At 74.2% G+C, this 41,746-nt stretch carries 41 protein-coding genes and 2 riboswitches (1 of these 43 running past the window's edge); of the genes, 30 read left to right on the top strand and 11 right to left on the bottom strand.

The features are described 5' to 3' along the window. Positions 1-247: 247 nt before the first annotated feature. The 3 genes from AB0L25_RS08415 to AB0L25_RS08405 all read right to left on the bottom strand — a co-directional run bounded on the left by AB0L25_RS08415 (position 248) and on the right by AB0L25_RS08405 (position 4,722). Complete coding sequence (locus AB0L25_RS08415) at positions 248-1,147, bottom strand: C40 family peptidase (protein ID WP_500169944.1); 900 nt, start codon at positions 1,145-1,147, stop codon at positions 248-250. 11 nt (positions 1,148-1,158) lie between these two features. Next, a riboswitch (cyclic di-AMP (ydaO/yuaA leader) is annotated at positions 1,159-1,286 on the bottom strand. A 240-nt stretch (positions 1,287-1,526) separates the two neighbouring features. Next, positions 1,527-1,717, bottom strand: a riboswitch (cyclic di-AMP (ydaO/yuaA leader). Positions 1,718-2,224: 507 nt separating this feature from the next. Further along, positions 2,225-3,268, bottom strand: a complete 1,044-nt coding sequence (locus AB0L25_RS08410) for a C40 family peptidase (RefSeq protein WP_500169943.1) — start codon at positions 3,266-3,268, stop codon at positions 2,225-2,227. Positions 3,269-3,456: 188 nt separating this feature from the next. Then, the gene (locus AB0L25_RS08405; RefSeq protein WP_500169941.1) at positions 3,457-4,722 is read right to left on the bottom strand and encodes an NYN domain-containing protein; all 1,266 of its coding nucleotides are present in this window, start codon (positions 4,720-4,722) and stop codon (positions 3,457-3,459) included. A 235-nt stretch (positions 4,723-4,957) separates the two neighbouring features. Between AB0L25_RS08405 and AB0L25_RS08400 the strand changes: the two genes are divergently transcribed. The 3 genes from AB0L25_RS08400 to AB0L25_RS08390 all read left to right on the top strand — a co-directional run bounded on the left by AB0L25_RS08400 (position 4,958) and on the right by AB0L25_RS08390 (position 7,963). After that, positions 4,958-6,787, top strand: coding sequence for a DEDD exonuclease domain-containing protein (locus tag AB0L25_RS08400; RefSeq protein ID WP_500169940.1), 1,830 nt, complete (start codon positions 4,958-4,960; stop codon positions 6,785-6,787). 55 nt (positions 6,788-6,842) lie between these two features. Then, positions 6,843-7,589, top strand: coding sequence for a rhomboid family intramembrane serine protease (locus tag AB0L25_RS08395; protein WP_500169938.1), 747 nt, complete (start codon positions 6,843-6,845; stop codon positions 7,587-7,589). Positions 7,590-7,675: 86 nt separating this feature from the next. Beyond that, entirely contained in the window at positions 7,676-7,963 is a 288-nt protein-coding gene (locus AB0L25_RS08390) for an Lrp/AsnC family transcriptional regulator (RefSeq protein WP_500169936.1), read from the top strand. A gap of 63 nt (positions 7,964-8,026) precedes the next feature. Here AB0L25_RS08390 and trpD read toward each other — a convergent pair whose 3' ends face one another. Continuing rightward, positions 8,027-9,076, bottom strand: a complete 1,050-nt coding sequence (trpD, locus tag AB0L25_RS08385) for an anthranilate phosphoribosyltransferase (protein ID WP_500169935.1) — start codon at positions 9,074-9,076, stop codon at positions 8,027-8,029. Positions 9,077-9,174: 98 nt separating this feature from the next. Then, positions 9,175-9,597 carry a hypothetical protein gene (locus AB0L25_RS08380; RefSeq protein ID WP_500169933.1) on the bottom strand — a complete coding sequence of 141 codons (423 nt, stop codon included), beginning with the start codon at positions 9,595-9,597 and terminating at the stop codon, positions 9,175-9,177. A gap of 106 nt (positions 9,598-9,703) precedes the next feature. Here AB0L25_RS08380 and ctaE point away from each other — a divergent pair, with 106 nt between their 5' ends. The 6 genes from ctaE to AB0L25_RS08350 all read left to right on the top strand — a co-directional run bounded on the left by ctaE (position 9,704) and on the right by AB0L25_RS08350 (position 16,234). Beyond that, a complete protein-coding gene (ctaE, locus tag AB0L25_RS08375) occupies positions 9,704-10,390 on the top strand; it encodes an aa3-type cytochrome oxidase subunit III (RefSeq protein ID WP_500169931.1) in 687 nt (228 codons plus the stop codon). A gap of 51 nt (positions 10,391-10,441) precedes the next feature. After that, the gene (qcrC, locus tag AB0L25_RS08370; protein ID WP_500169929.1) at positions 10,442-11,356 is read left to right on the top strand and encodes a cytochrome bc1 complex diheme cytochrome c subunit; all 915 of its coding nucleotides are present in this window, start codon (positions 10,442-10,444) and stop codon (positions 11,354-11,356) included. Then, entirely contained in the window at positions 11,353-12,468 is a 1,116-nt protein-coding gene (gene qcrA / locus AB0L25_RS08365) for a cytochrome bc1 complex Rieske iron-sulfur subunit (protein WP_500169927.1), read from the top strand. The genes qcrC and qcrA overlap by 4 nt, the downstream gene beginning before the upstream one ends. Beyond that, on the top strand, positions 12,465-14,117 hold the full coding sequence (qcrB, locus tag AB0L25_RS08360; protein WP_500169925.1) for a cytochrome bc1 complex cytochrome b subunit: 1,653 nt from the start codon (positions 12,465-12,467) through the stop codon (positions 14,115-14,117). The genes qcrA and qcrB overlap by 4 nt, the downstream gene beginning before the upstream one ends. A 124-nt stretch (positions 14,118-14,241) precedes the next feature. Beyond that, positions 14,242-15,369: a glycosyltransferase family 4 protein gene (locus AB0L25_RS08355; RefSeq protein WP_500169923.1), complete on the top strand. Its 1,128-nt coding sequence runs from the start codon at positions 14,242-14,244 to the stop codon at positions 15,367-15,369. A 58-nt stretch (positions 15,370-15,427) separates the two neighbouring features. Further along, positions 15,428-16,234, top strand: coding sequence for a hypothetical protein (locus AB0L25_RS08350; protein WP_500169921.1), 807 nt, complete (start codon positions 15,428-15,430; stop codon positions 16,232-16,234). 10 nt (positions 16,235-16,244) lie between these two features. Here AB0L25_RS08350 and AB0L25_RS08345 read toward each other — a convergent pair whose 3' ends face one another. Then, a complete protein-coding gene (locus AB0L25_RS08345; protein ID WP_500169920.1) occupies positions 16,245-17,357 on the bottom strand; it encodes an MFS transporter in 1,113 nt (370 codons plus the stop codon). Positions 17,358-17,687: 330 nt separating this feature from the next. Between AB0L25_RS08345 and AB0L25_RS08340 the strand changes: the two genes are divergently transcribed. Both AB0L25_RS08340 and AB0L25_RS08335 read left to right on the top strand, forming a co-directional pair. Further along, positions 17,688-18,281 carry a TetR/AcrR family transcriptional regulator gene (locus tag AB0L25_RS08340; protein ID WP_500169918.1) on the top strand — a complete coding sequence of 198 codons (594 nt, stop codon included), beginning with the start codon at positions 17,688-17,690 and terminating at the stop codon, positions 18,279-18,281. 34 nt (positions 18,282-18,315) lie between these two features. Further along, positions 18,316-18,978 (top strand): SDR family oxidoreductase, encoded by a 663-nt coding sequence (locus AB0L25_RS08335; RefSeq protein ID WP_500169916.1) that lies wholly within the window; start codon positions 18,316-18,318, stop codon positions 18,976-18,978. A 3-nt stretch (positions 18,979-18,981) separates the two neighbouring features. Here the strand turns inward: AB0L25_RS08335 and AB0L25_RS08330 are convergent, their stop codons facing one another. Further along, the gene (locus tag AB0L25_RS08330) at positions 18,982-20,775 is read right to left on the bottom strand and encodes an AMP-dependent synthetase/ligase (RefSeq protein WP_500169915.1); all 1,794 of its coding nucleotides are present in this window, start codon (positions 20,773-20,775) and stop codon (positions 18,982-18,984) included. Between the two features lie 208 nt (positions 20,776-20,983). On the opposite strand from AB0L25_RS08330, the gene AB0L25_RS08325 reads away from it, so the two are divergent. From AB0L25_RS08325 to AB0L25_RS08290, 8 genes are all read left to right on the top strand, one after another. Beyond that, entirely contained in the window at positions 20,984-21,682 is a 699-nt protein-coding gene (locus tag AB0L25_RS08325) for a copper homeostasis protein CutC (protein WP_500169913.1), read from the top strand. 86 nt (positions 21,683-21,768) lie between these two features. Next, positions 21,769-22,536: a metallophosphoesterase family protein gene (locus AB0L25_RS08320; protein WP_500169911.1), complete on the top strand. Its 768-nt coding sequence runs from the start codon at positions 21,769-21,771 to the stop codon at positions 22,534-22,536. Positions 22,537-22,636: 100 nt separating this feature from the next. Then, on the top strand, positions 22,637-23,071 hold the full coding sequence (locus AB0L25_RS08315; RefSeq protein ID WP_500169909.1) for an SRPBCC family protein: 435 nt from the start codon (positions 22,637-22,639) through the stop codon (positions 23,069-23,071). 43 nt (positions 23,072-23,114) lie between these two features. Further along, the gene (locus AB0L25_RS08310; RefSeq protein WP_500169907.1) at positions 23,115-23,699 is read left to right on the top strand and encodes a hypothetical protein; all 585 of its coding nucleotides are present in this window, start codon (positions 23,115-23,117) and stop codon (positions 23,697-23,699) included. 54 nt (positions 23,700-23,753) lie between these two features. Beyond that, complete coding sequence (locus AB0L25_RS08305; protein WP_500169905.1) at positions 23,754-24,713, top strand: ROK family glucokinase; 960 nt, start codon at positions 23,754-23,756, stop codon at positions 24,711-24,713. A gap of 39 nt (positions 24,714-24,752) precedes the next feature. Further along, positions 24,753-25,457, top strand: a complete 705-nt coding sequence (locus AB0L25_RS08300; RefSeq protein WP_500169903.1) for an endonuclease/exonuclease/phosphatase family protein — start codon at positions 24,753-24,755, stop codon at positions 25,455-25,457. A gap of 272 nt (positions 25,458-25,729) precedes the next feature. Beyond that, positions 25,730-26,425, top strand: a complete 696-nt coding sequence (locus tag AB0L25_RS08295; RefSeq protein ID WP_500169901.1) for a cytochrome P450 — start codon at positions 25,730-25,732, stop codon at positions 26,423-26,425. Continuing rightward, a complete protein-coding gene (locus tag AB0L25_RS08290) occupies positions 26,422-26,643 on the top strand; it encodes a ferredoxin (protein ID WP_500169899.1) in 222 nt (73 codons plus the stop codon). Before AB0L25_RS08295 ends, AB0L25_RS08290 begins: the two co-directional genes overlap by 4 nt. 5 nt (positions 26,644-26,648) lie before the next feature. Here AB0L25_RS08290 and AB0L25_RS08285 read toward each other — a convergent pair whose 3' ends face one another. Next, positions 26,649-27,623 carry a hypothetical protein gene (locus AB0L25_RS08285; RefSeq protein ID WP_500169897.1) on the bottom strand — a complete coding sequence of 325 codons (975 nt, stop codon included), beginning with the start codon at positions 27,621-27,623 and terminating at the stop codon, positions 26,649-26,651. Between the two features lie 369 nt (positions 27,624-27,992). Between AB0L25_RS08285 and AB0L25_RS08280 the strand changes: the two genes are divergently transcribed. From AB0L25_RS08280 to thiI, 8 genes are all read left to right on the top strand, one after another. Beyond that, positions 27,993-28,793 (top strand): lysophospholipid acyltransferase family protein, encoded by an 801-nt coding sequence (locus tag AB0L25_RS08280; RefSeq protein ID WP_500169896.1) that lies wholly within the window; start codon positions 27,993-27,995, stop codon positions 28,791-28,793. A gap of 19 nt (positions 28,794-28,812) precedes the next feature. Beyond that, complete coding sequence (macS, locus tag AB0L25_RS08275; protein ID WP_500169960.1) at positions 28,813-29,991, top strand: MacS family sensor histidine kinase; 1,179 nt, start codon at positions 28,813-28,815, stop codon at positions 29,989-29,991. Positions 29,992-30,027: 36 nt separating this feature from the next. Then, the gene (locus AB0L25_RS08270) at positions 30,028-30,681 is read left to right on the top strand and encodes a response regulator (protein WP_500169958.1); all 654 of its coding nucleotides are present in this window, start codon (positions 30,028-30,030) and stop codon (positions 30,679-30,681) included. 113 nt (positions 30,682-30,794) lie between these two features. Further along, entirely contained in the window at positions 30,795-31,682 is an 888-nt protein-coding gene (locus AB0L25_RS08265) for a TIGR04222 domain-containing membrane protein (protein ID WP_500169894.1), read from the top strand. Beyond that, positions 31,675-32,541 (top strand): MbnB/TglH/ChrH family RiPP precursor modification enzyme, encoded by an 867-nt coding sequence (locus tag AB0L25_RS08260; protein ID WP_500169891.1) that lies wholly within the window; start codon positions 31,675-31,677, stop codon positions 32,539-32,541. The genes AB0L25_RS08265 and AB0L25_RS08260 overlap by 8 nt, the downstream gene beginning before the upstream one ends. Then, the gene (locus tag AB0L25_RS08255) at positions 32,538-32,987 is read left to right on the top strand and encodes an SCO6045 C-terminal-like domain-containing protein (RefSeq protein WP_500169889.1); all 450 of its coding nucleotides are present in this window, start codon (positions 32,538-32,540) and stop codon (positions 32,985-32,987) included. The genes AB0L25_RS08260 and AB0L25_RS08255 overlap by 4 nt, the downstream gene beginning before the upstream one ends. A 165-nt stretch (positions 32,988-33,152) precedes the next feature. Then, entirely contained in the window at positions 33,153-34,178 is a 1,026-nt protein-coding gene (locus tag AB0L25_RS08250; protein WP_500169887.1) for a 6-phosphofructokinase, read from the top strand. Between the two features lie 106 nt (positions 34,179-34,284). Continuing rightward, positions 34,285-35,520, top strand: a complete 1,236-nt coding sequence (gene thiI, locus AB0L25_RS08245) for a tRNA uracil 4-sulfurtransferase ThiI (protein WP_500169886.1) — start codon at positions 34,285-34,287, stop codon at positions 35,518-35,520. A 38-nt stretch (positions 35,521-35,558) separates the two neighbouring features. Here thiI and AB0L25_RS08240 read toward each other — a convergent pair whose 3' ends face one another. The 3 genes from AB0L25_RS08240 to aroF all read right to left on the bottom strand — a co-directional run bounded on the left by AB0L25_RS08240 (position 35,559) and on the right by aroF (position 38,756). After that, a complete protein-coding gene (locus AB0L25_RS08240; protein WP_500169884.1) occupies positions 35,559-36,443 on the bottom strand; it encodes a DUF5954 family protein in 885 nt (294 codons plus the stop codon). A gap of 54 nt (positions 36,444-36,497) precedes the next feature. Then, a complete protein-coding gene (locus tag AB0L25_RS08235) occupies positions 36,498-37,475 on the bottom strand; it encodes an EamA family transporter (protein ID WP_500169882.1) in 978 nt (325 codons plus the stop codon). Positions 37,476-37,709: 234 nt separating this feature from the next. Beyond that, positions 37,710-38,756, bottom strand: coding sequence for a 3-deoxy-7-phosphoheptulonate synthase (gene aroF, locus AB0L25_RS08230; protein WP_500169880.1), 1,047 nt, complete (start codon positions 38,754-38,756; stop codon positions 37,710-37,712). A gap of 265 nt (positions 38,757-39,021) precedes the next feature. On the opposite strand from aroF, the gene AB0L25_RS08225 reads away from it, so the two are divergent. From AB0L25_RS08225 to AB0L25_RS08215, 3 genes are all read left to right on the top strand, one after another. Continuing rightward, positions 39,022-39,645 (top strand): sulfite oxidase-like oxidoreductase, encoded by a 624-nt coding sequence (locus AB0L25_RS08225; protein WP_500169878.1) that lies wholly within the window; start codon positions 39,022-39,024, stop codon positions 39,643-39,645. A 90-nt stretch (positions 39,646-39,735) separates the two neighbouring features. Then, positions 39,736-41,079, top strand: coding sequence for a histidine kinase (locus AB0L25_RS08220; protein WP_500169876.1), 1,344 nt, complete (start codon positions 39,736-39,738; stop codon positions 41,077-41,079). Positions 41,080-41,154: 75 nt separating this feature from the next. Then, positions 41,155-41,746: the 5' portion of a LytR/AlgR family response regulator transcription factor gene (locus AB0L25_RS08215; RefSeq protein WP_500169874.1), read on the top strand. The gene runs 200 nt beyond the window's last position; 592 of the gene's 792 nt are visible here — the first part of the coding sequence; it begins with the start codon at positions 41,155-41,157; its stop codon lies off the right edge, out of view.

Raw genomic sequence — 41,746 nt, 5'->3', positions numbered from 1 at the left:
GCCCTGCGGCGCGAGACGGGGCCGCGCGCGCCGTCCGGGGCGAGGTCGTCCTTCATGGGCGCGATCCTATGCACCCGGACGACCTCGCCCGGACGGTCTCAATCCGGACGGTCTCAATCCGGACGGTCTCGATCCGGACGGTCTCGATCCGGTCGTGCTCGATCCGGTCGTGCTCGATCCGGTCGTGCTCGATCCGGTCGTGCTCGATCCGGTCGTGCTCGATCCGGTCGTGCTCGATCCGGTCGTGTCACTTCTCGGCGTACTCGGGGTATCCGTAGCCGACGATGCTCGAGGTCGAGCGCTCCCGGATCTTGACGGCGCTGTCGGTGTTGCCCTCCACCGTCTTGACGGTGCCGTCGTCGATCTCCTCGATCACCATGCCGACGTGGTCGATGGCGTCGATGGAGTCGCTGCCGCCCCAGTCGAAGAAGACGATCGCGCCGGGCTTGGGCTCGGTGCCCCAGCGGCCCTCGTCCTTGAACCACTGCGCGTGCGTGACCGTGTAGGCGTCGTGCCCGAACTGGTCGCTGGCCCCGATCTGGGAGCCGACCCACGAGACGAACATGCTGCACCACGCGGCGTCGCTGTAGCCCGAGAGGGAGCCGCCGTCCCGCTCGACCGTCTCCTTGGAACGTTCCGATTCGACGTACCAGTCGTTGAACTTCGTCTCGCCGTTGGCGTCCTCCTCGATGCCCACCTGCTTCTCCGCCATCGCGATGGCGTCCTGCGCGGTGGGCCTGCTCTTCTTCTTCGCCGCCCCGCTCTCCGCGGCCGGCGCGTCCGCGGACGCGCCGGCTCCGCCGGGCTCCCCGGCGTCGTCGGACGCCGCGGAACCGCCGGAACCGCGGTCGCCGCCGTCCTGCACGACCGCGAACCCGGCCGCGGTCTCGGCCGTCCCGGAGTCGAACGGCAGGACCGACGCCTGCGCGGTCGCCGCGGCGGTGCCGAGGACGGCCGCACCGACGACCACGCCGCCGGTGGTGCGCCACGAGAGGGGAATGGCGCTCCACGACCGGGGGGACGTCCGCAGAGTCTGCGGCACCGCGCGCATCTGCTCGCGGGCGTCGCGCAGGGCGGAGGGGAGGGGGGTGGAAAGGGGGAACGGGCCGGGCGTGCGTCGCCTGGCGGCCCGGTGCTTGCCTGCCACGGGGATTTCTCCTTGGCTTCCATTCCGCCTACCGGGTTAGCTGACGGGTTCGGGCGTGGAAGCCGCCCTACGGCCTGGGGGCAGGCCGATTCACCCCGAAAGAACTGGTGGGTCCCCGGCTCCGCGGCGGCCGTGCGCGGCCGCGGCGGACTCGGCGGCGGCGCGCCCGGGGGGCGGGCACGCCGGTGCGGATGGTCGGCCTCCCGGGGCGCGGTGCCCGCGGGGAGGCGGCGGGCGCGGCCGCCGGGTCGTCCGGCGACCACGCCCTGGAATGCCGTTTCGGCTAGATGGTCCTCACGTGCCCGTCAAAGGGCATGCGGGACGCCTCGAGAATCGGCTCTCGAAGAATTTCTGAGGGGATGTCGGACAGAATTCACACTCCGTTTCTTCCAGACGCCTACCGGGTTAGCTGACGGGTTCGGGCGGGAAGTGGCCCTACGGCCGTCCGCTGGACGTGTCCAGGGGACGGGCCGATTCACCCCGGCGTCGGAATGCCCGTCCGGAACGGTCCGGACTCCGACGCGAATGGGTCCCCGGCTCCGCGCGAGGCGGATTCGGCGTGCCGCTGCGAACGAGCGGCGCTGCTGTTGTGATGACGGCGGGCCCTGTCCAGGGGAACCGCCCGGGCCGTGCCCTGACCTCGTGGAACGCTGACAGCTCCATGCACGCTGCCGCGTGCGCACGGGACGGGTCTCGGCCTGGTCTCGCGGAGGCGGGGCCTCGGCGGGACCGACGCGGCACCGTCGCGGTGCCGCGGGCGGCACGCGGAACGTGCCGCCGGGGGGAGGCGACACGTGGGGCGTGCCGCCGGAAGGGGGGAGACGGCGCGTGGGGCGCGCCGCCCGTCGCACGACCACTGGATGTGCCGTGCGGGCCGCGGTGCCGGAGCGGCCCCGCGGACCGCGGCGTCTGGAGGGCGCCGCGAGTGAGGACAACGTACCAAAGCTTCAAGCGGAGGCAAATCCCCACTAAAACGACAACGGACCAGGTAGGACCTGGTCCGTCGTCTCCGGCGCCCGCTCCTGGACCTCGGCCGAGGCCCGCGTCGCGGGGCGTTCCTGGCACCCGGGGGGTGTGTCAGGGGCGCCCGGCGCCGTAGTAGTTGTTCAGGTAGTAACCCGAGGTGATGCTCACGACCTCGACGTTCTTCCCGGTGCGCGGCGCGTGGATCATCTGGCCGTTGCCGACGTACATGCCCACGTGCCCGAGACCGCTGAAGAACACCAGGTCGCCCGGCTGCAGGTCGCTCTTCGCGACCCGCTTGGTGGCCGCCCACTGCGAGTTCGTCGTGCGCGTGATGCTCACGCCCGCCGCCGCCCACGCCTTCATGGTGAGACCGGAGCAGTCGTAGGAGTTCGGGCCCTCCATGCCGTACCCGTACGGCTTGCCGAGCTGCGCGTAGGCGAAGTCGAGCGCCGTCCCGGCCGCGCCGCTGGCGGGACCGTTGTAGGTGCCGCCGACGCTGCCCGAACCGCTCGAGGAGGAGGTCGTGCCGCCGAGGCGGCGGACAAGCTTCTGCTGCTTGTCGATCTCCTTCTCGACCTTCGCCTTCTGCTTCTTGATCTCGTCGGACTTGGCCTTGACCTCCTCGTAGGCGGTCTTGGCCGCCGCCTGTTCCCGGCGGAGCCGCTGCGCGGTGGCGATGAACTGCGTGAGCTCGGAGCTGCGCTCGCGCGACAGCAGCGAGAAGACCGCGGACTGGTCGAGGATCGCCTGCGGGTCCTCGCTGCTCGCGAAGCCCGCCACGTTCGTGGCGTCGTCGCCGCCCTTCTTGTAGGCGTTGGCGGCCATCTGGGCGACGGTCCGGCGCTGCTCCTCGAACTTCGTCTGCTCTTCGGTCGCGCTCTTGTTCGCCGTCTGGTACTTCTTCTTGGCGATCTTGAGCTTCTCACCGATGTCGTTGTACTTCTCGACGTACTGATCGACCTTCTTGTTCAGCTCGTCGAGCTTCTTCTGCGCCTCCGCGGCCGTGGGCTGCGGGTCGGCGTGCGCCGCCACCGGGGCGGACACGAGCGAGGTCGTCACGGCGAGGCAGGCGGCGACCGCCAGCCCGCGAACCGCCCTCGCCGTCCCGAGCCCGCCCTTGCGGCGCGTGGGCTCCCCGATGTGATCATTGGTCACGGTCGAAATCAGCCCCTCTCGTCGACGACACAATCAGCCGACGACATTAGCGAGGCCCCACACCGCTCACAACCGGTTCATCACTATTTGCTCGGCTTCTCTGCCGAACACCCACTTTTCGTCACGGCAAGATCACGGAACGCCGGAGCTCACGGCACTCGCGGCCGGCGGCGTGGGAGATTTCTCACTCAGGAACGGCCGAGCCGCCGCAGCAAAAGCGTCGACGGGCAGGGCCGCGCATTCGCCCGCCGCGCCGCGTCGGCCACCTCGCGGTCCGACGAGACCACCACCACGGCCCGGCCCGGCGGCTCCGCCCGCACCAGCTCGCCGATCAGCTCGTCGGCCGTCTGCCCCGGGCTGCTGAACTTCACCCGGACGCCGCGCGGCGCGGCGATCGCCACCGGCCCGTCCAGCTCGGCCCCGTCGAACACGCACGTCACCTCGGCGCGGGTCTGCGCCGCGAGCCCGCCGAGCCCCGACACCAGCCGGTTGCGCTGGTCGGCCAGCGGCAGCTCCCCGTACCCCGTCTTCGTGACGTTGTAGCCGTCCACCACGAGATGCACCTGCGGCAGCGTCAGCAGCCGGTCCAGCAGCTGCGGGTCGCTGTCCGACAGCGCCCGCCCCGGCAGCGTCCGGTGCGTCAGCGCGTCCGGCTCCATCCCGCCGACCGCGTCCGCCGGCCGCCCGATGGTGGACGGCAGCGCCAGCTCCCGCCGGACGCCCAGCGCCGCGTCCTGCAGCGCGTCGAGCAGCATCCGCAGCCGGACGTCGTCCACGTTGCGGCCCTCGCGGGCGGCGCGCTTGGCCGCCTCCGCCGCCGCCTCCGCCCGCTCCGTCCGCGACCGCAGCTTGCGCAGCTCCTTGTCGGACGCCGCCGCGCGCTCCCGCGCGGCCGTCAGCTCCCGCTCCGCGTCGGCGGTCACCTCGGCGGCGTGCTCCTGCGCGGCCCGCGCCTTCGCGCGCGCGTCGTGCAGCTTGCGGCGCAGCTCCGCGACCTCCGCCTTCGCCCCGCGCAGCTCCGCCCGCAGCTTGTCGAGCTCCCCGGCGCGGGCCGTCCGGGCCGCCGCGACCTCCTCCTTCAGCGCGGCGACGCGCCGCTCGGCGTCCTGCTCCTGCGAGACCGTCGCGGACCGCTCCAACTCCTCCCGGGCCGCCTCGACGAGCGCCGTCCAGCCGGGCGGCCGCAGCAGGTACCCCAGCATCGCCACCCGCACCGGGTCGGCGGCGGGCGGGACGTCGCCGCCCTCGACCGCCTCGGCCAGCTCGGGCTGCGCCGCGCGCAGCGGCTCCGCGACGCTCGCCCGGAACCCGGCGTCCTTCTCCAGCAGCGCCGCGATGTGCTGCCCGGCGAGCTTGGCCCGCTTGCGGCGCTCGAACCGCGCGAACCGGCGCAGCGGCATGGGAACCTCACCGGACGGCAGCGCCCCGAGCAGGTCGGCGGCCGTCTCCACCACGCCGTGCCGCACCGCCTCGGGCAGCGGCCGCTCCAGCCGCTCTTCGGGCCCGCTGTCGATGATCCCGCTCCTTCCGGGGTTGCCGCCGGTGCGCTCTCCGGGAAGGACAGGTCTTCCCGGGCGCCCCGCACCCTAACCGGCGCCCCCGTCCGGCCGACCCCGCCACCCTAGCGGCACGGTCGCCCGCGGGTGGCGTCCTCCGTGACTGTCGGTGGCGTCCTCTACGGTCGCCGTCATGACGACTGCGCACGGGAACGATGTGCCGGACGTCGGGGTCCAGGGCACTCTGGACGACCTCGGGACGCCCCTGGCCGAGGTGACCTTCGTCGTGGTCGACCTCGAGACCACCGGCGGTTCCGCGGCCGACTCGGCCATCACCGAGATCGGCGCCGTGAAGGTGCGCGGCGGCGAACCGCTCGGCGAGTTCGGCACGCTGGTCGACCCCGGCGGCCCGATCCCGCCGTTCATCACCGCCCTGACCGGCATCACCACCGCGATGGTGACGGCCGCCCCCCGGATGGACTCGGTCCTGCCCGCGTTCCTGGAGTTCGCGCAGGGCAGCGTCCTCGTCGCGCACAACGCGCCCTTCGACATCGGGTTCCTCAAGGCGGCGTGCGCCGCGCAGGGGCGCGCCTGGCCCGCCTTCCCCGTCGTCGACACCGTCGACCTCGCGCGCCGCGTCCTGTCCCGCGACGAGGTCCCCAACTGCAAGCTGGGCACGCTCGCCCGGTTCTTCCGCACCGCCACCGAGCCGACGCACCGCGCGCTCGCCGACGCCCGGGCCACCGTCGAGGTGCTGCACGGCCTCATCGAACGGCTCGGCTCCTTCGGCGTCACCTCCCTGGAGGACATGCGCGGCTTCGCCAAGGCCCCCACCCCCGAGCAGCGCCGCAAGCGGCACCTCGCCGACGGCGTGCCGAGCGCCCCCGGCGTCTACCTGTTCGAGGACGGCTCCGGCGAGGTGCTGTACGTCGGCAAGAGCGGCGACCTGCGCTCCCGCGTCCGCAGCTACTTCACCGGCTCGGAGACCCGCCGCCGCGTCCGCGAGATGGTCGGCCTCGCCGAGAACGTCCGCACGATCCCGTGCGCCACCGGGCTGGAGGCCGAGGTCCGCGAGCTGCGGCTCATCGCCGAGCACAAGCCCCGCTACAACAAGCGGTCGAAGTTCCCCGAGCGGGCCATCTGGCTGAAGCTCACCGACGAGCCGTTCCCCCGGCTGTCCATCGTCCGCGAATGCCGCGACGACGGCGCCTGCTACCTCGGCCCCGTCTCGTCCCGCCACCAGGCCGAGGAGGCGCGCGCCGCGCTGCACGAGGCCGTCCCGCTGCGGCAGTGCACCCAGCGGCTCACCCCGCGCCTCATCGACGCCGGACGGGCCCGCACCTGCGCCCTCGCCGAGCTGGGCCGCTGCGGCGCCCCCTGCGAGGGGCGCGAGTCCGCCGCCGACTACGCCGCGCACGCCGACACCGCCCGCGCCGTCATGCGCGGCGACGTCCGCCCGGTGGTCGCCGCCGCGCAGGTCCGCATCGACCGGCTCGCCGCCGAACTGCGCTACGAGGAGGCCGCCGCGCAGCGCGACCGCCTGCACGCGTTCGTCCGGGCCGCCGCCCGCGGGCAGCGGCTCGCCGCGCTCGCCGCCCTGCCCGAACTCGTCGCGGCCCTGCCCGCCTTCGACGGCGGCTGGGAGCTGTCGGTCGTCCGGTACGGCCGGCTCGCCGCTGCCGGGACGGTCCCGCCGCAGGCCCGCCCACGCCCCTACGTCGACGCGCTCATCGCCACCGCCGAGACGGTGTTCCCGCCGTTCGGCGGCGCACCGGGCGGCGTCGCGCTCGGCGCGCCGCCGTCCACCGGCGCCACCGCCGAGGAGATGGAGTGCGTGCTGCGCTGGCTCGACCGCCCCGGCGTCCGCCTGGTCGAGGTCGGCGGGACGTGGACGTGCCCGGCGCACGGCGCCGAGGGGCAGCGCGAACGCCTCGACCGGGCCACCCGCGACCGCGCCTACGGCGACCGCGCCTACACCGCGCACGCGACGCAGTCCCGCGCGTCCCGCCGCCCCATGCGCTGACCCCGCTAGAGTGACGTGATCGTCCGCGCACGCATCCCCGGGGGACCGCCCGCACATGGCACTGCCGCTCTACGACAGCCAGCCCGCGCGGCGCGTGCCCTGGGTGACGTACGTGCTGGTCGCGGCCAACGTCGTGGTGTTCCTGCTCACCCCCATGTCGAACTTCGCGACCTGGTACGGCGAGGACGAGGTGCGCCGGTGCAACGCCGTCCACTTCGGCTACGAGTACGGCGCGGTGCCCAAGGAGCTGACGACCGGGGACCAGCAGCCGTTGCCGACGGAGGAGCGGTACGAGTGCGGCCCCGCCGACGGCGGCAAGATCCCCTGGACGTCGGCGTTCACCTCGATGTTCGTGCACTCGGACGCGCTGCACCTGCTCGGCAACGTCGTCGCGCTGTTCGTCATCGGGATGGGGCTGGAGGACCGGCTCGGACGGTGGCGGTACCTCGCCGCCTACCTGCTGTTCGGGCTCGCGGCCGTCTACGGGTTCGCCTACACCTCGCCCGACTCCGTCGTCCCGCTCATCGGCGCGTCCGGGGCCATCGCCGGGGTGATGGGCGCCTACGTCATCCTCAACCCGCGGGGACGCGTCGTCACCTGGGTGCTGCCCGTCATCGTGATGCGGCTGCCGGTGTGGGTCGTGCTCGGCTACTGGTTCGTCGTCCAGTGGCTCTCGCTCGGGCAGGAGAGCAACGTCGCGTACGCCGCGCACATCTGCGGGTTCGTCGCCGGGGCGCTGTTCGCCCTCCTCGCCCGCCGCGCGGGTCCCGCCCGCCGGTTCGCCGCGCTGAGCCGCGGCTGACGGCGCCGTCCACCGGCCCCGGCGGCGCCGCCGCGCGGCGGAACGTCCCGATAGAGTCGGGTCGTCACGCAACAGGGGAGGGTGCAGTGGTCACTGCGATCGTGTTCGTCAAGGCCGACGTCGCGCGCATCCACGAGGTGGCCGAGGCGATCGCCGCGCTGGAAGGCGTCAGCGAGGTCTACTCCGTCACCGGGGACAGCGACCTCATGGCGATGGTCCGGGTCCGGCGGCACGAGGAGCTGAACGACGTCATCCCCGGGCGGCTCAACAAGGTCCCCGGCGTCGTCGGCACCGAGACGCACATCGCGTTCCGCACCTACTCCAAGCACGACATCGAGGCCGCGTTCTCCCTCGGCCTGCCCGACGCCGACTGACGCCGGGACGCTCCGGCGTCCGGCGTCCGGCGTCCGGCCCGCCCGGAGGCGGGCCGGGACGCGTCAGCCGCGCAGGCCCTGCGACACCTCGACCCAGCGGGCCAGCAGCTCGTTCGCCGCGCCCGAGTCGATCGCGCGGCCGGCCCGCTCGTACGCGGCGCCCAGCGCGCCGGTCAGCTCGTCCGCGGGCGGCGCGCCGTCGTAGGCCGTCATCAGCGCGGCCGCGTTCAGCAGCACCATGTCGCGGACCGGGCCGGTCTCGCCCGCGAACAGGTCCCGGGCGACCCGCCCGTTGAACGCCGCGTCGGCGCCGCGCAGGTCGTCGGGCGTGGCGCGCGGGATGCCGAGGTCGGCCGGGTCGAACGTCGTCTCGGTCGCCGTGCCGTCGCGGACGACCCACACCGTCGAGGTGCCCGTGGTGGTCAGCTCGTCCAGGCCGTCGTCGCCGCGGAACACCAGCGACGAGCAGCCGCGCGCTGCGAACACGCCCGCGATGACCCCGGCCATCCGCGGGTGGAACACCCCGACGGCCTGCGCGGTCGGCCGCGCCGGGTTCGTCAGCGGGCCGAGGAAGTTGAACACCGTGGGGGTGCCGAGCTCGCTGCGCGTCCGTCCGGCGTACTTCAGCGCGGGGTGGAACCGTGGCGCGAAGCAGAAGGTGATGCCGGTCTCCTCGACCACCCGGGCGGTGGCCTCGGGGGACAGGTCGATGGCGACGCCGAGGTGCTCCAGCAGGTCCGCGGACCCGCACGACGACGACGCCGCCCGGTTGCCGTGCTTGACGACGGTGACGCCCGCCGCCGCCGCGACCACCGCCGCCATCGTCGACACGTTCACCGTGTGGGCGCGGTCGCCGCCCGTCCCGACCAGGTCGGCGATGGGGCCCGGCACGTGGATCGGCGTGGCGTTGTCCATCATGCCCTCGGCGAGCCCGGCGACCTCCGCGACGGTCTCGCCCTTGGCGCGCATCGCGACGGCGAAGCCCGCGATCTGCGCGTCGGTGGCCTCCCCGGCCATGATCGTGTTCATGGCCCAGGACGTCTCCTCGCTCGTCAGCGACTCGCCGTCGAGCAGCGCGTTGAGCAGAGCGGGCCAGGTCGTGCGCGCGTCCATGTCTCCCCAGGTGAGGTCGGTCACCGGGGACGGGCGGTGCGGGCTCCCGGCCGGGGTGTCGGGCCGGGGCTTCGCCCCGCCTCCCCGGCGAGCTGGTGTTACAGGGCCGGAAGGCGGTTCTCGAGGCGCCAGCGCATGAGGCCGGCGAGCGCCTTCGCGAGGGCCATCGGGTCCAGCGGCAGGCTCACGACGGCGTCGGCGCGCGACCAGGTCGCGAGCCAGCCGTCGTCGCGCCGGGCGATGATCGCCAGCACCGGAGGGCAGTCGAAGACCTCGTCCTTGGCCTGGCGGCACACGCCGAGCCCGCCCGCGGGCTGCGCCTCGCCGTCCACGACGAGCACGTCGATGCCGCCCTCGTCGAGCCGCCGGACCACGGCGGGCTGGGTCGCGCACTCGACGAACTCGACCCGCGGCACGTCCGCGGCGGGGCGGCGCCCGATCGCCGTCCGGATCCGGGCGCGGGTGTTCGCGTCGTCGCTGTAGACGAGAACCTTCATCGGGCTCTCCGGGGCGGTGCTCATGTCGAGGAAGGTTACCCGCTCCGGGCCGCGCGCACGAGATCCCGGGCGGGTTTTCGGCGGTCGGGCGGGCTCCCCGAACACGCCCGGGAACTCTAGGAGGGGGGTCATGCGTCACTCACGGGATAGGGGCGCAATAATGCTGCCCGTGACAGCATCCGCGATAGAGACAACACCTCACGCACGGGCGAACCGTCCCAATCTGGTCAGCGTGGGGACGATCGTTTGGCTGTCGTCCGAGCTGATGTTCTTCGCGGCGCTGTTCGCGATGTTCTTCACGATCCGCTCCGTGACGATCGGCCAGTCCGGGCAGGACGCCTGGCCGGGCGCCCACCTCAGCCTGCCGCTGGCATCGATCAACACCACCATCCTGGTCCTGTCGTCCGTGACCTGCCAGATGGGCGTGTTCAAGGCGGAGGCCGGGAAGGTCGGGCGCGACGGCAGCCTCCTGAACTTCCGGCGCTGGGGACTGCGCGAGTGGTACGTCCTCTCGTTCCTCATGGGCGCCTACTTCGTCGCCGGCCAGGCCTACGAGTACTACGAGCTCGTCGTGCACGAGGGGCTGACGCTCTCGTCCTCCGCCTACGGGTCGGTCTTCTACCTGACCACCGGCTTCCACGGGTTGCACGTCACCGGCGGCCTCATCGCGTTCCTGTTCGTCCTCGGACGGACGTACGCCGCGAAGAGGTGGACGCACGAGCAGGCCACCAGCGCGATCGTCGTGTCCTACTACTGGCACTTCGTCGACGTGGTGTGGATCGGCCTGTTCGCCGCGATCTACCTGCTCGACCTGTGACGACCTGACCCGACTGACCTACCAGACGACATGACCCGAACGGGGATTTCCGTGAAAAGGTTCACCGCATGGCGACGGCGCCCGTGGGCGGGCTACGCCGTCGTGCTGGCGGCCCTGGCGGCGATCGGCGTCATCTACGCCGGCTTCTCGCCGCAGACCGAGCGCGCCCAGGCGGCGGCGGGCAAGGCCCAGACCGCCGAGGACATCGAGCATGGCAAGCAGCTGTTCAACAAGAACTGCGCGAGCTGCCACGGGCTCAACGGCGAGGGCACCAAGGACGCCGAGGGCAACTGGATCGCTCCCAGCCTCATCGGGGTCGGCGCCGCTTCCGTCGACTTCCAGGTCAGCACGGGCCGCATGCCCGCGATGAACCCTGGGGCGCAGATCCCGCGCAAGGACCCGATCCCCGTGTTCGACACGACGATCTCGACGGACTACGAGGATCCGAAGGAGCGCGAGGAAGCCGAGAAGCAGAAGGCCGAGGCGGAGGACAACCTCCACGACCTGATCGCTTACATCGACTCCCTGGGCGGCGGCCCGCCGATCCCGCCGGAGTCGGTCACCGACCCCGAGGGCGGTGACGCCGCGCTCGGCGGGAAGCTGTTCCGCACCAACTGCGCCCAGTGCCACAACTTCACCGGTCAGGGCGGCGCCCTCACCGGCGGTAAGTACGCGCCGGCGCTCTCGACGAGCGACGTCACGCCCACGCAGATCTACGAGGCCATGCTGACCGGCCCGCAGGCGATGCCGGTGTTCAACGACACCACGCTCACGCCCAAGGACAAGCAGGCCATCATCGCCTACCTGGTCGAGACGCGGGAGGAGCCGAACCCCGGAGGCTGGGGCCTCGGCCGCATGGGCCCGGTGAGCGAGGGCCTGGCCGGCTGGCTGTTCGGCATCGGCTTCCTGGTGCTGTCGGCCATGTGGATCACCGCGAAGAAGCCGAAGAAGCTGAAGAAGTCATGAGCGACGACAACAAGGAGACCGCGGGCTCCAAGGGCCCGCGCGAGGAAGGCGGGCCGCGCGAACGCGTGATCGGCACGCCGTCCCCGGCGAGGGACAAGGCTCTCCTCGCCGAGGACGACATCTCCGCGCCCGCGGGCAGCGGGGAGCAGCTGGACGAGCAGTCGGCGAGGCGCGCCGAGCGCGTCGTCGCCCTGCTCTTCCTGCTGGCGTTCGCGGCGAGCGTCGCCTTCATCGCCTACTACATCGGCTGGAGCGGCCGCGACGGCGGGATGCACGGCATCCTGCGCGCCCAGGAGTCCAACTTCTGGCTGGGCGGCACGATGGCCGCCGCGTTCCTGCTGATGGCGGCCGGCGTCACCCTCTGGGTGCGCCGTCTGATGACCAGCAAGCCGATCACGCAGGAGCGGCACGAGCTGGTCAGCGACGCGGAGACGCGCGCGGCGTTCACCCAGGACTTCCTGGAGGGCGCCGCCGACAGCGGCATCACCAAGCGGCCGCTGCTGCGCCGGACGCTGCTGCTGGCCGCCGCGCCGCTGGGCCTCGCCCCGCTGGTGCTGCTGCGCGACCTCGGCCCGCTGCCGGAGAAGCGGCTGCGCCACACGCACTGGGGCCCGGCCGTCGAGAAGGCGAAGAAGGAGGGGAAGAAGGGCGTCCGCCTGGTGGTGGACGGCACCCACAAGCCCCTCAAGGTCAGTGACTTCGCCACGCCCGGCTCGATGATCACGGTGCTGCCCGAGGGCATCGAGGAGCAGGTCGACGAACACGACGTGCTCACCGAGGTCGCCAAGGCCGTCACCATCCTGATCAACGTGCCGTCGGGCGACTTCAAGCCCGCCGAGGGCCGGGAGAACTGGCACGTCAACGGGATCGTGGCGTACTCGAAGGTCTGCACGCACGTCGGCTGCCCGGCGGCCCTGTACGAGCAGACGACGCACCACATCCTGTGCCCGTGCCACCAGTCGACCTTCGACGCGACGGACGCGGCCAAGGTGGTCTTCGGCCCGGCCGCGCGGCCGCTGCCGCAGCTGCCGCTCAGCGTCGAGGACGGGTACATCATCGCGACGAGCGACTACCGCGAGCCCGTCGGCCCGAGCTTCTGGGAGCGCGGATGAGCGACACGACGGCTCCGAAGGCGATCGAGGGCTCGCTGGGCTTCATCGACGAGCGCCTCGGCTCGACGAGCTTCTTCAAGCGCAACGTCAAGAAGGTCTTCCCGGACCACTGGTCGTTCATGCTGGGCGAGATCGCGCTGTACTCGTTCATCATCCTGCTGCTGACCGGGACCTTCCTGACGCTCTGGTTCAAGCCGAGCATGGTCGAGGTCGTCTACCACGGCTCGTACGAGCAGCTCCAGGGCGTCAAGATGTCCGAGGCGTACGCCTCGACGCTGCACATCAGCTTCGACGTCCGCGGCGGACTGCTCATGCGGCAGATCCACCACTGGGCCGCGATCCTGTTCATGGCGTCGATCCTGGCGCACATGCTGCGGGTGTTCTTCACCGGCGCTTACCGCAAGCCGCGCGAGCTGAACTGGCTGATCGGCATCACCATGTTCATCCTGGGGATGCTCGAGGGCCTGTTCGGCTACTCGCTGCCGGACGACCTGCTGTCGGGCACCGGCCTGCGGATCACCCAGGGCGTGCTCGAGGCGATCCCGCTGGTCGGCACCTACGGGTACATGTTCCTGTTCGGCGGCGAGTTCCCCGGCACGGACATCGTCCCGCGGCTCTACATGCTGCACATCCTGCTGATCCCGGGCATCATCCTCGCCCTGGTGACCGCCCACATGATGATCATGTGGCACCAGAAGCACACCGCGATGCCGGTCAAGAACCAGACCGAGAAGCAGGTCTACGGCTACCCGTTCTACCCGGTCTTCATGGCCAAGACGGGCGCCTACTTCCTGTTCACGTTCGGTGTGCTGGCGCTGATGGGGGCGTTCTTCCAGATCAACCCGATTTGGTTGTTCGGCCCGTACGATCCGGGGGCCATCTCCGCCGGGTCGCAGCCCGACTGGTACATGGGCGTCCTGGAAGGCTCGCTGCGGCTCATGCCGGGTTGGGAGACCAACCTGTGGGGTCACACGATCAGCTGGAACGTGTTGATCCCGGCGACGCTGCCGCTCGGCATCGTGTTCGGCGGCGCGATGGCGTGGCCGTTCCTCGAGCAGTGGGTGACCGGCGACCGCCGCAGCCACCACGTGAACGACCGTCCGCGCAACGCCCCGGTCCGCACCGGGATCGGCATGGCGGCCGTCACGTTCTACGGGCTGTTCTGGCTGGCCGGCGCGAACGACGTCCTCGCGGAGAAGTTCCACGTGTCGCTGTTCGCCACGACGTACTTCTTCCGGGTCGCGATCTTCGTCGGGCCGGTGCTGGCGTACATCATCACGAAGCGGATCTGCCTCGGCCTGCAGCGCAGGGACGCCGACACCCTCGGGCACGGCGTCGAGAGCGGCATCATCACGATGTCGCCCGAGGGCAAGTTCGCCGAGCGGCACGAGCCCGCCAAGGAGGAGGAGCGCGCCAAGCTCCTCGCCAAGGAGACCGCCCGTCCGCCGGCCCCGACGAAGGACGCGCAGGGCATCCCCGCGCCGTCCTCGAAGGGACCGCTCGGGCACCTGCGCGCCCGCCTCAACCGTGCCTGGAACATCGACGACATTCCCGTCGAGGAGCACGGCCACGAGGAGAACGGCCACGGCGGCCACGCCGAGGTCGAGAGCGGCGAGGAGTCGAAGGGCTCCAAGGAGCTGCGCAGCTGACCCGCGGCGCACCGCTACGCGCGGAGGGCCCGCCACCGGACGACCGGTGGCGGGCCCTCCGCCTTTCCCCGGCACGCCCGGCCGGTGACGTGCACGGACCCGGCCCTCCCTATCCTTGGCAGCGATGACCAAGACCCTCGTCGTGACCAATGACTTCCCGCCCCGCCCCGGCGGCATCCAGGCGTTCGTGCACGCCCTGGCGCTGCGCCGTCCGCCCGGTTCGGTGGTGGTGTACGCGCCCGCCTGGGAGGGCGCCGCGCGCTTCGACGCCGAGCAGCCGTTCCCCGTCGTCCGGCATCCGGGCTCGCTGATGCTGCCGGAGCCGGGCGTGCTGCGGCGGGCGGCGGACCTGCTGCGCGCCGAGGACTGCGACTCCGTCGTGTTCGGCGCGGCGGCCCCGCTCGGGCTGCTGGCCCCGGCGCTGCGGCGGCGCGGCGCGCGGCGGCTGGTCGGCATCACGCACGGGCACGAGGCCGGCTGGGCGGCACTGCCCGTCGCGCGGACCCTGCTCGGCCGGATCGGGGACGGCGTCGACGTCCTCACGTACCTGGGGGAGTACACGCGCTCCCGGATGGCGCGGGCGCTGAGCCCGGCCGCGGCGGCGCGGATGGCGCACCTCGCGCCGGGCGTGGACGAGAAGGAGTTCCGGGCCGGGGCGGGCGGCGCGGACGTCCGCGACCGGTACGGGCTCGCCGGCCGTCCGGTGGCGGTGTGCGTGTCGCGGCTGGTGCCGCGCAAGGGGCAGGACGCGCTGGTCCACGCGTGGCCGCGGGTGCTGCGGCGGGTTCCGGACGCGGCGCTGCTGCTGGTGGGCGGCGGCCCGTACCGCGCCGAGCTGGAGCGGCTGGCGGAGTCCCTCGGGGTGTCCCGCTCGGTGGTCTTCACCGGGAGCGTGCCGTGGGAGGAACTGCCCGCGCACTACGACGCCGGGGACGTGTTCGCGATGCCGTGCCGCACCCGCCGCCGCGGCCTGGACGTCGAGGGGCTCGGCATCGTGTACCTGGAGGCGTCCGCGACCGGCCTGCCGGTCGTCGCGGGCGACTCGGGCGGCGCGCCCGACGCCGTCCTGGACGGGGAGACGGGCGTGGTGGTGCCGGGACGGTCGGTCGCGCGGGTCGCCGCCGCCGTCGCGGACCTCCTCGCCGACCCCGCGCGCGCCCGCGCGATGGGCGAGGCGGGACGGGCGTGGGTGGAGCGGGAGTGGCGCTGGGAGATCCAGGCGGCGCGGCTGGGAACGCTGCTCGACGGCTGAGGAAATAGCGCCTCCGGGCGCGTACCGCGTCCGGTCAACGGGTGACAGGATGCCTGCTATGGAGAACGCGCACGTCGAGGACGCATGGGTCCGGGTTCCGGGGGCGGCCGCCCGCTGGCTGGAGCAGCTCGATCCCGAGCACGGGTACAGCGGGTTCCAGCCGCCGCGCCGTCCCGACGCGGCTTGGGTGCTGCACGCGATGTACGCGTGGGAGGAGGGGCTCGTCACCACGACGCACGACGACCTCCACAAGTCGATGACCGAGGCCGGGCTGACGGGGACGTCGCGGCTGCCGGAGCCGGTGAGCGACGTCAGCGAGCTGCTGCAGGGCGCGATCGACACGGGCACCGACCTCGGGCGCACGGGGCATCCGGGGCGGGGGTGGCGGCGGCTGCGGTGGCGGGAGCTCGCGCGCGGCTTCGGGGAGCCGGTCGTCCCGGAGGGGAAGCTGCCCGGGAACCGCTGTCTGCGGCAGGCGCACCCGGCGGGGAGCTGGTCGGCGGCGATCCGGCCGCCCGCCGAGGGCTGCCTGGACCGGGAGAGCTGGCAGCGGCTGATCGGGGTGCTGCTGAGGTACACCCCGTCGGGCGCCGACACCCGCTGCCTGGCGTACTACTGCCCGCTCGTGACGAACGAGTGGGAGGAGGACACGGTCCTCGTCGGGCGTCTCGGCGACGCGGGCCCGCTGTACGACCACCCGTCCATGAACAGCTGCCCGTCGAACCTGTGGCCGGAGGACCGGTCCTGGATCGTGTACTGCGACTGGGACCTGTGGGGGACGAAGATCGTCGGCCCGGCCGCGCTGGTCGACGCGGTGCTGGCCGACCCCGATCTGGAGGGCGTCCGCCTCCCCTGGACGAGCTGAACCGTCCGGGTCACGCGGGCCCGCGGCGGGACGCGGCGACCAGCAGGGCGCCGGCGGCCAGCAGCGCGGCGAGGATGAGGCCGAGGGCGCGCAGCCCGTGGCCGGTCAGCGCCGCGGCGAGCTGCGGCCCGAGGCTGGCGCCCGCGAACAGCAGCGCGCTGTGCAGCGAGACGGCCGGTGCCCGCGCGGCGCCCGCCCGCGCGACGACGATGTCGATGAGGCCGGGGGCGGCGACGGCGGTGCCCGCGGTGACGAGCATCAGCAGCAGAGCGAGCCCGAGCGTCCCCGGCTCCAGCAGGCCGACGAGCGCGACGCCGGCCGCCGACAGCGCGAGCGCCGCGGCGGCCCGCGCGGGCCCGGGGACGCGGGCGAGCCGGGCGGTGAGGAACGGGACCGCGAGGATGACGGGCAGCGCGCTCGCGCGCAGCTCCAGCAGCCCGGTGGTGCCGGTGAGCTGCAGCCCGGTGTAGATCGCGACGAACGGTCCGAGCACGACGGGGACGGCGAGGAACAGCGGCCACAGGCCGGGGGCGGGCAGCAGCCGCAGCATGGTGCGGTAGGCGGCGAGGGGCGAGGCCCCGCCGGTCGGCCCGTCCGGCAGCAGGACGCGCGCGAGCACGACGGCCGCGGCGGCGAACGCGACGCCGCCGGCGAGGAAGAACGACCGCCAGCCGAACGCGGCGGCGAGGCCCTGCGCGGCGAGCTGGCCGACGACGGCGGCGGCGAGGAAACCAGTGGTCATCGCGGTGACGGTGACGAGCCTGCGGTGCGGAGCGACGCGCTCGCCGACGTAGGCCATCGCGACGGGCGGGAACGCGCCGATGGTGACGCCCTGCACGATCCGCAGCACGATCCCGATCTCGGCGGACGGCGCGGCGGCGACGAGCGCGGTGGTGACGGCGGTCGCCGCGACGCCGCCGACCATGACCCGGCGGCGGCCGACCCGGTCCGACAGCGGCCCGAACAGCAGGAACCCGGCGGCGTACCCGAACCCGAACACGCTGACGAGCCAGGTCAAGGACGCCGGGTCGACGCTCCAGCCGGCCGCGGCACGCCCGAGCAGCGGGATCATCCCGTACAGCTGGCTGGTGGCGAGCAGCGCGGTGACCGCGAGCACCGCCACGGTAGCCCCGAACGGCGCATACCCGCCCCCCACCGCCGACCCCGCCGAGGCCGAGGCCGGGGACGTCCCCGCGGACGCCCCGGAGGACGGGGTGGCGGAGCCGGCCGACCGGTTTGCGGACGGCTCGGCGGCGGGGTCGGTGGAGGCCGAGGGCGGTTTTGTGGACGGGGTGGTGGGGGAGTCGGCGGCAGGGATCGGAGGGGGTGCGGCCAAAGGCTCGGTGGAGGGGCGGGCTCTGGTGGTGCGGCGGGTCATGGTGGGGGACGGTAGTCAACCAACTGGTTGGATGTCAACCAACCGGTTGGTGGCGGGATTCGGTACGATGCGCACATGCCGAAGAACCCCGCGACCGCCACCCGGGACGCACTGCTCGCCGCCGCCCGCGAGGAGTTCGCCGAGCACGGGATCGCCGGGGCGCGCGTCGACCGCATCGCCGCCCGCGCGGGCGTCAACAAGGAGCGGATCTACGGCTACTTCGGCAACAAGGAGAAGCTGTTCGACGCCGTCATCAAGGAGGCGCTCGACGAGTTCGCCGCGACGATCGGCGTGCTCGGGGACGACCCGGTCGCGTACGTCGGCGAGGCGTTCGACCACTACCGCGAGCATCCCGACCTGCTGCGGCTGCTGATGTGGGAGGCGCTGCACGACCGCTCCGACGCGCTGCCCGACCAGCCGTGGCGGGTGGAGCGCTGCGGCCGGAAGGTCTCGTCGCTCGCCGAGCGGCTGGGGGAGGAGCCGTCGCCCGAGGTGGGGCGCGCCGTGCTGTCGCTGCTCGGGCTCGCGATGATGCCGCTGGCGCTGCCGCAGCTCGCCGAGCTGCTCGGCGCGAAGCTCGACTCGCCGGAGGCGGTCGCGGCGATGCGGGAGCACGTCATGCGGTTCGCCGGCGCGGCGCTGGAGGGGCGCGCGGCCGCATCCGGCTGAGGGCGCCTGTCGGGCGCCGCCGTAGGATCGCGTCATGGACGTAGTGATCGCTGGCGGGCACGGGCAGATCGCGTTGCGGCTGTCCCGGCTGCTCGCCGCACGGGGGGACACGGTCCGGGGCATCATCCGCAACCCGGACCACGCGGACGACCTGCGGGAGGCCGGGGCGGAGCCGGTCGTGCTCGACCTGGAGGAGGCGGCCGTCGAGGACGTCGCGGGCCTGCTCGCCGGCGCGGACGCCGTCGTGTTCGCCGCCGGGGCCGGACCGGGCAGCGGGGCGGCGCGCAAGGACACCGTCGACCGGGCCGCGTCGGTGCTCGCGGCGGACGCGGCGGAGCGGGCCGGGGTCCGCGACTTCCTGCAGATCTCGGCGATGGGCGCGGGCGAGCGGACCGACCCGTCCCGCGACGAGGTGTGGGCCGCCTACGTGCGGGCCAAGGGGGAGGCGGAGGACGACCTGCGCGCGCGGGACGCCCTCGACTGGCTGATCCTGCGCCCGGGCCGCCTCACCGACGACCCGGGCACCGGGCTCGTGCGCCTGGAGGAGCCGCCGATCGGGCACGGCGCCGTCACCCGCGACGACGTCGCCGCCGTCCTGGTGGCGCTGCTCGACGAGCCGCGCGTGCGGCGCCGCACCCTGGACCTGCTGAACGGCGGGACGCCGGTCGCCGACGCCGTCGCCGATCTGTGCGGCTAGCGGTCAGGCGGTGTAGAGCGCTTCGATCTCGCCGGAGAAGTCCTTCATCACCACGTTGCGCTTGACCTTGAGGCTCGGGGTGAGGTGCCCGGCCTCCTCGGTGAAGTCGACGCCGAGCACGACGTGCTTCTTGATCGCCTCGGCGCGGCTGACCGCCTTGTTGGCCTCGGCGACCGCGGCCTCGATCTCGGCGACGAGCTCGGGGTCGCGGCGCAGCTCGTCCACGGTCATCGCGGCGGGCTTGCCGTGCCGCTCCTTCCAAGGGCCGAGCGCCTCCTCGTCCAGCGTGATCAGCGCGCTGATGAACTTGCGGCCGTCCCCGACGACCAGGCACTGGCTGATCAGCGGGTGAGCGCGCAGCCGGTCCTCCAGCGGGGCGGGCGCGACGTTCTTGCCCGCGGCGGTGACCAGGATCTCCTTCTTCCGGCCGGTGATCTTCAGGAAGCCGTCGTCGTCGAGGGAGCCGAGGTCGCCGGTGTGAAGCCAGCCGTCCTCCAGGGACTCCTTCGTGGCGGACTCGTTGTTCCAGTAGCCGCGCATGACGTTGACGCCGCGGAACAGGACCTCGCCGTCCTCGGCGATGCGGACGTCCACGCCCGGGATCGGCTGCCCGACGGTGCCGATCTTGATGGCGCTGGGCCGGTTCACCGCCGCCGGGGCGGTGGTCTCGGTGAGCCCGTAGCCCTCGAGGATCGTGATGCCGACGCCGCGGAAGAAGTGGCCGAGCCGCTCGCCGAGCGCGGCGCCGCCGGACACCGCGTACTGCACCCGCCCGCCGACGGCCGCGCGCAGCTTGCCGTAGACGAGCACGTTGAACACCGCGTGCCTGGCCTTCAGCGCGAGGCCCGGCCGGCCGCCGTCGTCCAGCGCCCGGCTGTAGGCGATCGCGGTGTCGGCCGCCGCCTTGAAGATCTTGCCCTTGCCGCCGGCGATCGCCTTCTGCTCGGCGCCGTTGTAGACCTTCTCGAACACGCGCGGGACGGCCAGCAGGAACGTCGGCCGGAACGAGGCGAGGTCGGGCAGCAGGTTCGGGATGTCGCTGTGCCCGAGGACGATCCCGCCCTCGATGCTCGCGACCTCGATCAGCCGCGCGAACACGTGCGCGAGCGGCAGGAACAGCAGCGTCGCGCTGCCGTCCACGGCGACCTCGGAGATGGCGCCCTGGACGGCGTTGCGGGCGGTCAGCACCAGGTTCCCGTGGGTGATCTCGCAGCCCTTCGGGCGCCCGGTGGTGCCGGAGGTGTAGACGAGCGTGGCGACGTCCGCCGCGCCGCGCGCGCGTCGCCGCTCGGCCGCCGCGTCCTCGCCGACGTCCCGGCCCAGCCCGGTCACCTCGGCGACGGCGCCAGCGTCGATGCCCCAGACGTGCGTCAGGTCCGGGAGCCCGCCCCGGACCTGCTCGATCGACGCGATGTGCGCGTCCGTCTCGGCGAACACGGCCTTGGCGCCGGAGTCGCCGAGGATCCATTCGATCTGCTCGGGGGAGGACGTCTCGTAGATCGGCACGGCGACGGCGCCCGCCGCCCAGATGCCGTAGTCGAGGACGGTCCACTCGTACCGCGTCTTCGACAGCAGGCCGACCCGGTCGCCGGGTTCGATCCCGGCCGCGATCAGGCCCTTCGCGACGCCGGTCACCTCGGCGGCGAACTCGGCGGCGGTGACGGCGCGCCACGCGTCGCCGTGCTTGCGGCGCAGCACGATGGTGCCGGGGGCCTCGGCCGCCCGGGTGAACGGCGCGTCGGTCAGGTTGGCAGAGTCGGGGACCTCCACCATCGCGGGGACGCTGAACTCGCGCACGGCCTGCTCCTCGATCGATCTCCGGGACTGCGGGGAAACCGTCCGGCTTCTCCGGAACGGCATGATACCCACGGGTAGGAAAGGTGCTCGCCCCGTGCGCACGCGGCCCGGTCAACGGACGGCAAAGAGCGCGGCCGTCCCGTGGCGGCGGGGGCCGGTTCCTCTACGCTTGGTCGGGTCTCACAGGAACCTGGGCCGGGGGTGCCGCATGTCGCTGCTCGAAGTGATCGCGCTGACCGCCGCCGACGCGCGCGCCGCGCAGGAGGGCGGGGCCGACCGGCTCGAGGTCGTCGCCGACATGGCCGCCGACGGCCTGACGCCCGACCCGGACGTGCTCGCCGCGATCCGGGACGCCACCGACCTGCCGCTGCGGGTGATGCTGCGCGCCAACGCCGGGTTCGGGACCACCGGCGCCGAGCTGGACCGGCTCCGGCACGCCGCCGCCGGGCTCGCCGAGGCGGGCGCGGACGGCTTCGTCCTCGGCTTCCTCGACTCGTTCGGGCACGTCGACGCGGCCGCGACGGAGAAGCTCGCCGCGGCGGCGGGGCCGCTGCCCTGGACGTTCCACCGCGCCCTCGACCACGCCGCCGACCCGGCGGACGCGTGGAAGGTCGTCCGCGGCTTCGGCGGCGGGCTCGACACGGTCCTGACCGCCGGTTCGGCGCGCGGCGTCGACGCGGGCGTGGACGTCCTGGTGCGGCGCGCCGCCGAGGACGCCGCCGCGGCCGGGCTGATCATGGCGGGCGGCGGGCTGCGCCGCAAGCACGTCGCGGTGCTGGCGGCCGCGGGGATCGGGTCGTTCCACGTCGGCACGGCCGTCCGTCCCGACGGGTCCTGGGACGCGCCCGTGGACGCGGCGCTCGTCGCCGAGTGGCGCTCGCTCGTCGCCGCGGCCGCCGACGGCTAAACCGCCGGCGGGCGGGGGAGCGGGAACGCGCGGACAGCGGGCCGGTGGGTGTGTTCCGTTCTGGTTCGCCCCATTAGAGTCGGTTCATGAGGATCCACGTGGTGAGCGACGTCCATGGCCGCGCGGAGGCGCTCCGGACCGCGGCGGACGGCGCGGACGCCCTCATCTGCCTGGGCGACCTCATCCTGTTCATCGACTACTCCGACCACGCGCAGGGCATCTTCGCCGACCTGTTCGGCCGCGCCAACGCCGACCGCTTCATCGAGCTGCGCACCCAGAAGCGGTTCGACGAGGCGCGCGCGTTCTCCCGCGACCTGTGGGCGTCCCTGGAGGGCGACGCCTGGCCGCACATCGAGCGGGCCGTCGACCGCCAGTACGCCGAGCTGTTCGCGGCGATGCCCACCCCCGCCTACCTGACGTACGGGAACGTGGACGTCCCGCGCATGTGGGGCCCGCACCTGCGCGAGGGGCACCGCGTCCTGGACGGCGAGACCGCGGAGATCGGCGGCCTGCGGTTCGGGTTCGTCGGCGGCGGGCTGCGCACCGAGTACCGCACCCCCTACGAGCTGGACGACGAGACGTTCGCGGCGAAGGTCGCGGCCGTCGGAGAGGTCGACGTGCTGTGCTGCCACATCCCGCCCGCCGTCCCCGACCTGCTGTACGACACGGTGGCGCGCCGGTTCGAGCGGGGCAGCGAGGCGATCCTCGAGGCGATCCACCGGACGGAGCCCCGGTACGTCCTCTTCGGGCACGTGCACCAGCCGCTGGCGTCCCGCATCCGTATCGGACGGACCGAATGCGTGAACGTGGGCCATTTCCGTGCGCGCGGCGTGCCGTACGTCCTGACGGTGTGAAGGATACTGGCGGGGGCGTCCACGCGAGGTTCACGCTCCGGCCCCGCGGCGGCCACGCACCGTCCACCCGAGTCCACGCAGAGCCGGAAGGGAAACGCAGATGGCGGACCGCACCAGTTCCTCCCTCACCGTCCAGGCGGGCAAGGCCGAGATCATGGCGGTGATCGCCGATCTGGAGGCGTACCCGGAGTGGGCGAGCGGCGTCCGGGAGTTCACGGTGCAGGAGACGGGCGCGGACGGCCGCGCGGAGCGGGCCCGGCTGACGTTCGACGGCGGCCCGTTCAGCGACACCGTCGGCCTCGTCTACACCTGGGAGGGCGACGACCGGGTGACGTGGCGGCTGGCGGACAAGGGGACGGTCGTGACCGGCCTCGACGGCGCCTACACCCTCGCGGACGAGGCGGGCGGCACCCGCGTGACCTACGACCTGACCCTGGACGTCCGGGTGCGGGTGCCCGGGATGGTGAAGCGCAAGGCCGAGAAGCGCATCGTCGACACCGCGCTCAAGGGCCTCAAGAGCCGGGTGGAGCGCTGAACCGGATGCCCTCCCCCTGCGACGACGGATGGATGATGGAGTCATGAGCGACCAGCCTGGCGACATCCTGGACGAGGCGGGCCGGGTCTTCGACGCGCTGCTGCGGCGCGCGTCCCGGGCCGGAATCTTCGGCGACCCCCGGCGGCCGGACGACCGGGACCGGGACCGCGGCCCCGAGCGCGACCGCGGCCGTCCCGCGGCGGACGAGCCCGGCGACGTGTGGGCGGCGGCGACCGCCGAGCCGCCGCGCGCCGACGGCGCCCGCGCGCACGGCGGGGCGGAGGAGCCGCGCATCGCCACCGGCGCGCCCGAGTGCCGCGACTGCCCGGTCTGCCGGGCCATCGCGATCCGGCGCGAGGCGGGCGGCGACGTGGCCCGGCACCTGCGGGACGCCGGCGAGTCGCTGCTGGCGGCCGCCCTCGACGTGATCGCCGCCGCCGACCGCGCCCGGGACGGACGTCCGCGCGACGGCGGCGGGCGGGACGCGGGTACGTACCGGAAGCGGTCACGCCAGGAGTCGGCGGGCCGCCCGGCGGGTACCTCTGATCGGTCGGGGGAGCGGCACGACCGTCCGGAGGGCGACGCGTGGTCGGCCGCCACCGGCGGTTCCGGCGGCTCCGGCGACTGACGTGCAGTGCGGTACGCGCCCCGTGGGGGGCCGCGTGAAGAGGAGGATGCGTACATGGCCCTGACCATCGGCGTGGATGTGGGCGGCACGAAGGTGGCCGCGGGGGTCGTCGACGACCGTGGAACGATCCTGGAGAAGGTCCGGCGGCCGACGCCCTCGACCAACCCCAAGGAGACCGCCGAGGTCATCGCCGAGGTCGTCGAGCTGCTGAAGGGCAAGTACGCGGACGTCACGGCGGTCGGGCTCGGCACCGCGGGGTTCGTCGACGAGACCCGCTCCACCGTGCTGTTCGCGCCGAACCTCGCCTGGCGGGACGAGCCGATCAAGAAGAAGGTGGAGAGCCTCGTCGGGCTCCCGGTCGTGGTGGAGAACGACGGCAACGCCACCGCCTGGGGCGAGGCCCGGTTCGGCGCCGGGCGCGGCGAGGACCACCTCGTCCTCATCACGCTCGGCACCGGCATCGGCGGCGGCGTCGTGCTCAACGGCGAGCTGTACCGCGGCCGGTTCGGCATCGGCGCCGAGGTCGGCCACTTCCGGGTCGTCCCGGACGGGCGGCGCTGCGGCTGCGGCAACCGGGGCTGCTGGGAGCAGTACGCCAGCGGCAACGCGCTCGTCCACGAGGCCCGCGACCTGGCCCGGGTGGCGCCCGCGATGGCGGGACGGCTGCTGGAGCTGGGCGGCGGCACCCCGGAGGGCATCCGCGGGCCCGAGGTGACGCAGGCGGCGCGGGAGGGCGACCAGGCGGCGCTGGAGTGCTTCCGGACGGTCGCGCAGTGGGCCGGGCAGGGCCTGGCGGACCTCAGCGCCATCCTCGACCCGGGCGCGTTCATCATCGGCGGCGGCCTGTCGGACGCCGGCGACCTGCTGCTCGATCCGATCCGCACGTCCTTCGGGGAGGCGCTGACGGGGCGCGGCCACCGCCCGCTGCCCGACATCCGTATCGCGGAGCTGGGCTCGGCCGCCGGGATCGTCGGTGCCGCCGACCTCGCCCGGGTGCCCGCGCCCACCCTGTGACGGGCCCGTGGCGCGCGACGTGACCGGGGGCGCGGCCCGGTGACGTCCCTGCGCGTGATGAGCTACAACGTCCGGTCGCTGCGCGACGACCCCGCCGCGGTGGCGCGGGTCGTCCGCGCGGTCCGGCCGGACGTGCTGTGCCTGCAGGAGGTCCCGCGGTTCTGGGGCTGGCGCGGCAAGCGGCGGCGGCTGGCCCGCGACTGCGAGACGGTCGTCGCGGCGGGCCGCCGGGCGTGCGGGCTCGCGGTGCTCGCGGCCCCGCACGTCCGCCGGGCGGGCCGCGAGTTCCACCTGCTCACCCCCGAGCCGGATCTGCACCGGCGGGCGCTGGTCGTCGCGGTCCTGGAGGTCGGCGGGTCCCGGCTCGTCGCGGCGTCCACGCATCTCGACCTGGCGGCGGAGCCCCGCCGGCGGCACGTCCGGGAGATCCTCGACCTGCTGGACCGGGCGCGCGAGCGGTACGCGGCGCCGGTGGTGCTGGCCGGGGACGTCAACGAGGAGCCCGGCGGCCCCGCCTGGTCGCTGCTGGCGGAGCGCCTGCGGGACGGCCACGCGGTCGCCCCGGCGGGGGAGGCGGCGACGTTCTCCGCCCGCGCCCCCCGCAGGCGCATCGACGGCGTCTTCGCCGACCCGGACGTCGAGATCATCGGGTGCGGCGTTCCCGGCGACGAGACGGCGCCCACCGCGGACTACGCCGCCGCCACCGACCACCGCCCGGTGGTCGCCGATCTTCGCCTTCCCTGACTTACCGCCGGGCCACAAATAATTAACCGCCCAATTCGTCCGCACGAACGTGCTTTGTCGTCCACCCGAAAAGCATTTCCGCAGGTGGCGCCCCTGGGCGGCCGGTCATCGTGGGCGCCGGAATTATCCGGCCCCCCTCCCCGCGGGGGCGAGCGCGCCGGTCAACGCCAGGGTCGGCGAACCCGCGCATAATGCGCTTCCGAAATGTGGCGTTGACGCAATTCCATGGACCGTTACCGTGAACGTGGCCCCGACGATTCCGGAGGATCTCCATGGCACGTCCCGCGGTGCCCTTTCCCGTCCATCGCGACGACCCCCTCCATCCGCCGGCGGAGTACGCCGCGCTGCTCGACGGGCCGCCGGTCCGGGTGCGGACGCCCGACGGGGCGGAGCACTGGATGGTGTCGCGGCTCGCCGACGTGCGGGCCGTCCTCGCCGACCCCCGGCTCAGCGCCAACGACACCCACCCCCACGAGACGACCGCCAACATGATCGGGCTCGGCACGTTCGCGCTGCTGCGGCACCCGGCCGAACCGGCCCGGCTCCGCGCGGACCCCGCGCTCGTCCGTCCGGCGGTGGAAGAACTGCTGCGGTACCTGACGATCGTCCATCGCGGCACGCAGCGCGTGGCGAGGGAACCCGTCGAGGTGGGCGGCGTGACGATCGGGGCGGGGGAGGGCGTCGTCGTCGCGCTGGCCGCGGCCGACCGCGACCCCGGCGCGTTCGCCGACCCCGACGCCTTCGACCCGTCCCGTCCGCCGGGCCACCACGTCGCGTTCGGGTTCGGCGCGCACCAGTGCATCGGCCAGACCCTCGCCCGGGTCGAGATGGAGATCGCGTTCGCCCGGATGCTGGAACGCCTCCCCGGCCTCGCCCTGGCCTGCGCCCCCGAGGAGATCGTGTTCCGCGACTCGGTCGTGTACGGCGTGCACGCCCTGCCGGTGACATGGTCGGGGGAGCGGGAGTGAGCGGGCCGACCGCCGCGGGCCGGCTGAGCATCGATCGCGACGCGTGCCGGGGCGCGGGCCAGTGCGCCTACAACGCCCCCGACCTGTTCGACCAGGACGAGGACGACGGCCTCGTGGTGCTGCTGAACGCCGAACCGGCGCCCGGGCGGCTCCAGTCCGCGCGCCGCGCCGCGGACGCCTGCCCGAACCGCGTGATCGTCCTGACCGAACCGGGGTGAGGGGCTCAGACGACCGCGCCGTCGTCGCCGTCGCGGGGCTCGTCGCCCATCCGCAGGACGAGCGTCACGAAGCCGCCGATGAACGCCGCGACCGCGAGGAACGCGGCCCAGCCGGGGACCTCCCAGTCGAGGATGACGGTGACCAGCAGGTAGACGGGACCGCCGACGAGCGCGACCCACGCGCCCTTGGTGAGCGGGTCGGCGGCGGGCAGCGGCGGGGGCGGCGGCGGGACGTAGTGCCCCTCGTCGTCCTCCGCCGGGAACTCCGGCTCCGCGGCCGGCTTGATCACCCGGGCGCGGGGCAGCCGGCCGGTGCGGTCGTCGCCCTCGGCGGGCGGCTCCGGCGGCTCGTCGATGTTCTCCTGGTCGGGCCAGGGCATCTCGTCGCCCTCGGGGACGGCGTCGAACCCCGCGACGATCTCGGCCCAGATGGCGTCCTCGTCGCGTTCGGCGGTGCCGGCGGGGGAGGCGTCGGCGGCGCCGGGCGCGTCCGGGCCGTCCGACGCGCCGGACTCGGGCCGGTCGGCGTCGGCGCGCCCGCCGTCCGCGCGCCCCGCGTCGGGACGCCCGGCGTCCGTCGGGCCCGGGTCCTTGAGACCGGTGTCCTTGAGGCCCGGGTCGGTGAGCGCGGCGTCGGTGCGGTCGGCGTCCGGGTCGGAGCCGCGCACGCCCGCGTCGCGCAGCCGCGCCAGGTGGGCCCGCAGGATCCCCTCGGCGGCCGGCTTCATCTCGACGTCCACGTACAGCCGGTCGAGGACGTCCTCGGCGGCGCGGCCGGACGCGTCCGCGGCGCGCGGCCCGTCGGGCACGGCGCCCGCGGCGCGGCCCGGGTCGTCCGCGGCGCCCGTCCCGGGCGGGACGGCGTAGGCGGCCACGCCCGCGTCCCGCAGCGCCGTCAGCATCGCGTCGGCGAGGTGCGGGGCGAGATCGACCAGCGGAGCGTAGGTGTCGGCCGACAGGCCGTTGCCACGGCGATTCACGGGGCCGGCTCCTTCGACTCCGGCGTGACCGGCAGCACCGGCATGGCGGCCTCCGCTCCCCCATCGACAGGTGCGTCCGGCGGCGCCCCGCACGCGGCGGCGCCCCCGGACACAATGAAACGTGTGTCCCACGGTATTCGCTGCGCCGCGCGGGACAAGCCCCCGGGCGCACCCGAATTGAGATTACGTAGAGAGAGTACGGCCATCCGGCGGCGCGGCGCGCCGCGTCGGGCGGGCCCGCCGGGCCTACCGGGGCGGCCGGGTGGGCGGCTCGGGGGCGGGATGCGAAGATATCCCATCATCTTCCCCCCGGGCCGGGGTACTCGGCTCGCACACCGCATGCACGCGCGGTAAAGAAAGGGTGTCGGCATGCTCTGGTTCTGGATCCTGCTGAGGATCGTCCTCTCGCCCATCATGTACCTGCTGTGGCGGCCGCGGAACCAGGGGATGCGCAACGTGCCGAAGCGCGGGCCCGCGCTGATGGTGAGCAACCACCTCTCGTTCGCCGACCACTTTTTCGGGCCGCTGCCGCTGATGCGTCCGATCTTCTTCATCGGCAAGGGCGAGTACTTCACCGGCAAGGGGATCAAGGGGCTGATCAGCAAGGCGTTCTTCACCGGGGTCGGGGTGGTGCCGGTCGACCGGACCGGCGGCTCGGCCGCCGAGGCCGCGCTGCAGACGGGCCTGCGGATCCTGGGGGAGGGCAAGCTGCTCGGGATCTACCCGGAGGGCACGCGCGCCCCCGACAACCGCCTGTACCGGGGGAAGACCGGGGTGGCGCGGCTGGCGCTGAAGTCCCGCGTCCCGGTGATCCCGATGGCGATGATCAACACGTTCGAGCTGATGCCGTCCGGCAGGCCGCTGCCCCGGCTGGGGGTCCGGCCGGGCGTCCGGTTCGGCGAGCCGCTCGACTTCTCCCGCTACTACGGCCGCGAGGACGACCGGGAGGTGCTGCGCGCGATCACCGACGAGATCATGCAGGCCATCCGGGACCTGTCCGGCCAGGAGTACGTCGACCGGTACGCCGCCGAGGTGAAGGCGGAGATGGCCGGCAAGACGGTCCGCCCGGTCCGCGACGACGACGAGGACGAGGACGAGAACGAGGACGGAGCCGAGAACGGGGACGCCGCGCGGCGCGACCGCGACGGAGGGCTGAGCGACGGCGGGTGAACCGGACCGCGGCGGCGGCCTGGGCCTGGAGGCCGCGCTGTGGCGGGCGGTCGCGGTCTACCGCACCGCCGCCTTCTGCTACGCCGCGGTGCTGATCGTCAAGAACGCGGGCGGCTACGCGCACCCGGCCGGGGGCTGGGCCGTCCTCGCGGCCATGGCCGGCTGGACGGTCGCCGCCTGGCTGCTGTTCCGCGACCCGCGCCGCCGCGGCCCCGCCCTGCTGGCCGCCGACATGGCCGTCGCGTCCGGCTGCGTGCTCGCGACCGCCTGGGTGGAGAGCGTCGCGGGCATCGCCTCCGGACGCCCGACGCTGCCGGTGTCGTGGGTCGCGGCGGCCGTCCTGTCATGGGCGGTGGTGGGCGGCCGGCGGCTCGGCATCGCGGCCGCCGGGATCCTCGCGCTGGCGAACTTCCTGGTGCACGTGCTCGCCGGGACGGCCGGCGGCATCGGCGGCCGCACCTTCAACGGCATCGTGCTGCTGGGCCTCGCCGGCCTGGTCGTCGGGCACGTGGTCCGGCTGGCCCGCGAGGCCGAGGCGCGGCTCGCCCGCGCGGTCGAGCTTGAGTCGGCCACCCGCGAGCGCGAGCGGCTCGCCCGCGACATCCACGACTCGGTGCTGCAGGTCCTCGCGATGGTGCGGCGGCGCGGTGCCGGGCTCGACGGCGAGGCCGCCGAACTGGCCCGGCTCGCGGGCGAGCAGGAGACCGCGCTGCGCGCCCTGATCGGCAGCGCGCCCCGCACGCCGCCGCGCGCGATGGCCGGAACCGGACGTCCGGGCCCCGCCCCCGCGGCGGGGGACGAACTGGACGTGCGGCCGCTCCTCACCGCCCGCACGTCCGGAACCGTCACCGTGTCGACGCCCGCGACGCCCGTCCCGCTGCCCGAGCACGCCGCCCGGGAGCTGGACGCGGCCGTCGCCGCGGCGCTCGACAACGTCGCGCGGCACTGCGGCGACGGCGCCCGGGCCTGGGTGCTGCTGGAGGACGGCGGCGGGGAGGTGATCGTCAGCGTCCGCGACGACGGGCCGGGCATGCCGGCGGGACGCCTCGAGCGCGCGGCGGCGGACGGGCGTCTCGGCGTCGCCCAGTCGATCCGAGGGCGCGTCCGCGACCTCGGCGGCACGACGGCGATCACGTCCGCGCCGGGCGAGGGCACCGAGATCGAGATGACCGTTCCGCGCCCCCCGCGGAAGGCGTGAGAGGGTGAGGGGGTGAGCGACGTTCCCCTCAAGGTCATGGTGGTGGACGACCATCCGATGTGGCGGGACGCGGTCGCCCGCGACCTCGCCGAGGCCGGGCACGAGGTCGTCGCGACCGCCGGCGAGGGCCGCACCGCGGTCCGCGTCGCCGCCGCCGCGCGTCCCCAGGTCGCCGTCGTCGACCTGCAGCTGCCCGACATCTCCGGGGTCGAGGTGACGCGGCACCTCGCCGCCGCCGCCGACCCGCCCGTCCGGGTGCTGGTGCTGTCCGCCAGCGGCGAGCAGGAGGACGTGCTGGAGGCCGTCAAGGCGGGCGCCACCGGCTACCTGCTGAAGTCGGCGGCCCGCGAGGAGTTCCTGGACGCCGTCCGGCGCACCGCCGCGGGCGACGCCGTCTTCACCCCGGGCCTCGCCGGGCTCGTCCTCGGCGAGTTCCGCCGCCTCGCCGCCGCGCCCGCCCGCGACGCCGACGACGGCGCGCCCCGGCTCACCGAACGCGAGACCGAGGTCCTGCGCCTGGTCGCGAAGGGCCTCACCTACAAGCAGATCGCGCAGCGCCTCGTCCTGTCCCACCGCACAGTGCAGAACCACGTGCAGAACACCCTCGGCAAGCTCCAGCTGCACAACCGCGTCGAACTCGTCCGCTACGCGATCGAGAAGGGCCTCGACGACGACCTCGGCAAGGGCTGAGTGCGGTTTTCCGGGGGCGGGGACCGGCGGACGCGGGTGACGCGGAACACAACCGCGTCTCCGCGCGTCCAAGACGGTAGACGAACTGAAAACTGGACCGAAGAGGTGCGGGCATGGGTGATGCGCCGTCGATCGCCGCCACGCTGGACGCGTCCGGCGCGGCCTTCTTCTGGGTCGTCTGCGTCCCCGCCGCGGTGGGGGCGTTCGTCCTGGCGCTCGTCGTCCGCCGCCGCGTCTCCCGGGGGACGCCGCCGGACCGGGAACTGCGCCTCTACGAGGCGGCCATGCTGCAGGGCGAGGAGAGGCGCGCCGTCCTGACCGCGCTGGCCGTCCTGCGCATGGAGGGGACGATCGAGGCGGCCGACGACGCGGAGGCCCGCGTCACCCCGACCGCCAGGCGCGCGGGCGAGCCGCTGGACGGCGCCGTGTACGAGGCGATCCGGCAGGGGGCCAAGCTGCCCGAGCTGAAGGAGTCCACGGCGGTGCGCGCCGCCCTGGAAGCCCTGCGGCACGACCTGGAGCGCGCGGGGCTGTTCTTCACGTCGGCGCAGCACGCCGCCCGGCGCCGCGCCGCGCTGCCGATGCTCGCCGCCCTGGTCCTGGGCGCGTTGTTCGGCGTCGACGCCTTCCGCTCGGGCGCCCTGCCGGAGGCGCAGTTCATCGCCGGCCTCGTGATCTACTCGCTGCTCACGCTCTCGCTCTTCGCGCTGCTGGCCGACCCCTGGCGCCGCACCGGCGCGGGGACGCGGGCGCTCCAGGCGCACGAGGGGCGGCACGCGCACCTGAACCCGTCGAACTCCCCGTCCTGGAAGACCTACGGCGCCTCGTCGGTGGCCGTCGGCGTGGCGCTGTTCGGGCCCGCGGCCCTAGCCGGAGCGGACCCCGAGTTCGCGTCGGCGACCGGGATCGAGAAGCTCTACGGCAGCGACGCCGGCGCCGCGGGCGGGTGCGGCGGCGGAGGATGCGGGGGCTGCGGCGGGTGCGGCGGTTGCGGTGGCTGACCCCGGCGCGGACGGCCGGACCGGCGCGGACGGACGGGACGCGGCGCCCGCCGGGCTCGGCGTCGGCATCGGCTGGCGCCCGGCGATCGGCGGGTTCGTGGCGTCGCTGCCGGGGCTGCGGTTCACCGAGGTGATCGCCGAGTCGGTCCGGCCGGCGCGGCCCGACCCCGCCCTGCTCGCCCTGCGCGACCGCGGCGCGGCGGTCGTCCCGCACGGGGTGCGGCTGTCGCTCGGCGGCGCCGAACCCGTGTCCGCCGAACGGGTCGCGCACCTGGCCGCGTGCGCCGAGGCGCTCGGCGCACCCCTCGTCAGCGAGCACGTCGCGTTCGTCCGCGCGGGCGGCGTCGAGGCGGGGCACCTGCTGCCGGTGCCCCGCACCCGCGCCGCGCTCGACGTCCTCACCGCGAACGTCCGCCGCACCCTGGACGGCCTGCCGGTGCCGCTGGCCGTCGAGCCGATCGCCGCGCTGTTCGACTGGCCGGACGCCGAGTACGACGAGGCCGCCTTCCTCACCGAACTCGTCGAGCGCACCGGCGTCCTGCTGCTCCTCGACGTCGCCAACGTGTACGCGAACGCCCGCAACCGCGGCGCGGACCCCCTCGAACTCATCGACCGCCTGCCGCTGGAGCGCGTCGCGTACTGCCACGTCGCGGGCGGCGAGCAGGCGGGCGGCCGGTACCACGACACCCACACCGCGCCCGTCCCCCCCGAGGTCCTGGACCTGGTCGCCGAGCTGTGCGCCCGGCGCCGCCCGCCCGGCCTCCTCCTCGAACGCGACGGCCGCTACCCGCCCGCCGCCGCACTGCGGGACGAACTCGACGCCGTCGCCGACGCGTCCGGCCACCCCCGCGTCACATGACCGGGGAGCCCCTGGACGCGGACCTGGCGGCGGCGCAGGAGGCGCTCGTGCGCGCCATGACGGCGGGCGGGCCGATGCCGGCCGGGTTCGACGGCGACGCCGTCCGGGCCGCCGCCCGGAGCATCCTGCGCAAACGGGCCGGGGAGGTCGCGCACGCCTGGCCCGCGCTCGCCGCGTCGTACGGGACGTCCTGGGGCGAGGCGTTCGCGGCCTGGGCGGCGGAGCGGCCCACGCGCGGAGCGGCCCGCGACGGGCGCGACTTCGCCCGCGCCCACCGGCACGAGTTGGCGCCCGGCGCGGCGCGGGAACTGGCCATGGCGGAGGCGCGATGGTCGTATGGCCGCGAGGGCGCCCCGCGGCCCCGCGCCGTCGGGATGCGGCGGGTGCCCGGCGGGCTGGCGGTGGCGGTCCGCGGCCGGGTGCGCGTCCTCGCGCGCCGCCGCTGACGCGGTTCGCGGCGGACGTGCCCAAGCAGCCCCGCAACGACTATGGTCTAGACCAATGGCGGCGCGCCGGGACGACCGGTGAACGCGCCGGTGAACGCACGCGCCGGCAACGAGGCCGGGCACGTGAACCGAGGGAGGAGTCCGGTGGCGGGAGAAGGAGACGGCATGCGGGTCGGAGTGCTGACCGGCGGCGGGGACTGCCCCGGCCTGAACGCGGTGATCCGCGCGGTCGTGCGGAAGGGCGTGCAGGTCTTCGGGTACGAGTTCGTGGGCTTCCGGGCCGGATGGCGCGGCCCCCTCGAAGGCGACACCGTCGCCCTGGACGTCCAGGCCGTGCGGGGCATCCTGCCGCGCGGCGGCACGATCCTCGGCTCGTCCCGGACCAACCCGATCAAGGTCGAGGGCGGCGTCGAGCGGATCAAGGACAACCTCGCCGGGCTCGGCGTGGACGCCCTGATCGCCATCGGCGGCGAGGACACCCTCGGCGTCGCGCGCGAGCTGCACTCGCGCGGCGTGAACGTCGTCGGCGTCCCCAAGACCATCGACAACGACCTGAACGCCACCGACTACACGTTCGGGTTCGACACCGCGGTGAACATCGGGGTGGAGGCCGTCGACCGGCTGCACACCACCGCCGAAAGCCACCACCGCGCGCTGATCTGCGAGGTCATGGGCCGCCACGCGGGCTGGATCGCGCTGCACGTCGGCATGGCCGCCGGCGCCAACGTCATCCTGATCCCCGAGCGGCCGTTCGACATCGACAAGGTCGTCGAGTACGTCGAGAGCCGGTTCAAGACCCGCTACGCGCCGATCATCGTGGTGTCCGAGGGCGCCCACCCGATCGACGGGCAGATGCAGCTGCAGACCGGCGAGCGCGACGCGTTCGGGCACGTCCGGCTCGGCGGCATCGGGCAGCGGCTCGCCGACGAGATCGAGAAGCGCACCGGCAAGGAGGCCCGCGCCACCGTGCTCGGGCACATCCAGCGCGGCGGCACCCCGAGCGCGTTCGACCGCGTGCTCGCCACCCGCCTCGGCCTGCAGGCCATCGACGCCGTCCGCGACGGCGACTACGGCAAGATGGTCGCGCTGCAGGGCACCGACATCGTCCGGGTCGGCCTCGACGAGGCCACCAAGGAGCTGAAGACCGTCCCGCTGGAGCGGTACGCGGAGGCCGAGGTCTTCTTCGGCTGACGAAGTAATTCCTCCTGGCGGGAACAGGGATAGTCGGTCGCGGCGTTGCGGCTTCTGGGCCACACTGGAGGCCCACCCCCGTACGCCGCCCGCCAGGAGGATTCGCATGACCACGCTCGACGCCGCGCCCGCCGTCGTCCGGGAGCAGTCGCCGGTCGACGGCGAGCCGTGCGTGCTGCTCAAACTGGGCGAGGTCGTCCTCAAGGGCAAGAACCGCGAGCAGTTCGAGCGCCGGCTGGCCGACAACGTCCGCGCCGCCGTCCGCCCCATCGCCCGCGTCGACGTCATCCGCCGCCACGGCGTGTTCGTCGTCCGCATGAAGGACGCCGACGTCCCCACCGTCGACCGGCTCGCCCAGCGGATCGGGGACGTCATGGGCATCGTGTGGGCGCACCGCGCGTGGCGCGTCGGCAAGGACCTCGCGAGCGTCGAGCGCGCCGCCCTCGAACTGATGGACGGCCGCGTCGGCTCCTTCGCCGTCCGTTCGCGCCGCCGCGACAAGCGGTTCCCGATGACCTCCACCGAGCTCGACCGGCACATCGGCGCGCTCGTCGCGCAGAAGTACGGGCAGCCGGTCAAGCTGAAGGACCCCGAGCACACCCTGTCGATCGAGGTCGACCGCGACGAGGTGTTCGTGTTCTCCGGCGGCCTCCCCGGCCAGGGCGGCCTCCCGGTCGGGATGAGCGGCCGCGCGCTGGTGCTGATGTCCGGCGGCATCGACTCGCCCGTCGCCGCCTACCGGATGATGCGCCGCGGCCTGCGCGTCGACTACCTGCACTTCTCCGGGATGCCGTTCACCGGCCCCGAGTCGATCTACAAGGCGTACGCGCTGGTCCGCGAGCTGGACAAGTTCCAGGGCGGCTCCCGGCTGTTCGTCGTCCCGTTCGGCAAGGCGCAGCAGCAGATCAAGTCGTCCGGCGCGGACCGGCTCGCGGTGATCGCGCAGCGCCGGCTGATGCTGCGCACCGGCGAGGTCCTCGCCCGCCGGCTGCGCGGGTCCGCGCTGATCACGGGCGACGCGCTCGGCCAGGTGTCCAGCCAGACGCTCGCGAACATCACCGCGCTGGACGACGCGGTCGAGCTGCCGATCCTGCGCCCCCTCGTCGGCATGGACAAGATCGAGATCATGGACCAGGCGCGCCGCATCCGCACCCTGTCGATCTCCGAGCTGCCCGACGAGGACTGCTGCACGATGCTCGCGCCGCGCCGCGCCGAGACCCGCGCGAAGATCGACGACCTGCGGCAGATCGAGAAGCGGCTCGACGTCGGCGAGCTCGCCGACCAGCTCGCCGAGTCCGTCCAGGAGCACCGCCCGGTGTACGGCGACGCAGCCGCCTCCTGACCCCGGGACCGGCGTGCGCGGCGCCCGGAGGGTCGGGGCTAGCGGGGGTCGCCGGGGCGCGGGGGTTCCGGGCCGTCCGGGCCGAGCAGCGTGATCCGTTCGATCCGCACCACCCGGAACCGGCGCCCGGCGACCGTGATGCCGTTGCGGCCCGTGCCGTCCTCCATCAGCTCGGCCGCCGCGGCGAACTCGGCGGCGGCGGCCTCCGCGGGCCGCTCGATCACCGGGACGACGTGCCGGAAGTACGTGACGAGCGAGTCGCGGGCCTGCTGCGGGCCGTCGTGCAGCCGGCCGACCGGGCGCCACCGCCCGCCGCCCCGCTCGGCGACCGTGAACACCGGGGCGAGCGGCACCGGCGTCAGGAACGTTCCGTCCGGCTCGTTCCCGGCGGCGGCCGCCGCGTCCAGCACCTGGCACAGCAGCTCCGCCGAGGTGAGGTCGGGGTCGGTCCCGTCGCCGGGCAGCAGGTCGGGTTCCCCGCGCGGCACCCGCCCGGACGGATCCAGGTCCGTGGGCCGCGGCGGTTCGGGCCCGTCCGGTCCGGTCCGCACGAGCTGCTCGATCCGCACGATCCGGAACCGCCGCCCGGCCGCCGTCACCTCGTCGGACGGGTCCGCCTGCAGCGCCCGCGCCGCCGCCCGCAGCTCCCGCGCGGCGGCGCCGGCCTCCGCGGCGGCCCGGTCCTCCAGGTGGACGGCCAGCAGCTCCCGTGCGCCCTGCGGCAGCGGATCGCACGGGCACACCAGCCGCCACCCGTCCGCGACCCGCTCGGCCGCCGCGAACAGCGCGCCGACGACCACCGGCTCCGGGTACGCCGTCATGGCGCGGCGCGCGTCCGCCCGCAGCACCGCGGCCACCGGGTCGACGCCGTCCAGGTCCTCCGGGAACAGCCGTCCCCCGGCGTCCCCCTCGCCCGTCGTCATGCGGGCCATCATCCCCGCCGGGGGCCCGGTACCGCGAGTGGTTCAGACCAATCGTTACTTCCGCGGCAGCACGATCAGCACCAGCGCGGCGGCGAGGAGGGCGAGGCCGACCAGCGCGAGGCCGCCGAGCCGCTCGCCGAGCAGGACGACGCCGAGGACGGCCGCGACCGCCGGTTCGGCAAGCGTCAGCGTCGTCGCCGCCGTCGCCGGGGTGGTGCGCAGTCCGCGCGCGAACAGCAGGTAGGCGCCCCCGGTCGCGACCACTCCCAGGTAGAGGGCGATGAGCGCGCCCGAGCCGGTCAGCATCCACCCCGACCCCGCGAACGGCAGGACGGGCAGCAGCGGGACGGCCGCGACCCCGAACAGGGAGCCGACGACGGCCCGCTCGTCGCCGCCCCGGACGATGAGGACGGACGTCACCGTCGTGTACGACGCGTACGCGAGACCGGACAGGGCGGCGAACGCGATGCCCGCGAGGTCGGCGCCGGCGTCCTCGCCGCCGCCGACGAGCAGCGCGCACCCGGCGACGGCCGCGGCGGTCGCGACCGTCCAGCGCCGGGTCGGCGCGGTGCGGCCCGCGACGACGCCGATGAGCCCGGCGAACGCGGGCGCGGACCCGATGGTGACGACGGTCGCGATCGCGACGCCGGTGCGGGCCGCGGCCACGAAGAACGCCGTCTGGTACACGGTGATCGCGACGGCGCCGAGCAGGACGAGCGGGCGGGCGCGGCGGTCGGCGGCGAGCCGCCGCAGGCCCGCCCCGCGGCGGGCGGCGCCGCGCACCAGGACGGCGGAGGCCAGCAGGACCAGCCCGCCGAGGATGATGCGCATCGCGGCGACCGACAGGCTGGACGCGCCGTCCGCGAACGTGCGGACGGTGCCGGTCGTCCCCCACAGGGACGCGGCCGCAAGGATCGGGAGGGCGCCCCCGCCCGGCAGGCCCCGCCCGGACGGGCCGGGGGAGTGCTCGGACGGGGACGCGTGCGCGGACGGGCGCGCGGACATGCGGAACGAGAGCGTGCGGAAGGACACGGAGTGCTGCTCCTGTGCTCGAATCGGGAGAGGGAATCCGGATTCGGGGCGCAGGACTGGCCGGGCCGGGGCGCGCTCGCGCCGGGCCCGTCAGGACTCAGAGGTCGGAACTACCGATGGTTCGCCGCGCCCCGTCAGGAGCGGGGCGGCCCGCAGTTCGGGGTCCAGTACGCCATGTCCCCGACATTACCAGCCGTTCCGCACGCCCGGCCGACCGCGCGGCCGCGCGCCGGCTCAGGCGGGGACGGCGTCGACGTCCGGGTCCTGGGTGAGGGTCCGGCCGACGATCGGCGGCAGGTCCCGCACCACCTTCGCCAGCTCCCGCAGGTCGCCGTCCACGAGCGCCTGGGGGCCGTCGCACAGCGCGGTCTCCGGGTGCGGGTGGACGTCGATGATGACGCCGTCGGCGCCGATCGCGATCGCGGCGCGGGTCAGCGGCAGGACGAGGTCGCGGCTGCCGCCGGAGTGCGACGGGTCCACGATCACCGGCAGGTGGGAGAGGCGCTGCGCCACCGGCACCGCGGAGATGTCGAGGGTGTTGCGGGTCGCCTTCTCGAACGTCCGGATGCCGCGCTCGCACAGCACGATGTCGAGGTTGCCGCGCTGCGCGACGTACTCGGCGGCCATCAGCCACTCCTCGATGGTGCCGCTCATCCCGCGCTTGAGCATCACCGGCTTCCCGGCCTCCCCGGCGGCCTGCAGCAGCGCGAAGTTCTGCGCGTTGCGGGTGCCGATCTGCAGCATGTCGGCGTAGGACGCGACGAGCTCCACGTCCGCGGCGTCCACGACCTCGGTGACGACCGGCATCCCGGTCTCCTCGCGGACGTCCGCGAGGATCTTCAGGCCGGCCTCGCCGAGCCCCTGGAACGCGTACGGGGACGTGCGGGGCTTGAACGCGCCGCCGCGCAGCAGCGTCGCGCCCGCGGCCTTGGCCATCTGCGCGGCCTGCAGGGTCTGGTCGGGGGTCTCCACCGCGCACGGCCCCGCGATCAGCGTCATCGTGCCGGGGCCGACGGGGACGCCGCCGACCCGGACCACCGTGCGCTCGGCGTGGTTCTCCCGGCTGACCAGCTTGTAGGGCGCCGAGATCCGGATGACGTCGCTGACGCCGCGCATCCCGCGCAGGTTCAGCGAGCCGAACTGCTCGACGTCGCCGACGAGCCCGACGATCGTCCGCTCCACGCCGCGGCTGACGAAGGCGTCGCCCCCCGCCGTCTCGACCAGTGAGACGACGCCGTCGACATCCGCTTCGGTGGCCCCCGGGGCCATGACGATGACCATGCCGTACTCCCTCTCCTCGTCCCGCGGGCCCGGCGGTCCCGCGGCCATCCCCTGAAAACGACGGAAGCCCCGGGCCGACCGGCCCGGGGCTTCTCGTTCGTGGTCTGTCAGCGCAGCGCCTGGCAGACCAGCCGTCCGGGCTGGTCGAACCAAAAGAGATAAACGACGTTGCGCATGGGCCTCACCATAGCCGACGCGGGACGGGGGTGGTGGCGAGGGGGCCGAATATGGCTCAGCTCACGCCTGATGGCAGGATGGCGGCGTCATGTCCCATCCCGAAGAGCCCACGCAGCAGCGGCGGGACCTGCCGCCCGGTCAGTACGTCCCCCGGGGATGGCCGGTCCTCCACTACGGCCCCGTCCCGAAGTTCCGTCCCAAGGACTGGGATTTCCGCGTCTTCGGTGCGACCGCGTCGGGCGGGCACCACCGCTGGACGTGGGACGAGTTCGACGCGCTGCCCCGCACCAAGGCCGTCGCCGACTTCCACTGCGTCACCAAGTTCACGATCCCCGACAACGAGTGGGAGGGCGTCCCGGGCTCGGCGATCGTGGAGCTGGCGCCGCCCGCCCCCGAGGTCACGCACGTGATGGTGTGGGCCGAGTACGGCTACAGCGCCAACATCCGGATGTCGGACTTCCTCGCCGAGGGGACGATGTTCGCGACGCACCGCGACGGCGAGCGGATCACGCCCGACCACGGCTTCCCGATCCGCATCGTCGTCCCGCACCTGTACGCGTGGAAGAGCGTGAAGTGGGTGCGCGGGGTGGAGTACCTGGTGAAGGACCGCCGCGGCTTCTGGGAGGAGCGCGGCTACCACAACGTCGCCGACCCGTGGCGCGAGCAGCGGTACTCCTACCAGGAGGACGCCGGCGAGGCGCCGCCGCTCTAGCGTCCCGCGGCGCGGCGTGGCCCATCCGAGACCTTCGTAAATGGCCAACACACCGACCCACGCGGACGACAGCCGTTACCGTAAGTCGTCATGGTCCTACCGTCCGTTCTGGACGCCGTGGCGTGCGCCGTGGCCGCCGGCGCCGCAGTGGGAGCGTGCGCGCTGCGCAGCCGGCTCCCGTTCCCCGGCCGGGGCCCCGCCGTGCCGGACGAGCGGGCGGCGTTCGCGGCCCTGCACGCGATCACGCTGGCGTCGCCCCCGCTGCGCACCGGGCTGAGCGGCGACGCCGCACGCCGGTCCGTCCGGCATCTGCGGGCGCTGCTGGACGCGGAGGCCGTCGCGTTCGTCGCGCTCCGCTCCGCGATCGAGGAGGACGACCCCGCGGACGACCCGGCGCCCGGGGCGGCGGTGCTGCTCGCCTGGGACGGCGCGGGCCGCGCCCCCCACGCCGGCGACGCGGTCGACCTCGCGCTGCCGGTGCTGGCCTCGGGCCGCCCCCGGGTGATCGGCGCCGACCGGCTCGCCTGCCCGAGCGACGCCTGCCGCCTGCGGACCGCGATGATCGCGCCGGTCGCCGTCGGGCGGCCCGCCGGGCCCGACGTCCCCGGCGCGTCCGCCGGGCGGGGCGTCGAGGCGGCGTTCGTCGCGTACTGGCACCGGCCGTCCGCCGCCCGGGTCCGCGCCGTCGGCGAGACCGCCCGGCTGGTCGCCGGGCAGCTCCGGCTCGCGGAACTGGACGCCGCGCGGCAGCGGGTCGCGGAGGCCGAGATGCGGGCGCTGCGCGCGCAGATCTCCCCGCACTTCGTGTACAACTCGCTGACCACGATCGCGTCGTTCGTCCGCACCGACCCGGAACGGGCCCGCGAACTCCTGCTCGACTTCGCCGACTTCGCGCGCTACTCGTTCCGCAACGCCCGCGACTTCACCACCCTCGCCGACGAGCTGCGCTCCATCGACCGCTACCTGCTGCTGGAACGCGCCCGGTTCGGGGAGCGGCTGCGCTTCCAGGTGGAGATCGCGCCGGAGGTGCTGCCCGTCGCGGTGCCGTTCCTGGCGCTGCAGCCGCTCGTCGAGAACGCCGTCCGGCACGGCATGGCCGACGCCCGCGACGCGTTCCACATCTCGATCACGGCGCGCGACTCCGGTCCCGAGGCGGCGATCAGCATCGAGGACGACGGCGTCGGCATGGACCCCGAGCGGCTGCAGGAGATCCTCTCCGCCCCCGTCGGCGGGCCCGGCCCGACCGGGTGGGGGAGCGTGTCCGGCGGCCGGTCCCGCCGCGGCGGCACCGGAATCGGGCTGGCGAACGTCGACGCCCGCATGCGGCAGGTCTACGGAGAGGAGTACGGGCTGACGGTCCGGACGGCGCTCGGCGCCGGCACCAGGGTGGAGCTGCGCGTCCCCAAGTACCGTCCGGGAGTGTTCCCGGACTGAAAATCTCACGCCGACACGCCACTCACTTTTCGGAATCGATTGCGGACGGTCGGTAATCGCGGCAAAGTCGCCCTCATGCTTCGCGTTCTGGCCGTCGACGATGAACGCCCCGCCTTGGAGGAGCTCACCCACCTGCTCCGGAGGGACCCGCGGATCGAGCGGGTCACCGGCGCGGGAGACGCCTCGTCGGCGCTTCGCGACCTGAGCCGGATGCTCGTCGAGGGCGAGCGCCTGGACGCCGTGTTCCTCGACATCCGCATGCCCGGCCTCGACGGGCTGGACTTCACCCGCCTGCTGACCGGCTTCGCCGCGCCCCCGCACGTCGTGTTCGTGACCGCGCACGACGACTGCGCCATCGCCGCGTACGACCTCGGCGCCCTCGACTACCTGCTGAAACCCGTCCGGCCCGAGCGGCTCGCGGAGGCCGTCCGGCGCGTCGCGGCCGCCGCCGGACGCCCCGACCCGCCCGGCGAGGAGAGCCGCGCCGACCCCGACGACGAGATGATCCCGGTCGAGCTCGGCGGCCGCACCCGCCTCGTCTCCCGCCGCTCGGTCACCCACGTGGAGGCCCAGGGCGACTACGTCCGCCTGCACACCCCCGACGGGGGATACCTGGTCCGGATGCCGCTGTCGGCGCTCACCAAACGGTGGGAGGACGCCGGGTTCA

It is taken from the genome of Spirillospora sp. NPDC052242, assembly GCF_040679555.1.
Taxonomy (GTDB): Bacteria; Actinomycetota; Actinomycetes; order Streptosporangiales; family Streptosporangiaceae; genus Spirillospora.
This window is presented reverse-complemented; position numbering and strand designations above follow the sequence as displayed.

What these genes read in the sequence shown, in the direction of transcription:
- AB0L25_RS08400 (WP_500169940.1), top strand. Translation starts at nt 4,958, where the DNA reads ATGACGACTGCGCACGGGAACGATGTGCCGGACGTCGGGGTCCAGGGC.
- AB0L25_RS08395 (WP_500169938.1), top strand. Translation starts at nt 6,843, where the DNA reads ATGGCACTGCCGCTCTACGACAGCCAGCCCGCGCGGCGCGTGCCCTGG.
- trpD (WP_500169935.1), bottom strand. Translation starts at nt 9,076, where the DNA reads ATGGACGCGCGCACGACCTGGCCCGCTCTGCTCAACGCGCTGCTCGAC.
- AB0L25_RS08380 (WP_500169933.1), bottom strand. Translation starts at nt 9,597, where the DNA reads ATGAGCACCGCCCCGGAGAGCCCGATGAAGGTTCTCGTCTACAGCGAC.
- ctaE (WP_500169931.1), top strand. Translation starts at nt 9,704, where the DNA reads ATGCGTCACTCACGGGATAGGGGCGCAATAATGCTGCCCGTGACAGCA.
- qcrA (WP_500169927.1), top strand. Translation starts at nt 11,353, where the DNA reads ATGAGCGACGACAACAAGGAGACCGCGGGCTCCAAGGGCCCGCGCGAG.
- qcrB (WP_500169925.1), top strand. Translation starts at nt 12,465, where the DNA reads ATGAGCGACACGACGGCTCCGAAGGCGATCGAGGGCTCGCTGGGCTTC.
- AB0L25_RS08355 (WP_500169923.1), top strand. Translation starts at nt 14,242, where the DNA reads ATGACCAAGACCCTCGTCGTGACCAATGACTTCCCGCCCCGCCCCGGC.
- AB0L25_RS08350 (WP_500169921.1), top strand. Translation starts at nt 15,428, where the DNA reads ATGGAGAACGCGCACGTCGAGGACGCATGGGTCCGGGTTCCGGGGGCG.
- AB0L25_RS08340 (WP_500169918.1), top strand. Translation starts at nt 17,688, where the DNA reads ATGCCGAAGAACCCCGCGACCGCCACCCGGGACGCACTGCTCGCCGCC.
- AB0L25_RS08335 (WP_500169916.1), top strand. Translation starts at nt 18,316, where the DNA reads ATGGACGTAGTGATCGCTGGCGGGCACGGGCAGATCGCGTTGCGGCTG.
- AB0L25_RS08325 (WP_500169913.1), top strand. Translation starts at nt 20,984, where the DNA reads ATGTCGCTGCTCGAAGTGATCGCGCTGACCGCCGCCGACGCGCGCGCC.
- AB0L25_RS08320 (WP_500169911.1), top strand. Translation starts at nt 21,769, where the DNA reads ATGAGGATCCACGTGGTGAGCGACGTCCATGGCCGCGCGGAGGCGCTC.
- AB0L25_RS08315 (WP_500169909.1), top strand. Translation starts at nt 22,637, where the DNA reads ATGGCGGACCGCACCAGTTCCTCCCTCACCGTCCAGGCGGGCAAGGCC.
- AB0L25_RS08310 (WP_500169907.1), top strand. Translation starts at nt 23,115, where the DNA reads ATGAGCGACCAGCCTGGCGACATCCTGGACGAGGCGGGCCGGGTCTTC.
- AB0L25_RS08305 (WP_500169905.1), top strand. Translation starts at nt 23,754, where the DNA reads ATGGCCCTGACCATCGGCGTGGATGTGGGCGGCACGAAGGTGGCCGCG.
- AB0L25_RS08295 (WP_500169901.1), top strand. Translation starts at nt 25,730, where the DNA reads ATGGCACGTCCCGCGGTGCCCTTTCCCGTCCATCGCGACGACCCCCTC.
- AB0L25_RS08280 (WP_500169896.1), top strand. Translation starts at nt 27,993, where the DNA reads ATGCTCTGGTTCTGGATCCTGCTGAGGATCGTCCTCTCGCCCATCATG.
- AB0L25_RS08270 (WP_500169958.1), top strand. Translation starts at nt 30,028, where the DNA reads ATGGTGGTGGACGACCATCCGATGTGGCGGGACGCGGTCGCCCGCGAC.
- AB0L25_RS08265 (WP_500169894.1), top strand. Translation starts at nt 30,795, where the DNA reads ATGGGTGATGCGCCGTCGATCGCCGCCACGCTGGACGCGTCCGGCGCG.
- AB0L25_RS08255 (WP_500169889.1), top strand. Translation starts at nt 32,538, where the DNA reads ATGACCGGGGAGCCCCTGGACGCGGACCTGGCGGCGGCGCAGGAGGCG.
- AB0L25_RS08250 (WP_500169887.1), top strand. Translation starts at nt 33,153, where the DNA reads ATGCGGGTCGGAGTGCTGACCGGCGGCGGGGACTGCCCCGGCCTGAAC.
- thiI (WP_500169886.1), top strand. Translation starts at nt 34,285, where the DNA reads ATGACCACGCTCGACGCCGCGCCCGCCGTCGTCCGGGAGCAGTCGCCG.
- AB0L25_RS08240 (WP_500169884.1), bottom strand. Translation starts at nt 36,443, where the DNA reads ATGACGACGGGCGAGGGGGACGCCGGGGGACGGCTGTTCCCGGAGGAC.
- aroF (WP_500169880.1), bottom strand. Translation starts at nt 38,756, where the DNA reads ATGGTCATCGTCATGGCCCCGGGGGCCACCGAAGCGGATGTCGACGGC.
- AB0L25_RS08225 (WP_500169878.1), top strand. Translation starts at nt 39,022, where the DNA reads ATGTCCCATCCCGAAGAGCCCACGCAGCAGCGGCGGGACCTGCCGCCC.
- AB0L25_RS08220 (WP_500169876.1), top strand. Translation starts at nt 39,736, where the DNA reads ATGGTCCTACCGTCCGTTCTGGACGCCGTGGCGTGCGCCGTGGCCGCC.